Raw genomic sequence first — 55,289 nt, forward strand, 5'->3', positions numbered from 1 at the left:
CGCGACCACCCTGGGTCTGCGCTGGCTGGTCACCTACGCCCGGGCGCGGCGCGAGAAGACCATGGTCGAGCGGCTGATGAACGAGCTGCTGGACGCGAGCAACGGCCTCGGTGCCGCCGTCAAGCGGCGCGAGGACACCCACAAGATGGCCGAGTCCAACAAGGCCTTCGCGCACTACCGCTGGTAACACCTTGGTTCCGGCGCCCACCAGGCGCCGGAACCGCCACCAGTTGTGTCGAGACGACGATAAGTAGGGATTGAAGTGGCCGCCGCAGACGCGCTCGCCAACGTACGCAACATCGGCATCATGGCGCACATCGATGCCGGTAAGACCACTACCACCGAGCGGATCCTGTTCTACACCGGTATCACCTACAAGATCGGTGAGGTCCACGAGGGCGCTGCCGTCATGGACTGGATGGAGCAGGAGCAGGAGCGCGGTATCACCATCACTTCCGCCGCCACGAAGTGCGAGTGGAAGGGCCACACGATCCAGATCATCGACACGCCCGGCCACGTCGACTTCACGGTCGAGGTCGAGCGGTCGCTGCGCGTTCTGGACGGTGCGGTCGCGGTCTACGACGGTGTCGCCGGCGTGGAGCCGCAGACGGAGAACGTCTGGCGTCAGGCCGACAAGTACAACGTCCCGCGGATGTGCTTCGTCAACAAGCTCGACCGGACCGGCGCCGACTTCTTCCGCTGCGTGCAGATGATGATCGACCGGCTCAACGCCACGCCGCTCGTGCTGCAGATCCCGATCGGGACCGAGGCCGACCACATCGGCGTCGTGGACCTGATCGGCATGCGCGCCCTCACCTGGCGCGGGGAGACCCAGAAGGGTGAGGACTACGCGGTCGAGGAGATCCCGGCCGACCTGGCCGACGCCGCCGCGGAGTGGCGCGAGAAGCTGATGGAGACCCTGGCCGACGTCGACGACTCGGTGATGGAGCGGTACCTGGAGGGCGAGGAGATCTCCGTCGAGGAGATCAAGGCCGCCATCCGTCGGGCCACCATCGCCGGCAAGGCCAACCCGGTCCTCTGCGGCTCCGCCTTCAAGAACAAGGGCGTCCAGCCGATGCTCGACGCCGTGGTCGACTACCTGCCGTCGCCGCTGGACATTCCGGCGATCGAGGGCACCGCGACCGACGGCGAGACCCCGCTGCAGCGGAAGCCGTCCACCTCGGAGCCGTTCTCCGGCCTGGCGTTCAAGATCCAGACCGACAAGCACCTCGGCAAGCTCACCTACGTCCGGGTCTACTCCGGCGTGGTCGAGTCCGGGTCCCAGGTGGTCAACTCCACCAAGGACCGCAAGGAGCGGATCGGCAAGATCTACCAGATGCACGCCAACAAGCGGGAGGAGCGCAGCTCCGCCAAGGCCGGCGACATCATCGCGGTCCAGGGTCTGAAGCAGACCACCACCGGTGACACCCTGTGCGACCCGGCGAACCCGGTCATCCTCGAGTCGATGACCTTCCCGGAGCCGGTCATCGAGGTGGCCATCGAGCCGAAGACCAAGGCCGACCAGGAGAAGCTCAGCACCGCCATCCAGCGGCTGGCCGAGGAGGACCCGACCTTCCGCGTCAAGCTGGACGAGGAGACCGGCCAGACGGTCATCTCCGGCATGGGCGAGCTGCACCTGGACATCCTGGTGGACCGGATGCGCCGTGAGTTCAACGTCGAGGCGAACATCGGCAAGCCGCAGGTGGCGTACCGCGAGACCATCCGCCGTCAGGTGGAGAAGGTCGAGTACACCCACAAGAAGCAGACCGGTGGTTCCGGCCAGTACGCCCGGGTGATCATCAGCCTGGAGCCGCTGCCGCTGGACAACGAGGCCCCGACCTACGAGTTCGCGAACGCCGTCACCGGTGGCCGCATCCCCCGGGAGTTCATCCCCTCGGTGGACGCGGGCGCGCAGGACGCCATGCAGTACGGCATCCTCGCCGGCTTCCCGCTCGTCGGCGTGAAGCTGACGCTGGTGGACGGTCAGTACCACGAGGTCGACTCGTCCGAGATGGCGTTCAAGATCGCCGGCTCGATGGCGCTCAAGGAGGCGGCCCGCAAGGCCGACCCGGCGCTGCTCGAGCCGATGATGGCCGTTGAGGTCACCACTCCCGAGGAGAACATGGGTGACGTCATCGGCGACCTCAACTCCCGCCGCGGCATCATCCAGGCGATGGAGGAGCGCGGCGGTGCCCGCGTCGTCCGCGCCCTGGTGCCGTTGTCGGAGATGTTCGGCTACGTCGGCGACCTGCGGTCGAAGACCCAGGGCCGGGCTAGCTACAGCATGCAGTTCGACTCCTACGCCGAGGTTCCGGCCTCGGTGGCGAAGGAGATCATCGCCAAGGCGACCGGTGAGTGACGCTCGCCTGAGCTGATCCGATGAGTCGGGTGTGGTCGCGGGAGGGTTCTCCCGCCCGCGGCCACCTCGGTCGGGTTGTGTGAATCCGGGCCTGTAGGCTTCATCGCCGCAGAACCCACAAAGGCTCTCCGGCCGTCAGGTCGGAAAGGCTGTCGACAGAGTCCTAAGCGCCGACCGGCGCACCGGGGCGAACGAACCAAGAAAGTCCACAGGAGGACACCAGTGGCGAAGGCGAAGTTCGAGCGGACTAAGCCGCACGTCAACATCGGCACCATTGGTCACATCGACCACGGTAAGACGACGCTGACGGCGGCCATCACCAAGGTCCTGCACGACCAGTTCCCGGACCTGAACCCGTACACGCCGTTCGACGAGATCGACAAGGCGCCGGAGGAGAAGGCCCGCGGCATCACGATCTCGATCGCGCACGTCGAGTACCAGACCGAGGCGCGGCACTATGCGCACGTCGACTGCCCCGGTCACGCCGACTACATCAAGAACATGATCACCGGTGCCGCCCAGATGGACGGCGCGATCCTGGTGGTCGCGGCGACCGACGGCCCGATGCCGCAGACCCGCGAGCACGTGCTGCTGGCCCGTCAGGTCGGCGTGCCGTACATCGTCGTGGCGCTCAACAAGAGCGACATGGTCGACGACGAGGAGCTCCTGGAGCTCGTCGAGCTCGAGGTCCGTGAGCTGCTCTCGGCGCAGGAGTACCCGGGTGACGACCTGCCGGTCGTCCGGGTGTCGGCGCTGAAGGCCCTCGAGGGTGACCCCGAGTGGACCGGCAAGCTGCTCGAGCTGATGAGCGCGGTCGACACCGCGATCCCGCAGCCGGAGCGCGAGACCGAGAAGCCGTTCCTCATGCCGATCGAGGACGTCTTCACGATCACCGGTCGTGGCACCGTCGTCACCGGTCGCGCGGAGCGCGGCATCCTCAAGCCGAACGAGGAGGTGGAGATCGTCGGTATCCGCGAGAAGTCGCAGAAGACGGTCTGCACCGGCATCGAGATGTTCCGCAAGCTGCTCGACGAGGCCCGCGCGGGTGAGAACGTCGGTCTGCTGCTGCGTGGCATCAAGCGCGAGGACGTCGAGCGCGGCATGGTCGTCATCAAGCCGGGCACCACGACCCCGCACACGGAGTTCGAGGCGACGGTCTACATCCTCTCCAAGGAGGAGGGCGGCCGGCACACCCCGTTCTTCCAGAACTACCGTCCGCAGTTCTACTTCCGGACCACGGACGTCACCGGTGTCGTCACGCTCCCCGAGGGCACCGAGATGGTCATGCCGGGCGACAACACCACGATGAGCGTGAAGCTCATCCAGCCGATCGCGATGGAGGAGAACCTCAAGTTCGCGATCCGCGAGGGTGGTCGTACGGTTGGCGCGGGTCGCGTCACCAAGATCATCAAGTGAGCTGGGTAACCCCGATTAGACCCGCCGCCGGTCGTGCGGCATACTAGTCAGGTTGCGTAACGACGGTTCGACCGCCTGCGTTCGGCTTGTGCCGAACCTCCGGGCGGGAGGGCCAGTCGGGCGTAGGGTGGTTGGCGGCCAGTCCGCCAACCACCCTCGCACGGCGTCCAGGTCGCGGTAGTGCGATCGGCGCCATGACCCACCGCGCGGTCGGTATCGCTCCGGAGTCCCGGGGCGGAGCCTGGCCCGAGGGCGCGACACGCCCGACCGCGGGGGTCGGCGAAGTGGGCCTGTGCCAGCCGGTACAGGCGCCCGCAACACAGCGGCATCGAGAGAAGGAACAGAAGCCACCATGGCGGGACAGAAGATCCGCATCCGGCTCAAGGCCTATGACCACGAGGTCGTCGACTCCTCGGCTCGGAAGATCGTCGAGACGGTGACGCGCACCGGGGCGCAGGTCGCGGGCCCGGTGCCGCTGCCCACGGAGATCAACCGTTTCTGCGTTATCCGCTCGCCGCACAAGTACAAGGACTCGCGCGAGCACTTCGAGATGCGCACGCACAAGCGGCTGATCGACATCATCGACCCGACCCCGAAGACGGTCGACTCGCTCATGCGCCTCGACCTGCCGGCTGGCGTCGACATCGAGATCAAGCTGTAGGGATCGGACAAATGGACAGGCAAGTCAAGGGGATCCTGGGCGCGAAGCTCGGCATGACCCAGGTCTGGGACAACAACCGTGTTGTTCCCGTGACCGTGGTGCAGGCCGGCCCGTGCGTCGTCAGCCAGGTTCGCAGCGCTGAGAAGGACGGCTACGCGGCGGTCCAGCTGGCGTACGGCGCCATCGACCCGCGCAAGGTCAAGAAGCCGATCAGCGGTCACTACGCGAAGGCCGACGTGGCGCCGCGGCGCCACATCGTCGAGCTGCGCACGGTCGACGCCGCCGAGTACTCGCTCGGCCAGGAGGTCACGGTCGAGCAGTTCCCGGCCGGCATCTCGGTCGACGTGACCGGCAAGACCAAGGGCAAGGGCTACGCCGGCCCGATGAAGCGGCACGGCTTCCACGGTCTGCGCGCCAGCCACGGTGTCGAGCGCAAGCACCGCTCGCCGGGCTCCATCGGCGCCTGCGCCACCCCGGGTCGTGTCTTCAAGGGCACCCGGATGGCCGGCCGGATGGGTGGCGTGCGCTACACCGTCCAGAACCTGACCGTCCAGGCGGTCGACACCGAGAACAACCTCCTGCTCGTCCGTGGCGCCATCCCGGGCCCCAAGGGCGCGCTGGTCCTGGTCCGTACCGCGGCCAAGACCAAGGCGAAGAAGGGCGGTGCGGCCAAGTGACCACCGTTGACGTCCGCACCGTCGAAGGCGCCAAGAGCGGCTCCGTGGAGCTGCCCGCCGACATCTTCGACGCGCAGGCCAACGTCGCGCTGATGCACCAGGTCGTGGTGGCCCAGCTCGCGGCGGCCCGGCAGGGCACGCACAAGGCCAAGACCCGCGGCGAGGTCGCCGGCGGCGGCAAGAAGCCGTACAAGCAGAAGGGCACCGGTCGTGCCCGGCAGGGCTCGATCCGCGCGCCGCAGTTCGCCGGCGGTGGCGTGGTGCACGGTCCCGTGCCGCGCGACTACAGCCAGCGGACCCCGAAGAAGATGAAGGCCGCCGCGCTCCGTGGCGCCCTCTCGGACCGGGCCCGCGCCGGCAAGGTGCACGTCGTCGAGGCGTTCGTCTCGGGCGAGAAGCCGTCGACCAAGGCCGCGCTGGCCACGCTGACGAAGCTGACCGACGCCCGCCGGGTGCTGGTCGTGCTGAGCAGCACCGACGAGCTGAACTGGGTGTCGCTGCGCAACGAGCCGCGGGTGCACCTGATCGAAGCCGGCCAGCTCAACACGTACGACGTGCTGGTGGCCGACGACGTGGTCTTCACCAAGGAGGCCCTGGACGAGTTCCTGGGCGTTCCCGCCGAGACCACCGAGGAGGGTGGCAAGTGAGCACGATCGCCGACCCGCGCGACATCATCGTGGCGCCGGTCGTCTCGGAGAAGAGTTACAGCGAGCTGAACCGCAACTGGTACACCTTTCTGGTGCACCCGGACGCGAACAAGACCGCGATCAAGATCGCTATCGAGCAGATCTTCAACGTCCGCGTCCTGACGGTCAACACGCTCAACCGCGAGGGCAAGCGCAAGCGGACCCGCACCGGGTTCGGCAAGCGCAAGGACACCAAGCGGGCGATGGTGAAGCTGGCTGACGGTGACCGCATCGAGGCCTTCGGCGGCCCGGTCAGCTGAGGGGTGTAGACAATGGCTATCCGTAAGTACAAGCCGACGACGCCGGGCCGGCGTGGCTCGAGCGTCGCCGACTTCGCCGAGATCACCCGGTCGACGCCGGAGAAGTCGCTGCTGGCCCCGCTGCCGAAGAAGGGCGGTCGCAACGCCCACGGCCGGATCACCACCCGGCACCACGGTGGCGGCCACAAGCGGCAGTACCGGATCATCGACTTCAAGCGGGTCGACAAGGACGGCGTGCCGGCCAAGGTCGCGCACATCGAGTACGACCCGAACCGCACCGCGCGGATCGCGCTGCTGCACTACCTCGACGGCGAGAAGCGCTACATCATCGCCCCGAAGGACCTGAAGCAGGGCGACACCGTCGAGTCGGGTCCGAGCGCCGACATCAAGCCGGGTAACAACCTGCCGCTGCGCAACATCCCGGTGGGTACCACGATCCACAACGTGGAGCTGCGTCCGGGTGGCGGCGCCAAGCTGGCCCGTTCGGCCGGCGTCGGCATCCAGCTGCTGGGCCGCGAGGGCGCGTACGCGACCCTGCGCATGCCGTCCGGTGAGATCCGGCGGGTGGACGTGCGCTGCCGCGCCAGCGTCGGTGAGATCGGCAACGCCGACCAGTCGAACATCAACTGGGGCAAGGCCGGCCGCATGCGCTGGAAGGGCAAGCGCCCGACCGTCCGTGGTGTCGCCATGAACCCGGTCGACCACCCGCACGGTGGTGGTGAGGGTAAGACCTCCGGCGGTCGCCACCCGGTCAACCCGCAGGGTAAGCCCGAGGGCCGCACCCGTCGTAAGGGCCAGCCGAGTGACCGGCTGATCGTCCGCCGCCGCTACGCCACGCGTAAGCGCGGCTGAGGGAGATAAGACATGCCTCGCAGCCTGAAGAAGGGCCCGTTCGTCGACGACCACCTGATCAAGAAGGTGGAGACGCAGAACGACAAGGGCACGAAGAACGTCATCAAGACCTGGTCGCGGCGCTCGACGATCATCCCCGAGATGCTGGGCCACACGATCGCGGTGCACGACGGACGCAAGCACGTCCCGGTGTTCGTGACCGAGGCGATGGTCGGGCACAAGCTCGGCGAGTTCGCGCTGACCCGCACGTTCAAGGGTCACGAGAAGGACGACCGGAAGAGCCGCCGGCGCTGACGCCGCGGGCATACGGATAGAGGAACAAGGGGTTACAGCGATGCCAGGAAAGGGCGACGCTCCGGTGCTTCCGGGCGCGCGGGCGGTTGCGCGGTACGTGCGCATCTCGCCGATGAAGGCGCGCCGGGTGGTCAACCTCGTCCGCGGCCTGCCCGCGAAGGAGGCGCTCACGGTGCTGCAGTTCGCGCCGCAGGCTGCGAGTGAGCAGGTGTACAAGGTGCTCGCGAGCGCGATCGCCAACGCGGAGAACAACGAGCGGCTGGACCCCGACGCGCTGCTCGTCAGCGAGGCGTACGTGGACGAGGGCCCGACCATGAAGCGGTTCCAGCCGCGGGCGCAGGGCCGGGCGTACCGGATCCGCAAGCGGACCTGCCACATCACGGTCGCGGTCGAGGCGGTCGCCCCGGCCGCGCCGAAGAAGTCGGCGGCGAAGAAGGCGGCCCCGGCGAAGCAGGCTGCGCCGGCCGAGACGCAGAGCACGACGGAGGGTGCGGAGTAATGGGTCAGAAGGTTCACCCGCACGGGTTCCGGCTCGGCATCTCGACCGACTGGAAGTCCCGCTGGTTCGCGGACAAGCTCTACAAGGACTACATCGGCGAGGACGTCAAGATCCGCCGCATGATGTCCAAGGGCCTCGAGCGCGCCGGGATCTCCAAGGTCGACATCGAGCGCACCCGGGACCGGGTCCGCGTCGACATCCACACCGCCCGGCCGGGCATTGTCATCGGCCGTAAGGGCGCGGAGGCAGACCGGATCCGTGGCGAGCTCGAGAAGCTGACCGGCAAGCAGGTCCAGCTCAACATCATCGAGGTGAAGAGCCCCGAGTCGGACGCGCAGCTCGTCGCGCAGGGCGTGGCCGAGCAGCTGTCCAGCCGGGTCAGCTTCCGTCGGGCGATGCGCAAGGCCATGCAGTCCGCGATGAAGAACCCGGTCTGCAAGGGCATCCGGGTCCAGGTCTCGGGCCGTCTCGGCGGCGCCGAGATGAGCCGGACCGAGTTCTACCGCGAGGGTCGGGTTCCGCTGCACACGCTGCGGGCCAACATCGAGTACGGCTTCTTCGAGGCCCGTACCACCTTCGGCCGGATCGGCGTGAAGGTCTGGATCTACAAGGGCGACGCGGTGCCGGGTCGGGAGACCCCGGCCGAGGCTCCGTCGCGCCCGCGCCGTGAGCGCGGCGACCGCCCCGAGCGGCCGCGCCGTGGTCGGTCCGGCTCCGCCGGCACGACCGCCGGTGGCACCGAGGCCGGCCGGGCAGCCGCGACCACCATCGCGCAGCAGGCCGAGACGCCGAGTGGCGAGCCGGTGGACGCGTCCGCCGTCGCCGCCGCGGCAGAAACGCAGCAGGAGGGCTGACAGATGCTGATGCCGCGCAAGCCCCCGAAGGGCTTCCGCAAGCCGCACCACCCGGACCGCAGCGGCGCGTCCAAGGGTGGTAACCGGGTGGTGTTCGGCGAGTTCGGGATCCAGGCTCTCGAGCCGGCGTACGTGACCAACCGCCAGATCGAGTCGGCGCGTATCGCGATGACCCGTCACATCAAGCGTGGCGGCAAGGTCTGGATCACGATCTTCCCGGACCAGGCCCTCACCAAGAAGCCGGCCGAGACCCGGATGGGTTCCGGTAAGGGTTCGCCCGAGTGGTGGGTCGCGAACGTGAAGCCGGGACGGGTCCTCTTCGAGATGTCCTTCCCCAACGAGCAGATCGCGCGTGAGGCGATGCGCCGCGCGATCCACAAGCTCCCGATGAAGTGCCGGATTGTTACGCGCGAAGTGGGTGAATCCTGATGGCAGCGGGCGTTAAGGCCGCCGAGCTGCGTGAGCTCTCCGAGGAGGAGCTGGTCACGAAGCTGCGCGAGGCCAAGGCGGAGCTGTTCAACCTCCGCGTGCAGGCCGCAACCGGGCAGCTGGACAACAACCGGCGGCTGCAGGTCATCCGTCGGGAGATCGCCCGGATCTACACGATCATGCGTGAGCGTGAGCTGGGGCTCTCGGCCGCGCCGACTGAGGTGACTGCTTCATGAGCGAGAACACGACCGCCGCCGCGCGGGCCCGTCGCAAGGTGCGTGAGGGTCTCGTGGTCAGCGACAAGATGGAGAAGACCGTCGTCGTCGAGGTCGAGGACCGGGTCAAGCACGCGCTGTACGGCAAGATCATGCGCCGCACCAGCAAGCTCAAGGTCCACGACGAGCAGAACGCCGCCGGCATTGGCGACCGGGTCCTGATCATGGAGACCCGGCCGCTGTCCGCCACCAAGCGGTGGCGGCTCGTGGAGATCCTCGAGAAGGCCAAGTAGCGAAGGCTCAAGCTCGGCCGGCATCGGTCGGGCGCAGGTTCCGCCAGGCTCCGGCCGCCTCGTGCGGCCGGAGAACCGGCAGACATAGGAGATAGACGTGATTCAGCAGGAGTCGCGACTGCGCGTCGCCGACAACACGGGTGCCCGGGAGATCCTGTGCATCCGCGTGCTCGGCGGCTCCGGTCGGCGCTACGCGAGCATCGGCGACGTCATCGTGGCCACCGTCAAGGACGCGATCCCCGGTGCCGGTGTGAAGAAGGGCGACGTCGTCAAGGCGGTCGTCGTTCGCACCGCCAAGGAGAGGCGGCGGCCGGACGGTTCGTACATCCGCTTCGACGAGAACGCCGCCGTCATCATCAAGGACGGTGGGGACCCGCGCGGCACCCGTATCTTCGGCCCGGTGGGCCGGGAGCTGCGGGACAAGCGGTTCATGAAGATCATTTCTCTCGCGCCGGAGGTGTTGTGACCGTGAAGGTCAAGAAGGGCGACACGGTCGTCGTCATCGCCGGCAAGGACAAGGGTGCCAAGGGCAAGGTCATCGCGGCCTACCCGCGGCAGGACAAGGTCCTGGTCGAGGGCGTGAACCGGGTCAAGAAGCACACCCGCATCAGCACCACCCAGCGTGGCGCCAAGACCGGTGGCATCGTCACCCAGGAGGCCCCGATCCACGTCTCGAACGTGATGGTCGTGGACTCCGACGGCAAGCCGACTCGCGTCGGCTACCGGATCGACGAGAACGGCCAGAAGGTCCGCATCGCGCGTAGCACCGGTAAGGACCTGTGATGACCACGGCTACCGAAACCAAGACCATGCCGCGCCTCAAGGAGCGGTACCGCAACGAGATCGTGGCCCAGCTGCGCGAGCAGTACAACTACGGCAACCCGATGCAGGTGCCGCGGCTGGTCAAGATCGTCGTCAACATGGGTGTCGGCGAGGCCGCCCGGGACGCCAAGCTGATCGAGGGCGCCGTCCGCGATCTGGCGACCATCACCGGCCAGAAGCCGCAGGTGCGGCGCGCCACCAAGTCCATCGCGCAGTTCAAGCTGCGCGAGGGCATGCCGATCGGCGCGAAGGTCACCCTGCGCGGCGACCGGATGTGGGAGTTCCTGGACCGGCTGCTGTCGATCGCACTGCCGCGTATCCGTGACTTCCGCGGCCTCGACGGGCGCAAGCTCGACGGGCACGGCAACTACACGTTCGGTCTGACCGAGCAGTCGGTGTTCCACGAGATCGACCAGGACAAGATCGATCGCCAGCGGGGCATGGACATCACGGTGGTCACCACCGCCACGACCGACGACGAGGGCCGGGCGCTGCTCAAGCTCCTGGGCTTCCCGTTCAAGGAGAACTGAGATGGCCAAGAAGGCGCTGATCCTCAAGGCGGCCGCGAAGCCGAAGTTCTCGGTTCGCGCGTACACCCGCTGCCAGCGGTGCGGGCGTCCGAAGGCGGTCTACCGCAAGTTCGGTCTCTGCCGGGTCTGCATCCGGGAGATGGCCCACCGCGGTGAGCTGCCCGGCGTGTCCAAGGCTTCCTGGTAATAGCCCGGCGCGCTCCGCGCGTCAGCTGCACTGTCTCTTCGCCGTAGGCCCGGGTGGTCCCGGGAACCCCGGCGAGAAAGGTTGACGAGTTTAATGACGATGACCGACCCGATCGCAGACATGCTCACGCGTCTGCGTAACGCCAACCAGGCGTACCACGACCGGGTGACGATGCCCTACTCGAAGATCAAGGCGAACATCGCCGAGGTCCTCAAGACCGAGGGTTACATCGCCACCTGGTCGGTCGAGGAGCCCGAGGAGGGCGCCGTCGGCAAGCGACTGGTCGTCGAGCTGAAGTACGGCCAGAACCGCGAGCGGAGCCTGGCCGGCATCAAGCGCGTGTCCAAGCCCGGCCTCCGGGTGTACGCCAAGTCGGGCGAGCTCCCGCGGGTGCTCGGCGGTCTGGGCGTGGCGATCATTTCGACGTCCCAGGGGCTGCTCACCGATCGGCAGGCCCGCAAGCGGAGCGTTGGCGGGGAAGTCCTCGCCTTCGTCTGGTAACGGGAGACAGGTAGAAATGTCGCGTATTGGACGTAAGTCGATTCCGGTGCCAGCCGGCGTCGACGTCACGATCGACGGCCAGACCGTCAAGGTCAAGGGCCCCAAGGGCGAGCTCTCGCACACCCTGGCCGAGCCGATCACCATCGAGCGGGCCGAGGACGGGCAGCTGAACGTCGCCCGCCCGAACGACGAGCGCAAGGCCAAGGAGCTCCACGGCCTGAGCCGTACCCTGGTCGCCAACATGATCGTCGGCGTCACCGAGGGCTACCGCAAGAGCCTGGAGATCGCGGGTACCGGTTACCGGGTCACCGCCAAGGGCAAGGACCTGGAGTTCGCGCTCGGGTTCTCGCACCCGGTCCTCGTGCCGGCGCCGGAGGGCATCACCTTCACGGTGGAGAAGCCGACGCTGTTCCACGTGGCCGGCATCGACAAGCAGCTGGTCGGCGAGGTTGCCGCGAACATCCGGAAGATCCGCCCGCCGGAGCCCTACAAGGGCAAGGGCGTGAAGTACCAGGGCGAGGTCATCCGCCGCAAGGCTGGAAAGGCAGGTAAGAAGTGAGCGCCACGCTGCTCAAGCGCCGCCGCGGCGTCGCCGCCAAGCGCGCCGTCGGGCGTGCGCGCCGGCACTTCCGGGTCCGCAAGAACATCAGCGGTACGGCCGAGCGTCCCCGCCTGGTCGTCACCCGCTCCCTGCGGCACATGGTCGCCCAGATCGTGGACGACACCAAGGGTCACACCCTGGCGTCGGCCTCGACCCTGGACGCGTCGCTGCGGGGCGCCGAGGGCGACAAGAGCGCCCTGGCCGGCAAGGTCGGTGCGCTGCTCGCCGAGCGGGCGAAGGCGGCCGGCATCTCCAAGGTCGTCTTCGACCGCGGTGGCAACCGGTACGCGGGGCGGGTAGCCGCGCTCGCCGACGCCGCCCGCGAAGCCGGGCTCGAGTTCTGACAATCCCCGTCACGAGAGAAAAGGAAGGCTGCTGATGCCAGGTCAACAGCGCCGTGGCGGCGGGTCCGGTGGCAACGAGGGTGGTCGCCGCGACAACCGCCGTGAGGGCGGCCGCGGAAACGCGCCCGTCGAGAAGACCCCGCACCTCGAGCGGGTCGTCGCGATCAACCGCGTCGCCAAGGTCGTGAAGGGTGGTCGTCGCTTCAGCTTCACCGCCCTGGTGATCGTGGGCGACGGCGACGGCACCGTCGGCGTGGGCTACGGAAAGGCCAAGGAGGTGCCCGCGGCGATCGCCAAGGGTGTCGAGGAGGCCAAGAAGCACTTCTTCAAGGTGCCGCGGATCGGCCAGTCGATCCCGCACCCGGTGCAGGGCGAGGACGCCGCCGGCGTCGTGCTGCTCAAGCCGGCCTCGGCCGGTACGGGCGTCATCGCCGGTGGGCCGGTGCGCGCCGTGCTGGAGTGCGCGGGTATCCACGACGTGCTCTCCAAGAGCCTCGGTTCGTCCAACCCGATCAACATCGTGCACGCCACGGTGGCGGCGCTGAAGGGGCTGGAGTCCCCCGAGGCTGTCGCCGCCCGTCGTGGTCTGCCGGTCGAGGACGTCGCGCCGGCCGCCATGCTGGCGTCGCGGGCGGAGGTGGCGTCCTGATGGCTCGCCTGAAGGTCACCCAGGTCCGGTCCGAGATCGGGGCCAAGCAGAACCAGCGTCACTCGCTGCGTTCGCTCGGCCTCAAGCGGATCAACGACGTGGTGGTCAAGGAGGACCGTCCGGAGATCCGCGGCATGATCTTCACGGTCAACCACCTCGTGAAGGTCGAGGAGGTCGAGTAATGACGATCAAGGTCCACCACCTGCGCCCGGCGCCCGGTGCCAAGACCGCGAAGACCCGCGTGGGTCGCGGTGAGGGCTCCAAGGGCAAGACCGCTGGCCGCGGTACCAAGGGCTCGAAGGCCCGCAAGAACATCTCGGCGGCGTTCGAGGGTGGGCAGATGCCCATCCACATGCGCCTGCCGAAGATGAAGGGCTTCAAGAACAAGTTCAAGGTGACCTTCCAGGTCGTCAACCTGGACCGGCTCGCCGAGCTGTTCCCGAACGGCGGTCAGGTCGGTCCGGTCGAGATGGTCGAGGCCGGTGCGGTCCGCAAGGGTCAGCCGGTCAAGGTGCTCGGCACCGGCGACCTCGGTGGGGTGGCGCTCCAGGTCTCGGCGCACGCGTTCAGCGCGTCGGCCAAGGAGAAGATCACCGCCGCCGGTGGCTCGGTCACCGAGCTGTAGGGCTGTACGACCCATGGCGCCCGCCCAGTTGTCCGTCAACTGGCGGGCGCCATGGTCTACCTGGGCCGTGTGCGCCCGGTAACATCGGAAGCGGTTTATGTAGCCGGGCACACCTGCCCGGACCGGGAGCGGACTGTTAGAGTCCCATCCCAGTCATGGATTTCGGGCGCCCGCCCGGCCCACCCCGATCCGCCAGGGACAACCGGCGGCCCGCCTCGCGCAGGAGGAAGAAGTTGCTGTCCGCCTTTCTCAGTGCGTTCCGCACGCCTGACCTGCGCAAGAAGCTGCTGTTCACAGTAGGCATCATCGCGATCTACCGGCTCGGCGCCACGCTGCCGAGCCCAGGCGTGTCGTACGGAAACGTGCAGAAGTGCCTGGACACCCTGGAGAACGGCTCCACGGGCGTCCTTAACCTGCTCAACCTCTTCTCCGGTGGTGCGCTCCTGCAGCTGTCGGTCTTCGCGCTGGGCATCATGCCCTACATCACCGCGTCGATCATCCTGCAGCTGCTGACCGTGGTGATCCCGCGGCTGGAGCAGCTCCGCAAGGAGGGCCAGGCCGGCCAGGCCAAGATCACCCAGTACACCCGCTACCTCACCCTGGGGCTGGGTGTCCTGCAGGCGTCGGCGTTCGTCGCCCTGGCCCGCTCCGGCCAGCTCTTCAACAACCAGTGCGACCAGTTCCCGATCATCCCCGAGGGGACCGGCATCCCGGACTGGCTGACCCTGACCATCCTGGTGATGACGATGACCGCCGGCACCGGTGTGGTCATGTGGCTCGGTGAGCTGATCACCGACCGGGGTGTCGGCAACGGCATGTCGGTGCTGATCTTCGCCTCGATCGCGGCCCGGCTCCCCGCCGAGGGTTGGCAGATCAAGGAGACCAGCGGCTGGGGGAAGTTCTGGCTGGTGATCGCCCTGGTCCTGGTCGTCATCACCGCGGTGACCTTCATCGAGCAGGCGCAGCGCCGGATCCCGGTGCAGTACGCCAAGCGGATGATTGGCCGGCGGATGTACGGCGGCACCTCGACCTACATCCCGCTCAAGGTCAACCAGGCTGGTGTCATCCCGGTCATCTTCGGCTCGTCGCTGCTCTACCTGCCGCAGCTGGCCCTGCAGTTCTTCGACCAGACGGACCCCGGCAAGACCCAGGCGTGGATTCAGAACAACCTGGTCGACCCGACCAGCCCGATCTACATCGCGGTCTACTTCCTGCTGATCATCTTCTTCACGTACTTCTACGTCTCGATCACGTTCAACCCGACCGAGGTCGCGGACAACATGAAGAAGTACGGCGGCTTCGTGCCGGGCATCCGCCCCGGCAAGCCGACCGCCGACTACCTGGACTTCATCCTCAGCCGGATCACCCTGCCGGGCGCTCTCTACCTGGGCGTCATCTCGATCCTGCCGAACTTCTTCTTCATCTGGCTGAACAAGCAGCAGTACCTGAACTTCCCGTTCGGCGGCACCGCTGTACTGATCATGGTCGGCGTCGGTCTGGAGACGACCAAGCAGATCGAGAGCCAACTGATGCAGCGGAACTACGAAGGGTTCCTGCGGTAGATGCGACTCGTTCTGGTTGGCCCGCCGGGGGCGGGCAAGGGCACGCAAGCGGAGTTCATCGCCGCGCACCTCGCGGTGCCGAAGATCTCGACGGGTGACATCTTCCGCTCCAACGTGTCGCAGGGCACCCCGCTCGGCGTCGAGGCGAAGCGGTACATGGACGCCGGCGAGCTGGTGCCGGACGAGGTGACCATCAACATGGTGCGGGACCGGCTCGCCGAGCCGGACGCGAGCGAGGGCTTCCTGCTCGACGGCTTCCCGCGTACGACACCGCAGGCCGCCGCGCTGGACAAGCTCCTCGCGGACCTCGGCACCGCTCTGGACCTCGTGCTGGAGCTGGTCGTCGACGACGACGAGGTGATCCGGCGGCTCTCCGGCCGGCGCACCTGCCGGGGCTGCGGCAAGATCTGGCACGTCGAGTTCGACGCCACCACGCGCGAGGGCATCTGCGACCGGTGCGGCGCCGAGCTGTTCCAGCGGGACGACGACAAGCCGGAGACCATCGCCACGCGCCTGCGGGAGTACGCCGACAAGACCGCGCCGCTGGTCGACTACTACGGCGCCCAGGGCAAGCTCGTGGGGATCGACGCCACGGGTCCGGTGGAGGACGTCACCGTCCGCGCCATCGACGCCCTGCGCTCGTACGGTGGCTGACCCCTCGGTGGATAGAGTGCGAGGAGCGGGGTACGCGACGGCGTGCCCCGCTCTTCGGCAGGAAAGGTAACGACCCGATGCGCCGTCCCCAGCTGGACATCCAGCTGAAGACTCCTGACCAGATCGAGAAGATGCGGGCCGCGGGGCTGGTGGTGGCCGAGGCGCTCCGCCGGATGCGCGAGGCCGTCGCGCCCGGTGTCAGCACCGCGGACCTGGACGCCATCGCCGAGGCCACCATCCGCGAGGCCGGCGCGGTCCCCTCCTTCAAGGGTTACCACGGCTTCCCCGCCTCGATCTGCTCCTCGGTCAACGAGCAGGTCGTGCACGCCATCCCGTCCCCCCGGCAGGTGCTCCAGGACGGCGATCTCATCTCGATCGACTGCGGCGCGGTGCTGGACGGCTGGCACGGCGACGCCGCGATCACCGTCGGCGTCGGCGACGTGAACCCGGCGCTGCTGGCGATGGCCGCGGTCGCCGAGGACGCGATGTGGGCCGGCATCGCCGCGGCCGCCCGCGGCGCCGCCAGCGGCAGGGGCCGGCTCACCGACATCTCCCACGCCGTCGAGACGGCGGTCCGCAAGGGCGGGCGGTACGGCATCGTCGACGGGTACGGCGGCCACGGCATCGGCACCGAGATGCACCAGGACCCGCACGTGCTCAACCACGGACGCCCGGGCAAGGGGCCCCGCCTCGTGCCCGGCATGGCCCTCGCCATCGAGCCGATGATCACCCTGGGCTCGCCGCGTACGGCGGAGCTGGCCGACGGCTGGACCGTGGTGACCCGGGACGGGTCGATGGCCGTGCACGTCGAGCACACCATGGCGTTGCTGCCCGACGGGGTGTGGGTGCTCACCGCGCCGGACGGCGGCCGGGAGCGCCTCGGCGACCTGGTCACCGCCCGCCAGCCGGCTCCGGCCGCCTGACCCGTCCGGGCCTCGGCCGCCAGCCTGCCGTGGCCGCCTGGTCCGTCGGCTCCGTCCGCCGGTTACCCTCGCCCTTCGCCGGACCCCGGCGGCCGACAAGGGGCTGTCCGACTCACGTGATCAACTCGATGCCGGTGCCATCGCTGTTTCGGCCCGCCGCGGATGCCACGATGGCGGCGGCACGGAGTCGACCAAGGGACCGGCCGGCGCGGGATCGCGACCGGTGGCACGCCGGTGGCATGCTGGAACGCATGCAGGGGCGGGACGGGATGCGGGCCGCCGACGCCGACCGGCAGGCGGTGGCCGACCGGTTGCGGGCGGCCGTGGACGAGGGGCGTCTGGACCTGCACGAGTACGACGAGCGCCTCCAGCAGGCGTACACCGCCCGCACGTACGGCGAACTCGACGCGCTGCTCGCGGACCTGCCGGCGCCGGCCGGCGCCGCGGCCTCGGCGCTCGTCGTCCCGGGCGGGAACGCCCTCGCCCCGCCGGGCGGGGTGACCGGGCCGGCCGGGATGCCGGCCGTCGGGGCCCGTCCGGTCGTCGCCCGGTGGCTCGTCGAGGTGTGGGAGCCGTGGTTGAAGGTCGTCCCGATCGTGGTGGCGGTCTGGGCGGTGACGTCGCTGCTGGCCGGGGACGCGCTCTACTTCTGGCCCGGGTGGGTGGCGGGTCCGTGGGGAGCGGTGCTGCTGGTCCGCACTGTGCTCGGGATCACGTCGGGTGAGCCGGCGCGCTGGGCGGCCGAGCGGGAGCGGCGCCGGGAGAAGCGGGCCCGCAAGCGGGAGCGGAAGGCGGCGCGACGCGAGAGTGGGAAACCTCCGGGCGAATCGGGCTGAACGTCCGGATCATTCTGTTCGTAGCGCCGGCAATGGGTGGTCGGTTTGGCGGCGGCGCGCAGGCGGGCGTACACTTTCTGATCGGCGCACAGCGTCCACTCCGGCATGCCCACCCTGCGCTTCGGTGGGCGTCGGAGCCGCGGCTGGCGCGGGCATCTGATCTTGATCAGTCATCCCGTGTAAGACGTTGTGGGCCGTCCGGAGCAACCGACGTCAGGACAGCGGAGGACATGCCGAAAAAAGACGGAGCCATCGAGATCGAGGGCCGGGTCATCGAGCCCCTGCCGAACGCCATGTTCCGCGTGGAGCTCGCGAACGGTCACAAGGTGCTGGCTCACATCAGCGGCAAGATGCGGCAGCACTACATCCGCATCCTGCCGGAGGACCGGGTCGTCGTCGAACTCTCGCCGTACGACCTGACCCGAGGGCGCATCGTCTACCGCTACAAGTAAGCCTGACGGCGGCCGGGTGAGTCCCGTGTCCGTCTTCGTCGCCCGGAGTCGCGAACACCGCGTCGCCGGGCCAGATGGGAAGTAAGGCAACCGTGAAGGTCAAGCCGAGCGTCAAGCGGATCTGCAACAAGTGCCGGGTGATCCGCCGGCACGGCCGGGTCATGGTCATCTGCACCGACCCGCGCCACAAGCAGCGCCAGGGCTGAACCAGTTCCGGCCGGTCGCGACACCGCGGCCGGTCGACAACCGGTCCGGGCCGCAGATCCTGACACAACACATCACATGCTCGTCCCAGCCGCGGGAGTGCGCAGCGCGTACCTCATCGTGGTTGACCCCCGGTCGGAGGCCGGGGCCCGCTCGGGCAGCGACCGATCCCGGTCGCCGGTGCTGACAGGCGCCGGAAGGACAGGGACGGCCGGTAGCGGGGTGGGGCGGGTCCACACCTCCGCCAGCACATCACGAGGAGTACGCCCGCACATGGCACGTCTAGCCGGCGTCGATCTCCCCCGCGACAAGCGGATGGAGATCGCGCTCACCTACATCTTCGGCGTGGGTCGCACCCGCGCCCTGGAGACGCTCGCCGCCACCGGCATCTCGCCGGACAAGCGCGCCCGGGACCTCACGGACGAGGAGCTCGTGCAGCTCCGCGACCACATCGAGGGCAACTACAAGGTTGAAGGCGACCTGCGCCGCGAGGTCGCCGCGGACATCCGCCGCAAGGTCGAGATCGGCTGCTACGCCGGCATCCGGCACCGCCGCGGTCTGCCGGTTCGTGGCCAGCGGACGCGGACCAACGCCCGCACCCGCAAGGGCCCGAAGCGGACCGTCGCCGGCAAGAAGAAGCCCGGCAAGAAGTAATTAGGAGCGCACAGACTTATGCCACCGAAGGCTCGTGCCGGAGCCGCCGTCAAGAAGGTCCGGCGCAAGGAACGCAAGAACGTCGCCCACGGGCAGGCGCACATCAAGAGCACCTTCAACAACACCATCGTGTCCATCACGGACCCGACCGGTGCGGTCATCTCCTGGGCCTCGTCGGGCCAGGTGGGCTTCAAGGGCTCCCGCAAGTCGACCCCGTTCGCCGCGCAGCTGGCCGCCGAGGCCGCCGCGCGTCGGGCGATGGAGCACGGCATGCGCAAGGTCGACGTGTTCGTCAAGGGCCCCGGCTCCGGCCGGGAGACCGCCATCCGTTCGCTGCAGGCCGCCGGTCTCGAGGTCGGGCAGATCTCCGACGTGACCCCGCAGCCGCACAACGGGTGCCGTCCGCCGAAGCGTCGCCGGGTCTGAGAGGTAGAGAGAGATGGCTCGTTACACCGGTGCTGACTGCCGCCGTTGCCGGCGGGAGAAGATGAAGCTGTTCCTCAAGGGCAGCAAGTGCGATGGCCCGAAGTGCCCGTTCGAGTCCCGGCCGTTCCCGCCCGGGCAGCACGGCCGTGGCCGTACCAAGGAGACGGAGTACCTGCTCCAGCTCCGGGAGAAGCAGAAGGCCCGCCGGGTGTACGGCGTGCTGGAGAAGCAGTTCCGCGGTTACTACGAGGAGGCCGTGGCCAAGCAGGCCAAGACCGGTGAGGTCCTCCTGCAGATCCTCGAGTCGCGGCTGGACAACGTGGTCTACCGGGCCGGCTACGCCAGCTCCCGGGACCAGGCCCGTCAGCTGGTCAAGCACGGTCACTTCACGGTGAACGGCAAGAAGGTCGACATCCCGTCGTACCGCGTCAAGGAGCACGACATCATCGAGGTCCGGGTTAAGAGCAAGCAGCTCACCCCGTTCCTGGTGGCGCAGGCTCAGGCCGGTTCGCGGTCGGTTCCGGCGTGGCTGGAGGCCATCCCGAGCCAGATGAAGATCCTCGTGCACTCGCTCCCGGCCCGCCAGGTGATCGACACCCAGGTCCAGGAGCAGCTGATCGTCGAGCTCTACTCCAAGTAAGAGCTCGTTGCGGTGGCCCGCCCTCCAGGGCGGGCCACCGGAACCGTTTGTGTCGTGGGCGTCATATGGCGGGCGCCCCGGAAGAGAAGAGAAGACATGCTCATCTCCCAGCGACCGACCCTCTCCGAGGAGTCGATCAACGAGACCCGGTCCCGGTTCACCATCGAGCCGCTGGAGCCGGGCTTCGGCTACACCCTGGGCAACTCGCTGCGCCGGACGCTGCTGTCGTCCATCCCCGGCGCGGCGGTGACCTCGATCAAGATCGACGGTGTGCTGCACGAGTTCACCACGATCCCCGGGGTCAAGGAGGACGTGGTCGAGCTCGTCATGAACATCAAGGAGCTGTGCGTCAGCTCCGAGCACGACGAGCCGGTCAGCATGTACCTGCGCAAGCAGGGCCCGGGCGACGTGACCGCCGGTGACATCCAGCCCCCGGCCGGCGTCTCGGTGCACAACCCGGACCTGAAGCTCGCCACCCTCAACGGCAAGGGCCGGCTCGACATGGAGCTGACCGTCGAGCGGGGTCGCGGCTACGTGACGGCTGCGCAGAACAAGCAGGCCGGCGCCGAGATCGGCCGCATCCCGGTCGACTCGATCTACTCGCCGGTGCTGAAGGTCACCTACCGCGTCGAGGCGACCCGTGTCGAGCAGCGGACCGACTTCGACCGGCTGATCATCGACGTCGAGACCAAGCCGTCGATGGGCCCGCGCACCGCGCTGGCCTCCGCCGGTTCGACGCTGGTCGAGCTCTTCGGCCTGGCCCGGGAGCTGGACGAGACCGCCGAGGGCATCGACATCGGGCCGTCCCCGCAGGACGCCCAGCTGGCGGCGGACCTGGCGCTGCCGATCGAGGAGCTGGACCTCACCGTCCGCTCCTACAACTGCCTCAAGCGCGAGGGCATCAACACCGTTGGTGAGCTCATCGGGCGTACCGAGGCCGACCTCCTCGACATCCGCAACTTCGGCCAGAAGTCGATCGACGAGGTCAAGATGAAGCTCGCCGGGATGGGTCTGGGGCTGAAGGACTCCGCCCCGAACTTCGACCCGGCGCACGTCGTGGACGCCTTCGGTGAGGCCGACTACGACACCGAGGACTACCGCGAGACTGAGCAGCTGTAAGCGCGGCTGAGGATTAACGAGGAGCACCGAGAATGCCCACGCCCACCAAGGGTCCCCGCCTCGGCGGCAGCCCGGCGCACGAGCGGCTGATGCTGGCCAACCTGGCCACGTCGCTGTTCCAGCACGGCAAGATCCAGACCACCGAGACCAAGGCCCGGCGGCTGCGTCCGCTCGCGGAGCAGCTGATCACCAAGGCCAAGCGCGGTGACCTGGCCTCCCGGCGTCGGGTGCTCGCCGTCGTCAAGGACAAGGACGTGGTCTACGCCCTGTTCGACCAGATCGCGCCGCGGTACGCCAACCGCAACGGTGGCTACACCCGGATCGTGAAGACCGGTCCGCGCAAGGGTGACGCCGCGCCGATGGCGATCATCGAGCTGGTCGAGGAGCTGCAGGTCGCCGAGCCGAAGGCGAACAAGAAGACCGCCGCCCGCAAGGCCGCCCAGCAGGACAAGGTCGAGGCGCTCGCCCCGGCCGAGGAGGCCCCGAAGTCGGCCGACAACGACCAGGACGCCGAGGCGCCCGTGTCGGCGTCGGGTGACACCGCCGAGGCGCGCGAGGACAGCGACCTCGCCGTCGAGGAGAACAACGAGCAGAACAAGGCCTGATCAGGGTCTTTGTCGGGCCCGGCACCCCCTGGGGTGTCGGGCCCGCGGCGTCAGAGGGGGTACGAGGTGGACGAGGGCATCCGGCTGCGGCTGGACGTCTCGTACGACGGCACCGGCTTCTCCGGCTGGGCCGCCCAGCCGGAGCGGCGTACCGTCGCCGGGGTCCTCGCGCAGACCCTCGACCTGGTGCTCGGCGCCGGGACCGCGACCGGCCTGACCGTGGCCGGCCGGACCGACGCCGGGGTGCACGCCACCGGGCAGGTCTGCCACGTCGACCTGCCGGCGGACGTCTGGCGGCAGCACGAGGGGCGGCTGCTACGCCGGTTCGCCCGGCTGCTCCCCACCGACGTGCGGGTGCGGGCCATGACCGAGGTGCCGGCCGACTTCGACGCGCGGTTCTCGGCGACCTTCCGGCGCTACGAGTACCGCGTCACCGACACACCCTGGGGCGCGGAGCCGCTGCGCCGGCACGACACCCTCGCCTGGCCGAGGCCGCTCGACCTGGCGGCGCTGACCGCCGCCGCCGCCGGGCTGGTGGGGGAGCACGACTTCGCCGCGTACTGCCGGCGGAAGGAGAACGCCACCACGCTGCGCGAGGTGACCCGGCTCGACTGGCGGCGGGATCCGGACGGCATCCTCGTCGCCACCGTCCAGGCCGACGCGTTCTGCCAGGCGATGGTGCGCAGTCTGGTCGGCGCGATGCTGACCGTCGGGGACGGCCGGCGGCCGGTCGAATGGCCGGCCGGCCTGCTCAGCCGCCGGGAGCGGGCCAGTGAGGTGACGGTCGCCCCCGCGCACGGGCTCACCCTGGTCGCCGTCGGCTACCCCGAGGACCCGGCCGAGTACGCCCGCCGCGCGGACCTCACCCGGCGGCTGCGCGTACCGGTGGAGAGCTGAGCGCACGGCGGAGCGGGTGCGCGGCCGGACAGCCCCGCACCCGCTGTGCCCGGAGCTCAGTTCCGGGTGCCGTTCTGGGAGGCGGTGCCGTCGTCGGGGTCGGCCGTGGGTTGGCCGGCCACGCCGCCGTTCGCCCGCCGCTCCAGGACGCCCTGGTTGAGGTGCAGTTCGATCATGTCGAAGAGGATCTCGCGGACCTGCGTGTCGCCGGCGCGGACGGACTCGCCGTCGGAGCGGGCCACCAGCGCGTACGCGAGGTAGTGGCCGCGTACCTGCCAGCCGACCCGGGCCGGGGCGGTGGCGATCGCCTCGGACTCCTCGTCGGCGGCCATGCCCCGGAACCGGCCCTGCCGCTCGTCGAGCATCTGCCGGATCCGGTCGCGGGCGCGTTCGGCGCTGGCCCGGTCGGTGAGGTTGAACAGGCCGGCGGTGACCAGGTGGTCGCCGTCCCGGGTGCGCAACGTCGCCCGGACCACCTGGTTGCAGCCGAGGCGGGTGAGCAGCTCGGCGACCTCGCCGGTGGCGGCGATGGCGCAGCTGCCGCTGGACTGCGTCTTCAGCACCTGGTACGCGGGCTGCCCGTCGGAGACGACGAGCTGCTTGCCCGGGAAGACCTCCTTGGCGCTCAGCGGTGCCTGGTCGGTGTCCCGGGAGTCGAGGTCGTTCGCCTCCGGCTCGGGGCTCTCGTCCGCCGCCGCGGGCTGGTTGTTCGGCGGGTTGACGAGGTCAGCACCGCGCTCGCCGAGCAGGGCGGCCGCGCCGAGCCCGCAGAGCGCGAGCAGGACCAGCACCGCCGCGCCGCCGACCACGACCTGCCACATCCGGCCGCCGCCGCGGGGCGGGGGTGCTGCGGCCGGGGAGTAGACCTCCGCCTGGGGTGGCGTGGCGGCCGGTGCGCGGGACGGCTCCGCCGCTGGTGCGGGCTCCGGCGCCCGTGCGGGGACCGGCTCGGCGCTGTACGTGGCGGCGGGCTCCGGCGCGAACGTGGGGGCGGGCTTCGGTGCCGGCGCGCGGGGCGGCTCGGGAGCCGGCGGGCGGGCGGGCTCGGGGGGTGGCGGTGGTCTCCGGGTGGTCCGGGGCAGTGACGGGGTGGGGAAGCGGGACGGCGACGGCCCCGCCGGCGGAGGCGAACCAGGGCCGAGCGCCGACAGGTCCGACCCGGGCTCCGGGTGCTCCACGAATGCGTCCTCATCGGACTCGTACCGATACACCATGTCGCCCAGAGTAAGAGCCATTGTCCCTTTAGGGGGTAATAATGGGAAATTGTGATGACGCGGGGTGTCGCCATGCCCCCCGTCAGCCGGTGGAAGAATCGCGCGTGTGACCGGCGACCACTACTTCACCCCCGAACCCGCGACCCCCGCCCAGCCGCGCGAGGTCGAGTTCTCCGTCGCCGGCCGCGACTACACCCTGGCCTCCTCCGGCGGGGTCTTCTCCGCCGCCCGCCTCGACCCCGGGACCGCGGTGCTGCTGCGCAAGGCGGAGCTGCCGGCTCCCGGCACCACCGGCGACCTGCTCGACCTCGGCTGCGGCTTCGGACCGATCACCTGCGTGCTCGCCACCTCGGCACCGTTGGCCACCGTCTGGGCGGTGGACGTCAACGAGCGGGCGCGCGAGCTCACAGCGGCCAACGCCGCCCAGGTCGGCGCGGCGGACCGGGTGCGCGTCGCGCCGCCGGAGGGCGTACCGGCCGACGTGACCTTCGCCGAGATCTGGTCCAACCCGCCGATCCGGATCGGCAAGGACGAGCTGCACCAGCTGCTGCTGCGCTGGCTGCCGAGGCTCGCCCCGGACGGCGCCGCCTGGCTGGTCGTCGCCCGGCACCTCGGCGGCGACTCGCTGCACCGCTGGCTCACCGAGCAGAGCTGGCAGGTCCAGCGACACGCCAGCCAGAAGGGCTACCGGGTGCTGCGGGTCACCAGGTAATCGGTTGGCCCCCGCCGGGCCCTCGGGCAGGATGCCGGCGTGGGATACGTGGACGTGGCGGCCGTCGGGCACACGCTGCCCGACGGCCGGGAACTCTTCGCCGACGTGTCGTTCCGGGTCGGCGAGGGCGCCAAGGTCGCGCTGGTCGGGCCGAACGGCGCGGGCAAGACGACGCTGCTGCGGATGGTCGCCGGTGACCTCCCGGTGCAGCGCGGCGCGATCGCGCGTACCGGTGGGCTCGGCGTGATGCGCCAGTTCATCGGGATGATCGGCAATGAATCCACGCTCGCGGACCTGGCACTCTCGCTCGCCCCGCCGGCCCTGCGCGCCGCCGGCCGCCGGCTCGCCGCGACCGAGGCGGCCATGCGGACGGCCGAGGTGCGCGGCAAGTACAGCACCGCCGCCGGCAAGGCGCAGCTCGCGTACGCGGACGCGCTGGCCGCCTGGGGCGAGACCGGCGGGTACGACGCCGAGGTGCTCTTCGACACCGTCGCCACGATCGTGCTCGACCTGCCCTGGGACTCCGCGCGGGACCGTCCCGTCCGGACGCTCTCCGGCGGCCAGCAGAAGCGCTTCGCCCTGGAACTGCTGCTCCGCGGCCCCGACGAGGTGCTGCTGCTCGACGAGCCGGACAACTTCCTCGACGTGCCGGGCAAACGCTGGCTGGAGGCGCGGCTCCGCGAATCCGGCAAGTCCGTGCTGTACGTGTCGCACGACCGGGAACTGCTGGCCCACACCGCCGACCGGGTCGTCGCCGTCGAGGGCGGCGGCGCCTGGGTGCACCCCGGCGGCTTCGCGAGCTGGCACGAGGCGCGGATCGCCCGGCACGACCGTCTCGACGAGCAGCGCCGGCGGTGGGACGAGGAGCACCAGAAGCTGCGCGAGCTGATGCTCATGTACAAGCAGAAGGCCGCGTACAACTCGGGGATGGCCTCCCGCTACCAGGCCGCCCAGACCCGGTTGCGCAAGTTCGAGGAGGCCGGACCGCCGCCCGTACCACCGAAGGACCAGGACATCCGGATGCGCCTCACCGGCGGGCGGACCGGGAAGCGCTCGGTGATCTGCGAGCAGCTGGAGCTCGACGGCCTGACCTACCCCTTCGACCTGGAGATCTGGTACGGCGACCGGGTCGCCGTGCTGGGCGCCAACGGGACCGGCAAGTCGCACTTCCTGCGGCTGCTCGCCCGCGGCGGCACCGACCCCGACCCGGCGAACGGACCGGTGGACGGCGCGGAGGCCCTCGCGCCGGTCACGCACGACGGGGTGGCCCGGCTCGGCGCCCGCGTGCGGCCGGGGCACTTCTCCCAGACCCACGACCGGCCGGAACTGATGGACCGGACGCTGGTCGACATCCTGTGGCGCGGCGACGAGCACCGCGCGGGTATGGACCGGCACGCGGCGATGGCGGCGCTGTCCCGGTACGAGCTGCCCGGCCAGGGCGACCAGCGGTTCGGCAGCCTGTCGGGCGGGCAGCAGGCGCGGTTCCTGGTGCTGCTGCTGGAGCTGTCCGGGGCGACCCTGCTCCTGCTCGACGAGCCGACCGACAACCTCGACCTGGCGTCGGCCGAGGCCCTCGAAGCGGGGTTGGCCGCCTTCGAGGGCACCGTCGTGGCCGTGACGCACGACCGTTGGTTCACCCGCTCGTTCGACCGGTTCGTGCTGTTCCGGGGCGACGGTGAGGTGGCGGAGGTCCCCGAGCCGGTCTGGGACGTGGCGTGATCCGGGCCGGAATAGGGTGGATCTCGTGACTGAGATGACGTACCGCCGGCTGGGCGACTCCGGGCTCGTGGTGTCCGTGGTCGGGATCGGCTGCAACAACTTCGGCCGCAAGCTCGACCTCGACGGGACGCGCGCGGTGGTCGAGGCCGCGCTCGACGCGGGCATCAACTTCTTCGACACCGCCGACATCTACGGCGAGCCGCAGGGCGGCTCCGAGGAACTGCTCGGGCAGGCGCTCAAGGGACGTCGTGAGGACGTCGTCCTCGCCACCAAGTTCGGCATGGACATGCACGGCGCCAACGGGCCGGACCACGGCGCGCGGGGGGCCCGGCGTTACATCATGCGGGCCGTGGAGGCGTCGCTGCGCCGGCTCGGCACCGACCACATCGACCTGTACCAGATGCACGAGCCCGACCCGGGCACCCCGATCGACGAGACGCTCGCCGCCCTGGACGACCTGTTGACCGCCGGCAAGGTCCGCTACCTGGGCAACTCCAACTTCGCCGGCTGGCAGATCGCCGACGCCGACTGGACCGCCACCTCGCAGGGGCGCACCCGGTTCATCTCCGCGCAGAACCACTACTCCCTGGTGGAGCGCGGTGTCGAGGCGGAGGTCATCCCGGCGTGCGAGCGGTTCGGGCTCGGCATGCTGCCGTTCTTCCCGCTCGCCAACGGGCTGCTCACCGGCAAGTACAAGCGGGACCAGGCGCCACCGGCCGGCAGCCGTCTCGCCGGTGGCGGCCGGTACGCGCAGCGCCTCGCCGCCGCCGACTGGGACACCATCGAGGCGATCGAGGCGTACGCCGCCGAACGCGGTCTCACGATGCTCCAGGTGGCCATCGGCGGGCTCGCCGCCCAGCCGGCGGTGACCTCGGTGATCGCCGGCGCCACCACGCCCGAGCAGGTGCGCGCCAACGCCGGGGCGGGCACCTGGCAGCCCGGCGACGAGGACCTGGTGGCCCTCCGCGCCGTCCTCGACGGCTAGGGGGCGGCCCGTACCCCGTCCATCGGACGGCGGGGTGCCGGGGCCGCGGCGCGAGGTGCCCACGACCGATCCCGATGGTGGTGCCGCCGGGAAGCGGCGGGGCGACCGGCGGCGCGGCGGGCGCGGCGCGGAGGGTATCCGGACAGCATGTCGTGACCGGACGGTGACGCGCCGCCCCGACCGTCGTCGTCGGACGGTGAGTGGGAAAACGGCGACCCGCACTTGGCGGATCCGGGGGATCCGTCGTACGGTGACACGCGCAAGTGACCCACGGGAGCCCGGTGGACCGGGCTGAGAGGGGGGCTGTGAGCCCCCGACCGTCGAACCTGATCCGGGTAATGCCGGCGCAGGGAGGAGTGTTGCCGTGCCGTCCCTCGGACGACTGCATCTCATCACCGACACCCGTCCCGGGCGGGATCCGCTCGCCGTCGTCCGGGCCGCTCTGCCGGTGGCCCGCGCCGAACTGGTCGTCCAGGTCCGGGTGACCGACGACGCGACCGACCGGGAGGCGTACGACCTGGCCCGCCGCGTGGTCGTGCTGTGCGCGCGGTACCGGGCGACCTGCCTGGTGAACGACCGCCTCCACGTGGCGCTGGCGGTGGGCGCCGACGGCGGGCACGTGGGCGCCGACGACCTGCCGGTCGGCGCGGCCCGCGCGGTGCTGGGTTCGGCGGCCGTCCTCGGCGCGACCGCCCGCGACCCGGACACCGCCGGCGAGGCGGTCGCCGCCGGGGCCAGCTACCTGGGCGTCGGGCCGTACCGGCCCACCTCGACCAAGGACGGGCTCCCGACCGCGATCGGCGTGGCCGGAGTCCGGGCGGTCGCCGCGGCGGTCAGCGTGCCGGTGGTGGCCATCGGGGGAGTGACGGCGGAGGACGTGCCCGCCCTGCGGGCGGCCGGCGCGTACGGGGTGGCGGTGGTCGGCGCCCTCTCCGGGGCCGCCGACCCCGCCCGCGCCACCGCCGAACTGCTGAAGGCCCTGACGTGTTAAGAGGGGGCCCTTCCTCTACCGGAGGCGATAACAAGGGGCCCTTCCTTGCACCCGACGTTGCGGTGGTGGGGGCCGGGCCGGTCGGGCTAGCGATCGCCTGGCGGTGCGCCGCGCGCGGGCTGCGGGTCGTCGTGCACGATCCGGCCCCCGGGTCGGGCGCCGCGTACGTCGCCGCCGGGATGCTCGCGCCGGTCGCCGAGGCGTACTTCGGGGAGCACGAGCTGACGGCGTTGCTCACCGCCTCGGCCGCCCGCTGGCCGGCGTTCGCCGCCGAACTGGCCGACGCCTCCGGCGCCGACCTCGGCTACCGCGCCGACGGCACCCTCCTGGTCGGGCTCACCGCCGACGACCTGGCCGAGGCCCGGCGGCTGTGGGCGTACCAGCAGGGTCTCGGCCTGCCGGTGGCCGCGCTGCGGCCCTCCGAGTTGCGGGAGCGCGAGCCGGCGCTGGCGCCCCGGGTGCGCGGCGGCGCCCTCGCCGCCACCGACCACCAGGTCGACCCACGCCGCCTGGTGCCGGCCCTGCGGACCGCCGCCGAGCGGGCCGGCGTGACGCTGGTGGCCGGGGCGGTCCGCTCGCTGTCCGACGTGGCCGCCGACGTCACCGTGGTCGCGGCCGGCTGCGGCGCCGCCGCGCTGACCGGGCTGCCGGTCCGGCCGGTGAAGGGCCAGGTGCTCCGGCTCCGCGCGCCCGGCGGCGCCGCGCCGGGCTTCCGGCACGTGATCCGGGGGTACGCGGACGGCGAACACGTCTATCTCGTCCCGCGGGCCGACGGCGAGGTGGTGGTCGGGGCGACCGTCGAGGAGCGCACCGACACGACGGTGTCCGCCGGAGCGGTGCTGCGCCTGCTCCGCGCGGCCGTCGACCTGGTGCCGGAGCTGAGCGAGTACGACCTGGTCGAGACGCTCGCCGGCCTCCGCCCCGGCACGCCGGACAACGCGCCGATCCTCGGCCCGCTGCCGGGCCGGCCGGACGTGCTCGCCGCCGCCGGGCACCACCGGCACGGGATCGTGCTCACCCCGATCACCGCCGACCTGATCACCGACCTGATCGTCACCGGCGAGCCGGGCCCGCTGCTCGCCCCGTTCACGCCCGACCGCTTCGGACCCGGCACACCGGGTGCGCCGGGCGCCGCCGGTGGGCGCGTGTCCGGCGGCACGACCACGAAGGAGGAGCGGTGGAACTGACCGTGAACGGGGTCGGACGTACCCTGCCCGGCGGCTCGACCGTCGCGGACCTGGTCCGCGCCGTCACCGAGCAGGAGCGCGGCCTCGCCGTCGCCGTCAACGGCGAGGTGGTGCCGCGTGGCGGCTGGTCGGCGACGCCGCTGCGGGACGGCGACCGGGTCGAGGTGCTCAGCGCGGCGCAGGGCGGGTGACCGGCGTGGGTTTCGAGCTGGGCGATGTCACGTTCACCTCGCGGCTGGTCCTGGGCACCGGCGGGGCGGCCAACCTGCACGTGCTGGAGCAGGCGATCCGGGCCTCCGGCACCGAGCTGGTCACGCTCGCTCTGCGCCGGGTGGACACCTCCGGCGGCTCGGGTGGTCTGCTGGACCTCCTCGACCGCTGCGGGGTGCGGCTGCTGCCCAACACGGCCGGCTGCTACACCGCCGGCGAGGCGGTGAAGGTGGCCCACCTGGCGCGGGAGGCGTTCGGCACCGACTGGGTGAAGCTCGAGGTGATCGGCGACGAGCGCACGCTGCTGCCCGACGGGGTGGAGCTGCTGCGCGCCGCCGAGGAGCTGGTCGCCGACGGGTTCACCGTGCTGCCGTACACCTCGGACGATCCGATCCTCGCCCGCCGGCTCGCCGACGTCGGCTGCGCGGCCGTGATGCCGGCGGGGTCGCCGATCGGGTCCGGGCTCGGGGTGTCCAACCCGCACCACATCCGGCTCATCCGGCAGAGCGTGGACGTGCCGGTGATCCTGGACGCCGGCATCGGCACCGCGTCCGACGCGGCCCTCGCCATGGAGCTGGGCTGCGACGCGGTGCTGCTGGCCAGCGCGGTGACACGCGCGGCCGACCCGGTGGCGATGGCGACGGCGATGCGGCACGCGGTCGAGGCGGGCCGGTTGGCGTACCGGGCCGGCCGGATCCCCCGTCGCTTCCACGCCCTCGCCTCCACCCCGGACGAAGGCAGGCCGGAGCTGTGACGCCCCTGGCAGCGGCCGGTCTTGGCAGGGCGCGGCCCCTGGCGGGGCCGCAGACCTCCAGGGTCTTCAGCGTGCCGGCCGGCGTCGTGCTGCTCACCGATCGGCGGGTGGCGCGGCGGCCGCTCGTCGACGTGGTGTCGGGCGCGGTGGCCGGGGGAGTGCGGTGGGTGGTGCTGCGGGAGAAGGACCTGCCCCGCCCCGACCGTGCCGCGCTCGCGGCCGACCTGCGCGCCGTCCTCGCGCCGGTGGGCGGCACCCTGGTCGTCGCCGGCCCGGACCCGCTCGACGGGGACGCCGTGCACCTGCCCGCCGCCGGCCCGTACCCGCCGCCGCGTCTCGGTCTGGTCGGCCGCTCCTGCCACGACCGCACCGAGCTCGCCCGACTCACCACCGAGGACTACGCCACCCTCTCACCCGTCTACCCCACGCGGACCAAACCCGGCTACGGCCCACCCCTGCACCCCCAGGGCCTGCGCACGCTGACCGGAGCCTGCCCCGTGCCGGTCCTGGCCCTCGGCGGCATCGAGACGGCAGAGCAGGTGCGTGCCTGCGTCCAGGCGGGAGCGGCGGGCGTGGCGGTGCTGGGTGCCGTCATGCGGTCAGCGGACCCGGCAGAGGCAGCGGGCGCCCTCACCAACGCCTTCGACCAAGCCGCTCGACAAGCAGGGGGAGAGCCGTGACGCCAACGACAGTCCTCACCATCGCCGGCTCCGACTCCGGGGGCGGCGCCGGCATCCAGGCCGACCTGAAGGTCTTCGCCGCGCTCGGGGCGTACGGCACCAGCGTCCTCACGGCCGTCACCGCGCAGAACACCCGGGGTGTCGACGCCGTCCTGCCGCTGCCGCCGCGCACTGTCGCCGACCAGTTGGGCAGTGTGCTCGCCGACTTCGCCGTCCGGGCGGTCAAGACCGGCATGCTGGGCGCCCCGGCGATCGCCGACGTGGTCGCCGACGCGGCGAAGGACGGGCGGCTGCCGCACCTCGTCGTCGACCCGGTGCTGGTCGCGACGAGTGGCCACGCGCTGGGTGTGGTCGCGGCGGTGGAGCGGCTGCTGCCGTACGCGAAGGTGGCGACGCCGAACTGCGCGGAGGCCGCGGCCATCACCGGACGTCCGGTGTCCACCGTCGAGGAGATGGTGGCCGCCGCGGAGGCCCTCGCGGCCGGCGGCCCGGAACACGTCGTGGTCACCGGCGGCGACGTGGACGCGGACGGCGAGGCCGTCGACGTGCTGCACGGCGGCGGCGTCACCACCCTGCTCCGCGCGCCCCGGGTGCGGACCCGGCACAACCACGGGACCGGATGTTCGTTCTCGGCGGCGGTCGCCGTCCGGCTCGCCCTGGGCGATCCGGTGCCGGCGGCCGTCGCCACCGCCAAGGAGTACGTCACCCGGGCGCTGACCGGTGCCCGGGACTGGGAGCTGGGCGCGGGACACGGCCCGCTGGACCACTTCGGCTGGTCCGCTTGAGCGACAGGGAGGCTGTCATGCAGGCACGTCGCAAGGTCTACGTCGAGGGTTCGCGGCCGGACATCCGGGTGCCGTTCGCCGAGGTCGACCTCACCGGTGACAACCCGCCGGTACGGCTCTACGACACGTCCGGGCCGGGTTCGGACCCCGAGGTCGGGCTACCGCCGCTGCGCGGGCCGTGGATCGCGTCGCGCGGGGATGTGGCGCCCGCCCGGGGTGCGGGCACCCCGCTCGCCGGGGTGGACGGCAAGCGGCCGACGCAGCTCGCGTACGCCCGGGCGGGCATCGTCACGCCGGAGATGGAGTTCGTGGCGATCCGGGAGGGCGTGGCCCCGGAGTTCGTGCGCGACGAGATCGCGGCCGGCCGGGCGGTCCTGCCGTTGAACGTCAACCACCCGGAGTGCGAGCCGGCGATCATCGGCAAGGCCTTCCTGGTCAAGGTCAACGCCAACATCGGCACGTCCGCGGTGACCTCGTCCATCGCCGAGGAGGTGGAGAAGCTGACCTGGGCGACGCGCTGGGGCGCGGACACCGTGATGGACCTGTCGACCGGCAAGCGGATCCACGAGACGCGCGAGGCGATCGTGCGGAACTCGCCGGTGCCGATCGGCACGGTCCCGATCTACCAGGCGCTGGAGAAGGTCGGCGGTGACCCGGTGAAGCTGAGCTGGGAGGTGTTCCGGGAGACGATCGTCGAGCAGGCCGAGCAGGGCGTCGACTACATGACGGTGCACGCGGGTGTGCTGCTGCCGTACGTGCCCCTCGCGGTCGGCCGGGTGACCGGCATCGTGTCCCGGGGCGGCTCGATCATGGCGGCCTGGTGCCTGGCGCACCACCAGGAGAACTTCCTCTACACCAACTTCCGGGAGCTGTGCGAGATCCTGGCCCGCTACGACGTGACGTTCTCGCTCGGCGACGGCCTGCGGCCCGGCTCGATCGCGGACGCCAACGACGAGGCGCAGTTCGCCGAGCTGCGCACGCTCGGCGAGCTGACGAAGGTCGCGTGGGAGCACGACGTCCAGGTGATGATCGAGGGCCCGGGCCACGTGCCGATGCACAAGATCAAGGAGAACGTGGACCTCCAGCAGGAGTGGTGCCACGAAGCGCCGTTCTACACCCTCGGGCCGTTGACCACGGACATCGCACCCGCGTACGACCACATCACCTCGGCCATCGGTGCGGCGATGATCGGCATGTTCGGCACGGCGATGCTCTGCTACGTCACCCCGAAGGAGCACCTCGGCCTGCCGGACCGGGACGACGTGAAGGCCGGCGTGATCGCGTACAAGATCGCGGCGCACGCGGCGGACCTGGCCAAGGGGCACCCCGGCGCGCAGGCGTGGGACGACGCGCTGTCCAAGGCGCGCTTCGAGTTCCGGTGGGAGGACCAGTTCAACCTCTCGCTGGACCCGGAGACCGCGCGCGCGTACCACGACGCCACGCTCCCGGCCGAGCCGGCGAAGACGGCCCACTTCTGCTCGATGTGCGGGCCGAAGTTCTGCTCCATGAAGATCACGCAGGAGCTCAAGGAGTACGCGGCCCGCGGCATGAAGGACAAGTCCGACGAGTTCGTGGCCTCCGGTAGCCGCGTCTACCTGCCCCTGGCCTGACCGCACTGCCCGCCCGCCCACCTGCCCGTCGGCCGGACGGCGGGCGGGCAGTTCATCCCGCCCCTTTGCTCTGCTTCAACGGGCGCAACGACATCACGCGGAATCTGTTGCGTGGGTTGAAGCAGAGCAAAGGAGGCAGGTGGGTGTGTCAGTCGCGGTGGTGGCGGCCGGTCGAGCGTAGGGAGCGGCGGCCGCTCTCCTGCTCCGGCTCGTTGTCCGGCAGCGGCTTGCCCAGCCCGGCGACCCAGTCCACGAACTCCTCGTCCTGCGCCGCCAGCGGCTCCGCGTCCGACGAGGCGTCGGCCTGGTCGGCCCGCGACCGGTTGCGCCGGAACAGGCCGCGCCGCTTCGGCTCCGGTCGCCCCTCGCCGGGATCGGCCGCGGGGGCGCCGGCGACCTGCCCGGTCGCCGGTGACGAGGCGCCCGCCGGGCGGTTGTCGCCGTCCGCGAACGCGGCGGCCAGCCGGTCGGCCACGGACGCTGTGGAGTCCCCTCCGGTCGCCGGGCTCACCGGACCGGCGGCGGCTGCCGGCGACGCGTCACCACCGGTCGCCGCCGGCTGGCTCTCCGCCGGACGGGTCTCCGTCGGGTCGGGGCGCCGGGCCGTGGGGAAGGCGTCCCAGGTGTCGGAGCTGGTCAGGTCCGGCAGGGGAGCCCGGTGCCGGGGCCGGGGAGCCGTCTCGGCCGTCCGACCGTCGCCAGGACGGGCGGACCCGGGCGCTGGCGGGGTGAACGGATCCGGGGTGACCGGGCGCGGCGCCGGTTGCGCCGGCGCCGGCGGCGGTAACGCGGCGAACGGCTCCGGCCCGACCGGGGTGGGGGTCGGGCGGGGCGGCGTGACCGGCGTGGGATCGGGGCGGGACGACGGGTCCGGCCCCACCTGGGTGGGCGCCGGCCGGGCCGGAACGGCGGGGGTCGGTGGCGTGGGAGGGGGCCCGGACGGTACGGGGCCACGCGCAGTGGCCGGTGCCGGGCCGCTGCGGTCGGTGGCCGACTGCGGGGTGTTTGCGGGTCGGGTGGGGGGTTGGTCGGCGACTGCCGGCTCGTCCGCGGTCGGGGATGCCGCAGCGGCCGCCTTTGCCGGCGTGGCCTTCGTCCGGCGACCACGGCGTGGCCGGGGTGCCGTCTCGCCCTTCGCCGGCGCCGCGTCCGGCACCGCCGCCGGCGCCGCCCGGTCCGCGGCCTTCGCCCGGCCTCCGGTTCGCGGCGGATTCCCCGCCGGCGCGACCGGCCCGGCCGTGTCAGCAGCGCCCGTCGCGGGCTTCGCTGCGCTGCCCGCCGGCCCGGCTGGCCGGGCACGCTCCGTCGGCGGGCCTGCCGGCGCTGGGGGTGCCGGGGGCCGGGCGGAGGGCCGGGACACGGCGGCCGCCGGCGCCGACGGGGCGGTTGTCGGCGTCGACGGGGCGGCTGCGGCGGCGGAGGAGGAGGTTCGACCCGGGGTGGGCCAGTCCCAGTGGGCCGGGGTGGGACCGCCCGGCGTCTCCGGTGCCCGTCCACCCCACCCGGTGCCCGGAGCATCTCCGCCGCCGGCCGGCGTACGGGCGTCGTCGATCTGGTGACCGGCGTCGTCCGCCGTACCGGCGGACGGTGCGGTCGCCGCGGTTCCGGGCAGGGGCGGACCGGCCGGCAGCGGCCGCAGGATGTCGGTGGGCTCGATCGCGCGGGCGGCCGGCGAGTCCGCGCTCACCGCCGCCGGGCGCTCCACGAGCGGCCAGCGCAGCAGGGCGGCGGCGGCCGAGCCGAGCGCGCCCGCGGCCACGGCGAGCAGGGCGCCGTAGTACGGCGTGGTCTGGTAACGGTCGACGCCACCACCGGGGCCGGCGGTGAGGTAGGCGAACGCCAGCAGGGCCGGCCCGGCCACCCCGGTCAGACCGCCGATCAGCGCGGGATGTCCGCGCCAGCGGGCGAGGGCGCCGGTGGCCGCCCCCGCCAGGAGCGCCACCAAAGGCAGGACCAGTAGCGCCAGGCGCTGCGCCGCCGCGGTGCCGAGCCACGCCGGCTCCAGCACCCCGAGGCGGACGGTGGTCAACGGGCCGGTGGCGGTGAGCGACGGGGTGACCGAGACCAGGGCCAGCAGCCAGACGACGCCGGCGACCAGTGCCATGTTCCAGCCCAGCGGTGGCCGGACCAGGACGGCGAGCGCGGCGCCCGCGCCGGCCCCCGCGCCGAGGATCGCGCAGATGGCGACCGCCCAGACCGGGTCCATGGAGATCAGTTCGGCGGCCCGGGCCGGCTGCATGCAGAGCGGTGCGACGACCGTGGCGCCCAGCGCGGCGGCGCCCGCGACGGCGAGTTGCCGCGCGGTGCCGGTCAGCGGCCCGTCCCGGCGGGCCAGGCGTTCGGTGAGTACCGCACCGATGACGGCGGCGTTCGCCGCGAACCAGCCGACCCAGGCGAGCTGGGCCGGCCACTGGTTGACGGTGCCGCCGGTGAAGACGCCGGTGAGCCGTACGACGCCGAAGCCGAACGCGACGCCGAGCTGGCCGGCGCCGGCCAGCAGGCTCACGCCGAGCGCCGTGAGCAGCAGTCTGCCCAAGGTCCGATTGGCCATGTCCGGCACGTTACGGTCCGGTGCGCCCGATCGCCACCGGCACGCCGTGCGGCCCGGCAGCCCTGCCGGCGGCAGGTCTACTTGAGTTCGACCAGCCGGGCCAGGTACGTCGTGTCGCCCACGTTGGTGAGCATGTGCACCGCCCCGGGGTCCCGGTAGACGACGCCGCCGGTCGGCTCGTCGGCGTCGATGCGGGTGCCGTCGACGGTCTGCACCACGTTCTTCGCGCCCTGGATGGCCACCACCAGGTACGGGTGGTCGTGCCGGTGCAGCGGCTGCCGTTCGCCCGGCTCCAGCTTGATGTGCCAGACCCGGACCCGGTCGTTCTCGTACACGATCTCCTGGCCCACCGGGCCGAGGTCGAGGTCGGTGTCGGTCATCGGAGTCCGTCCAGTTGGGGAAGCACCTCGGCGGCGATGAGGTCCAGGTGGTCGAGGTCGGCGAGGTCGATCAGGCGCAGGTGCACGCGGCCGGCGCCGATCGCGGCGAACTCGCCGATGCGGTCGACGAGCTGCGCGGGCGAGCCGACCACCGGGTCCTCCGGCGGAAGGGCGCTCGGCACGTGCAGGGGCGCGGCCCGGTGCCGGGCCTCGGCGTCGGTGCGTCCGATCGCCACCACGATTCCGGCGGAGAACACCAGCGGCGGCCGGCCGGACTCGGCGCGTCCGGTCTGCTCGCACGCCTCGCGGACCCGCTCGTACGCGGCGGCCGTCTGGGGCACCGAGGTGAACGGCATGTTGAACTCGTCGGCGTACCGGGCGGCCAGCTCGGGGGTGCGCTTCGGGCCGCGCCCGCCCACGATCACCGGTGGGCCGGCCGCCTGCACCGGCTTCGGCAGCGCCGGAGCGTCGACCAGGCGGTAGTGGGCGCCGGTGTAGCTGAACGTCTCGTCCGCCGGGGTGCGCCACAGCCCGGTGACGATCTCCAGCTGTTCGGCGAGCCGGTCGAAGCGCTCGGCGACGCCGGGGAACGGGATGCCGTACGCGGTGTGCTCGCGTTCGTACCACCCGGCGCCGATGCCCAGCTCGACCCGGCCGCCGCTCATCTGGTCCACCTGGGCCACCATCACGGCCAGCGGCCCGGGCAGCCGGAACGTCGCCGAGGTGACCAGCGTGCCGAGCCGGATCCGGCTGGTCTCCCGGGCCAGGGCGGCCAGCGTCAGCCAGGCGTCGGTGGGGCCGGGGAGCGCGGGTTCGTCACCCATCGCCCGGTAGTGGTCGGCGCGGAGGAAGCCCTCGTACCCGCAGTCCTCGGCCCGGCGCGCGAACCGGAGCTGGTCGTCGTAGCTCGCTCCCCGGTGCGGCTCGGTGAACAGGGACACCCGCATCGTCATCGGTCCTCCGCCGGGGCCGGCATGTCCTTCTCCATCAGCAGCTCGTGCAGGTCGGCGCTGACCTGGGCGACGTCGGCCAGGTGCGCGTTGCGGCCGAGGGTGCGCGGCCGGGGGACGGCCACGTCGACGACGCTGCGGATGCGGCCGGGGCGGGGGCTGAGCACCACCACCCGGTCGGCGAGCAGGACGGCCTCGTCGATCGAGTGGGTGACGAAGACGACCGTCGCGGACGTCTCCATGTGCACCCGCTGCAGCTCACCGGAGAGCTCCTCCCGGGTGAGCGCGTCCAGTGCGGAGAACGGCTCGTCCATGAGCATGACCCGCGGCTCACCGATGAGGGAGCGGCACAACGCCACCCGTTGCTGCATCCCGCCGGAGAGCTCGTGCGGCAGCCGCTTCTCGAAGCCGGCCAGGCCGGCCAGCTCCAGCAGTTGCCGGGCCCGGTCGCGGTGCTTCGCCCGTTTCCAGCCGAAGATCTCGACCGGGAGCAGGACGTTGTCGAGCACGGTGCGCCACGGCAGCAGCGCCGGCCGCTGGAACAGCATGGCGACGTCCCGGCGGGGGCGGCTGATCGGGGTGCCGCCGACCGTGACCTCCCCGGCGGTGACCGGCAGCAGGCCGGCGACCAGCCGCAGCAGGGTGGACTTGCCGCAGCCGGAACGGCCGACGACGGCGACGAACTCGCCCTCGGTGACTTCGAGGTCGATGCCGCGCAGGGCCTCCACCCGGCCGGAACGGCCGTCGAAGGTGCGGGATACGCCGGACAGACGGATCATCCCGCGGGCCTCCCTGAGTCGGCGGTCAGCAATCCGCGGGACAGAGTATCCGTCTCGTGCCTCAATCGCACCGTCCGGGTTGGACGTCAGGCCGTTTCCGTTTCGCAACCCGATACGCCTGGCGTCGCAAAGGTGGAATTCTCGTACGCTGTGCCCGCGAAGAGTCCCCTCACGACGGTGGTGTCGGCCACCCCCCTCCCGCCGGCACCGCCAGACAACCCCTCCGGAGGCCCGCCGGCCCCGGTCGGAAAGGACAAGGTGCACTGATGAGAAGGCTGACCCGTACGCTCGCCGCGGCCTCGATGGCCGCCGCCCTCGCGCTCGTCGCGGCCTGCAGCAGCGGCTCGAACTCCACCGAGGACGCCAAGGGCGGCGACGGCGGTTCCGTGGAGAAGGTGACGTACCTCACGTCGTTCGGCAACTTCGGCCGGGACTCCTACGCCTGGGTGGCGAAGGACAAGGGCTTCTTCCGCGACGCCGGCTTCGACGTCGAGATCAAGCCCGGCCAGGGCACCGGCAGCGTCATCCAGACGATCGTCGGCGGCCAGGCGCAGTTCGGTCCGATCGACCTGACCGGCGGCCTGCTCCAGCTCGGCAACGGCCAGGCCAAGGACTTCGTCGCGGTGGCCGCGATCCAGCAGCGAACCATGGCCGCCATCGCCACCGTCGAGGGCAAGAACATCGCCTCGCCGAAGGACCTGGAGGGCAAGAAGCTCGCCGACACCCCCGGCTCCGTGGTCCGCAACCTCTTCCCGACGTACGCGAAGATGGCCGGCGTCGACGCGAGCAAGGTGACCTGGGTCAACGGTGAGGCCCAGACGCTCATGGGCACCCTGGCCTCCGGCGCGGTGGACGGCATCGGGCAGTTCGTCGTCGGCCAGCCCACGATCGAGACCGTCACCAAGAAGAAGGCGGTCCTGCTGCCGTACAGCAACGTGATGCAGGACCTCTACGGCAACGTGCTGATCACCTCCTCCAAGATCGCCAAGGAGGACCCGGAGATGGTCAAGCGGTTCGCCGGCGCCCTGCTGAAGGGCCTGGAGTACGCCCTGGCCAACCCGCAGGAGGCGGCCGACATCCTGAAGAAGAACGTGCCGGCCGCCGTGCCGGCGGCCGCCAAGGCCGAGCTGGAGCTGATGGCCGGTTACGTCCGGTCCAGCAACACCGGCACCCAGCTCGGCACGCTGGACAGCGGCCGGGTCGCCAAGAGCATCGCGATCCTCCAGGGCGCCGGTGCGCTCAAGCAGAACCTCACGCCCGACCAGATCATCGACTTCAGCCTCGCGCCGAAGGCCTGACCGCCGACCGGTCGGGGGGTGCGGCCCACGGGACGGCGTTCGGGCCGCACCCCCCGCCGCGTGCCGGCGGCCAGCCGGCAGAACAGGAGGTTCCCGTGACCGAGGCGACCGGTACCCGGCCCGAGCGGCGACCGCCGGAGGAGGCCGTCGACGCGCCCCCGACGACGGTCCCCGCCACACCGGCGGTCCCCGCCACACCGGCGGTCGCCGGCCGGTGGCACCGTACGCAGCCGGCGAACGCCGGTCTGCCGCTGCTGGGGCTGGTGATCGCGCTGGGTTTCTGGTGGCTGGTCACCTCGGGGCTCGGCCTCGTGCACCCCGCGTCGCTGCCACCGCCGCAGACCGTCTGGGACTCCCTGACCCGGTCCAGCGAGGTGCTGCTGCCGGCCCTCGGCATCACCACCATGATGACGGTGCTCGGCTTCCTGATCTCGACCGTGGCGGGGGTGCTGATCGGGATGACCCTGGCCGCCTCCCGGCGCGCCGAGCGGATGTTCGCCCCGCTGCTCGTGGCGGTCAACGCGGTGCCGAAGATCGCGCTCGGCCCGCTGCTGGTGGTGTCGGTCGGCTGGGGCGAGAAGCCGATCCTCACCATGGTGTTCCTGCTCTGCTTCTTCCCGATCGTGCTCTCCACCGCGACCGGTCTCACCACCACCCCGGCGGACCTGGCCGAGCTGGCCCGGTCGTTGAACGCCTCGTGGTGGCAGTCGTTCCGCAAGGTGCGCTTCCCGGCCGCCCTGCCGCAGGTATTCGTCGGGTTGAAGGTGGCGATGCCCCTCGCCGCGATCGGTGCGGTGATCGGCGAGTTCTACTCCGACAAGCCGGGTCTGGGGTACCAGATCCTGCAGTACAACGGCGTGGGGGACACCGCGACCGCGTGGGCGGCGATCGTGCTGATCGCCGCGATGAGCATCGCGCTCTACTCGGCGCTCTCCCTCGTCGAGCGCCTCGCCCTGCCCTGGGTACGCGCCACCACGGCCCGCTGAGCGGGGGCCGGTGGGCATCGACTCACCGGCCCCCGCTGAGCGGACCCGTGTGGGCCCGGTGAGGCGATGCCGCGCGGACGCCGCGGCCCGGCCGGCGAGCGGCAGCCCCCGTACGGCGGCGGTCAGCCGGCCAGACGCCAGCGGCCGTTCCGCGCGACCAGGGTGGTCAACGCCTGCGGCATCAGGCCGGAGTGGTTGTCCGGGGTCATCCGGATGGGTCCCGACAGGCCGTCCAACTGGGACGTCTCCAGCACGTCGCGGATGCCGTCCCGGTTGACCGCGCCGGGGTCGCCGCCCGCGCGCACCGCGGCGTCGGCGATCAGCTGGACGGCGTCCGCGGCGAACGAGGACGAGCCGTGGTAGCCGCCGAACCGGGCGGTGTAGTCCTGGAACCACTGCCGCCGGGCCGCCTTCGCCGGCGTGGTGGCGATGACGTCGTCGATCACCATGGTCTGCGTGAACACCAGGGTGGCGCGTTCGGTGGCCCGTGCCGCCGTGCCGAGGAAGAGGTCCCCGGCGGCCGAGGCGTCCAGGTAGAGCGAGCCGCGGAAGCCGGCCGCCTGGGCCGCCACGGCGGCGAGGCTCGCCTGCTCCGGGGGCGTCCAGAGCACCAGGGCGTCGGGCTTGCCGGTGGTGACTGCGCCGACCTGGCGGGCGACGTCGGTGTCGGTGGCACGGACCTGCTCCACCCGGCGTACCTTCACGCCGGCCTTGGCGAACTCGCGCTGGAGCGCCGCGAGCCCCTCCCGACCGTAGTCGTCGTCGCTGTGCAGCAGGCCGACCTCGCGGGCACCGCCGCGCCGCAGTTCACCGGTGAGGGCGGCGGCGTTGTCGGCGGCGTTCGGGGCCAGCTTGAACACGTACCGGCGCTGGCCGACCGGGTTGGTGACGGCGCCGGAGGGTGCCAGCGCGATGGTGGGCACCCGCTTTTCGTCGATGGTGCGCACGGCGCCGACCGCGCATTCGTTGCAGCCGCCCATGATGATCGCGCTGACCCGCGGGTCAGCACCGAAATCGTTGATGTTGCGCAACGATTCGCTCGCGTCGGAGCGATTGTCCTTGACCGTGAGTTCGACGCGCCGGCCGTCCAGCGCGCCCGAGGAGTTCAGTTGCTCGACCTTCAGTTCCAGGGCTCGCTGGTACGCCTTGCCGACGGTCGCGGACGCCCCGGAGAGTTCGAGGTCCGCGGCGATGACGATGGGGCTGGTGTCCCGCTCCTCACCGCCGAACTGGCAGGCGGTGAGCGTGGTGGCCAGGACGGCCGAGGCGAGCGCCGCGACGGTCGCGGAGCGGATGGGGCTCAACGTTGTCCTCCAGGTGGACGTGGGCGCGGCCCGGGCACCGCCGGAATCGACCATCCTCAGTGGAGGACGGATCTGTCGTGCCGTACGGTGAGCGCGAAAGCCTGCAAAACCTTGCCAATGTCGGGCGCTGCGGTCAAGCGGGCGGTGGAGAGGCTTTTCGGGACGCCGATCCCACATGTTGAGGTAACACAAAGTTTGCAAACGCTCACCGATCCGGCATGTGTCGCCACTCACCGTCAACAATGCCTGTTCAGAGCGTCGGGACACTGGCGTCAGCGAGGGAGTCGAGCGCCTGTTCGGTGCCGTCCGACCGTTTCCTGCCTCACTGCGGCTTCCCAAACCACATCCCGTCTGATGAAATCGCGGCCGTGCCGCGCGTGGGCTCTCCGCTGCACCAGGCACGGGTCGGCGGGTCAGGCGTGGAAGAAACGACGGAGGCGATGTCGTGAGCACCGGACCGACGACCCTGCCCGCAGGCGGCGACCGTGACCGGTCGAGTCGCCGCCGCCTGCCCCGGCTCCGCGACGCCCGGATCCGGTCCAAGCTGGCGCTGATCCTGGTCGTGCCGGTCGCCGCGGTCATCGCGCTGGCCGCGGTCCGCCTGGTCGCCGTCGGCGCGGACGCGTACGACGCCTCCCGCGCCGAGGCGCTCACCGAGCTCTCCGTCGACGTCTCCGCGCTCGCCCAGGACCTGCACGCCGAGCGGATGGCCGCGTCCGCCTACCTCGCGGCGCCCGAGCAGCGCGCCGACGCGTACAACCTGCGGGTGCGCAGCACCGACGAGCGGGTGAAGGCCTACCGGGAGGAGCGCGAGCGCGTCGGCGCGGCGCCGGCCGCGGTCCGCGACCGCCTGGCGGCCATCGACGACCACCTGGAAACCCTCGACGCGACCCGGCAGCAGGTGCTGGACCGCCGGCAGATGGTTGTCGCCGAGGCGTCGCTGCGGTACGGCGTCATCCTGACCGACCTGGTCGCGTACGGCGACGGCCTGGCCCAACTGCCCGGCGAGGAGCGGCTGGCGGACGCCCGTCGTGCGGTCGCCGCCTTCGCCCGCGCCAAGGCCGCCGTCGCCGAGGAGGAGTCGGTCGCCTACACCGCGCTGAGCGCCGGCCGGATCGACGAGGAGCAGTTCTCCTCCTTCGTGGCGACCCTGACCAGCCAGCAGGAGGCGCTGCTCGCCTTCTCCCTGGCGGCCGACCCGACGCAGCGCGCACTGGTGGACAGCACCGTCTCCGGCGACGCGGTGACGCTGGCCGACCGGGTCGCCTCCGACATCACCCGCTCGGTCGGGCAGCGGCCCCTGGTCACCGCCCGCGACGCGAGCGCCGCGATCGGCGCGGTCAACGACCTCATGCGGTGGGCCGAGATCCGGCTCCAGGACGAGCTGCTGACCCAGGTCGAGCAGGCCCGCGCGGACGTTCTCCGGCAGGCCGTGGTCGAGTCGCTGCTGGTGCTCCTCACGCTCCTCATCGCGGTCACCCTCGCCGTGGTGCTGGCGCGTTCGCTGAACCACTCGCTGCACCGGCTGCGCGAGGGCGCCCTCGCGGTGGCCAACCACGACCTGCCGGACGCGGTGCGCCGGCTCCAGAGCATGGAGACCGTCGGCGACGGCGGTGTCGACGAGATCGTCCGACAGGTACACGACCCGATCAAGCTCGCCAACCGCGACGAGGTCGGCCAGGTCGCGCTCGCCTTCAACGTGGTCCACCGGGAGGCGGTCCGGGTCGCCGCCGAGCAGGCCGCGCTGCGGACGAGCGTCTCGGCGATGTTCCTCAACCTGGCCCGTCGGAGCCAGACGCTGGTCGACCGCATGATCGGCGAACTGGACGCGATCGAGCGCAGCGAGGAGGACCCGAAGCGGCTGGCGCGGCTCTTCGAGCTGGACCACCTGGCGACCCGGATGCGCCGCAACGACGAGAACCTGCTGGTCCTCGCGGGTGCCGACTCGGCCGTCCCGCGCCGGGAGGACGCCCTGCTGGTCGACGTGCTGCGCGCCGCGCAGTCCGAGGTGGAGCTGTACAACCGGATCGAGTTCGGCACGGTCGACACCGACGTCTCGGTGGCCGCGCACGCGGTCAACGACGTCGTCCGGCTGGTCGCCGAACTGCTCGACAACGCCACCCGCTTCTCCCCGCCGAACACGACGGTGGTCGCCGACGCGCGGCGGATCCGCGACTACGTGCTGATCCAGGTCGAGGACCGCGGCCTCGGCCTGTCCGAGGAGCAACTGGACTCGCTCAACCGGCGGCTCGCCGAGCCGCCGACCGTCGACGTCGCGGCGTTCCGGCTGATGGGTCTGGCGGTGGTGAGCCGGCTCGCCGCCCGCTACGGCATCCGGGTCGAGCTGCGCCGCAACGTCGAGGGCGGCACCGTCGCCCAGGTGACCCTGCCGACGACCACGGTGGTTCTGCCCACCCGGGGACGGGAGCCGATCGCCCGGCCGCGCCAGCCGCTGGCCGTGGAGCAGACCCCGCTCACCCCGGTCGGCCTCGGCGAACCGCTGGCCGGCGCGACGCGGACCGCCACCCTCCCGGACCCCTGGCGCACCGACCAGGCGCCACCGGCGCCGTGGCAGGCGCCGGAGCAGGCTCGCGACACCACCTCGCCGGTCCAGGCGGGCGGCCGGACGGGGGCGCAGCCCACGGTCGCCCCGGTGCAGCCGGCGTTCGCCGGTGGCCTCGCCACGGGTGCGCCGACGGCCGCGTACGCGACGCTGGACCCGCTGCCCCGCCGCCCCGCCGCGGACACCCCCGCCACGACCGCCACGGGGGCCTTCCCCGCCGTCGGTACGGGCGCCGCGACCGGTGCCGCCCCCGGCAGCGGGTCGACCGGCGGCGGGTTCGGCGGCGGGCTCGGCGCGGGGCTGGCGGCCACCGCGTCGCTGGCACCGACCCCGCCGATCACGCCACCGGTCGACCTCCCGGCGGAGGCCCCGATCTTCCGGGAGATGGAGGCGGTCTGGTTCCGGTCGCACGGCAACGACGCCACCGCCATCTTCGCCCGGCCGGACTTCGGCCCGCCGGCCACGCCGGCCACGGACCGTCCGGCGGCGGAGGAGTCACCGGCCCGGCCGAAGCTGCCCACCCGGGTGCCCGGCACGTCGGCGGCGCCGCCCGCGCAGCCGCCACCGCCCGCGCAGCCGCCACCGCCGTCGTACGCCCCGCCCGCCGCGACGGCCGGTCGGCCGGCCGCCGCCGCCGCGACGGCGGCCACGGAGCCGCCCGCGGCCGCGCCGGCGGCCGACGCGGACGCGTGGCGGACCGCGGCCGACGAGGGCTGGTCCCGGGCCGGCCGGGCCGCCGAGCCGGCCACCGACGGCACCACCCGCTCCGGCCTGCCGAAGCGGAGGCCGCAGGCGCAGCTCGTTCCCGGGGGCATCGAGCCCCGTACCCAGGAACGCACCCGGCGGACGCCGGACGACGTACGTGGTCTCCTGTCGGCCTACCACCGCGGTGTGCAGCGCGGGCGGGCGGCCGGCACGGATCTGAACAGCACCTCTACCAAGGAGACGAGCCGATGAACAGGCCAGCTGCCATGCAGGACATGGGTTGGCTGCTCACCAACTTCGCCGACAGCGTGGCGGGCATCGCCCACGTGGTGGCGGTGTCCGCCGACGGGCTGCTGCTCGCCTCCTCCCGGGACCTGCCTGCGGACCGGGCGGACCAGCTCGCGGCGATCACCTCGGGTGTGGTGAGCCTGACCGAGGGCGCGGCCCGGATGTTCAGCGCCGGCGGGGTGCTTCAGACAGTCATCGAGATGGACAGCGGCTACCTGTTCCTGATGTCGATCAGTGACGGCTCGTCGATGGCCGTGCTCGCGGCCCGCAGCTGCGACGTCGGCCAGGTGGGGTACGAGATGGCGCTCCTGGTGGAACGGGTCGGCGCCGCACTGGTGCCGCTGCCGCGGGACGCGGTGCGTTCGTAGCCCGGGGCGCGGCGCTCGCCCGCGCCGACCTGGGACAGGTGATCCGGTGCCGGAGGGCTCCGGACCGGCAGAGGGGAGGTGACCGCGGATGGATCACCGGCGTGCGGACCCGCGTGGCGAGCTGGTACGCCCCTACGCGGTCACCCGGGGCCGGACCGAGCCGCGGCAGGACATCGCCCTGGAGGCGGTGCTGTCCGCGAGCGCCACAGCGGTCGCCGAGTCCCGCTTCGCGGGGCACGACAAGCACCGCATCGCGACGGTCTGCGAGGGCCGGGCGCAGTCGCTGGCGGAGATCGCCGCGTACACCCGGATGCCGCTGGGCGTCACCCGGGTGCTGGTCGCCGACATGGTGGCCGAGGGCCTGCTGACGCTACACACCGCCGCTCCCGCCGTGGGGTACGAGGAGCGGATGAACCTGCTTGGAAGGGTGCTAAGTGGACTTCGCGAACTATGACCCCGCCGGGGCGAGCCGCAGCCGGGAGATCATCTCCGCGAAGATCGTCATCGCGGGTGGCTTCGGCGTCGGCAAGACGACGCTGGTCGGCGCCATCTCGGAGATCACCCCGTTGACCACCGAGGCGGTCATGACGGCGGCCGGCGTCGGCATCGACGACCCGTCCAAGGTGCCCGGCAAGGAGACCACCACGGTCGCCATGGACTTCGGTCGGATCACGATGGCACAGGACCTGATCCTGTACCTGTTCGGCACGCCGGGCCAGACCCGGTTCTGGTTCATGTGGGACGAGATCATCCGGGGCGCGGTGGGCGCGGCGGTCCTGGTGGACACCCGCCGCATCACCGACGCGTTCGCGCCGCTGGACTACTTCGAGAACCGCAACCTGCCGTACGTGGTGGCGCTCAACAAGTTCGACGGCGCCCCCGAGTACGAACTGGACGAGGTGCGGGAGGCGCTCGCCATCCCGGCCGACGTGCCGCTGGTCATGACCGACGCCCGGCACCGGGACGCCGTCAAGCAGGTGCTGGTGACCGTCGTCGAGCACGCCATGACGCGCCTGCAGGCCGAGCACGACCGGGGCTACCCGGCCCCGGTCGGCTGACGGCCCGGCCCGGCGGCCCGGGCCGCCGGCCAGCGGTGGTGTTAAGAGGGGCCCCTTCCTCTACCGCAGGCGTTAAGAGGGGGCCCTTCCTTTCACGTCAGTCCACGCGGAGGCGGTAGCCCCGTTTCACTACCGTCTGGACGACCCTTGGGGCCTTCAGGCCGGCGCGGAGTCGCGCCACCGCCATCTCCACCGCGTGCTCGTCCGCGCCGCGCGGCAGCGTCCGCAGCAGGGCGGTCCGGGACAGGACGCGCCCCGGGGCGGCCGCCAGCGCCCGCAGCACCGCCATCGGGGCCGGCGCCAGCGGGCGCAGGTCCCCGTCGACCAGGGCCGCGTGCCCGCGCAGGGTGAGCAGGTGGCCGGCGGCCTTCAGGGTGACCGTACGCTGGGGCAGTTCGTCGACGATGGTTCGGACCAGGGCACCGAGCCGCGCCCGGTGCGGCGCGCTGACCGGGACCCCGCGTCGCAGGAACGGCTCCGCGGTCACCGCGCCCACGCAACTGGCCAGCACGTCGCCGCGGAAGGCGTCGAGCACCGCGTCGGTGCGGTCCCCGGCGGCGCGGAGCAGCGCCTCGGCGGCCGGAGCGGAGGTGAACGTCACCGCGTCGACGAGCCGGCCGGCGACCAGGTCGATCAGCCGGTGCAGCGGCGCCGGGTCGGTGGGCGGCGCCCAGCGGTAGACCGGAACCTCGATCACGGTCGCCCCGGCGGCCTCCAGCGCCATCGTGCACTCGGGCTGCCGCTCGCCGTGCAGCTGCATGGCGATCACCTGCCCCGCCACGCCGCGCCGGCGCAGGTGGTCGACCACCTCGTCACAGCTCTCCGAGGCCGGGGACCACTGGTCGTGCAGGCCGGCGGCGCGGATCGCGCCGCGCGCCTTGGGGCCGCGTGCCACCACGTACGCCTCGCCGAGGACCGACCGCAGCGGCTCGGCCAGCCCCCAGCCCTCGGCCGCCTCCAGCCAGCCGCGCATTCCGATGCCGGTGTTGGCCATCAGGATGTCCGGCGGCCGGTCCAGGCAGGCCCGGGTCGCCTCGCGCAGCTCGGTGTCGTCGGCCAGCGGGACGATCCGCAGGGCGGGGGCGAGGACCACCCGCGCACCCCGCCGCTGGAGCAGCGCCGCCAGTTCGTCCCGTCGCCGGTCGGCGGTCACCCCGATGGTGAAGCCGGCCAGTTCGTCGCGCATTCACCCACCACCTCTCAGCCGCACCTCGACCAGGCCGTCGCGGCAGCGCACCTCGTGCGACCGGACGGTGACCCCGGGCAGGTCCAGGCAGCGCCCGGTACTCAGGTCGTACACCTGCTTGTGCAGCGGGGACGCCACCGTCGGCACGCCACCCCGGCTGCCGACGATCCCGCGGGAGAGTACGTACGCCCCGGAGACCGGGTCGAGGTTGTCGATGGCGAACAGGCCGTCGGGGGTGCGGAACAGCGCGATCTGCACGCCGTCGACCAGTGCCGCCACGCCCCGGTCCGGGTCCAGGCGGTCCAGCGGGCAGACCGCGGTCCAGGTGCTCGTCGCCGTGCTCGTCGCCGTGCTCATCGCCGCACCTCCGGCATCCCGAGCGCCACCGGCTGCCGCTCGCCGGCCACCGCGGCGGGAGCGGGCACCGGTTGGCCGCGTTCCGAGGTGAACCGGATCGAGGGATCGGGCACGTCGGGCGCGTTGACGAAGGAGGCGAACCGGCGCAGCCGTACGGGGTCGTCGAGGACGTCCCGCCACTCGTCCGAGTACGACGCGACGTGCCGGGCCATCGCCTCGTCCAGTTCGGCGCAGACGCCGAGGGAGTCGTCGACGATGACCGCGCGGAGGTGGTCCAGCCCGCCGTCCATCGCCTCGATCCAGGCGGCGGTGCGTTGCAGCCGGTCCGCCGTGCGGATGTAGAACATGAGGAACCGGTCGATCAGGGTGACGAGCTCGGCCGTGGTGAGGTCACTGGCGAACAGGTCGGCGTGCCGGGGCCGGAAACCGCCGTTGCCGCCGACGTAGAGGTTCCATCCGGTCTCGGTGGCGATGATGCCGAAGTCCTTGCTGCGGGCCTCGGCGCACTCCCGGGCACAGCCGGACACCGCAGACTTGATCTTGTGTGGGGCGCGCAGACCCCGGTAGCGCAGCTCCAGCGCGATGGCCAGTCCGACCGAGTCCTGCACCCCGTACCGGCACCAGGTCGACCCGACGCACGACTTCACCGTGCGCAGCGCCTTGCCGTACGCGTGGCCGGACTCGAAGCCGGCGTCGACCAGCCGCCGCCAGATCTGCGGCAGCTGCTCGACCCGCGCGCCGAACAGGTCGATCCGCTGCCCACCGGTGATCTTCGTGTAGAGCTGGAAGTCCCGGGCCACCTCGCCGATCACGATCAGCTTCTCCGGGGTGATCTCGCCGCCGGGGATCCGTGGCACCACCGAGTAGCTGCCGTCGCGTTGCAGGTTGGCCAGGAAGTGGTCGTTGGTGTCCTGGAGCGACGCCTGCTCCCCGTCGAGGATGTGCCCGCTGCCGAGGGAGGCGAGGATCGACGCCACCGCCGGCTTGCAGATGTCACAGCCACGCCCCCGGCCGTGTTCGGCGATCAGCCGGGAGAAGGTACGGATGCCGCGTACCCGGACGATGTCGAACAGCTCCTGCCGGCTCGCGTCGAAGTGCTCGCAGAGTGCCGTGGACTGCTTCACCCCGGCGGCGTCGAGGAGCTGCTTGAGCATCGGTACGCACGAGCCGCAGCTGGTGCCGGCCCGGGTGCACGCCTTGAGCGCCGGCACGTCGGCGGCGCCACCCGCGATCGCCGCGTCGATGTCGTCGCGGGTCACCGCGTTGCAGGAGCAGACCTGCGCGGAACCCGGCAGCGTCGTCGCCCCGGCGCCGCCCCCGGCCGGCGCGAGCAGCGCCAGCGGCGGGCCGGGCAGCGGGCCGCCCACACTCGCCCGCAGCGTCGGGTACGCGCCGGCGTCGCCGACCAGCACCCCGCCGAGCAGCGTGCTCGCGTCGTCGGAGAGGACCAGCTTCGCGTACACCCGGGTGGCCGGGTCGGTGAACGTCACGTCGAGGCAGCCCTCGGTGGTGCCGTGCGCGTCACCGAACGAGGCGACGTCCACCCCGAGCAGCTTGAGCTTGGTCGCGGTGTCCGCGCCCGGGAAGGTCGCCGCGCCACCGACCAGCCGGTCCGCGACCACCTCGGCCATCGCGTAACCCGGCGCGACCAGGCCGTGGCAGGTCCCGTCGACCGCCGCGCACTCGCCGACCGCCCAGATCCGCTCGTCCACCGTCCGGCACGTGTCGTCGACGAGCACCCCGCCCCGGGGCCCGAGCGGCAGGCCGGCGGCCCGGGCCAGCTCGTCGCGCGGCCGGATGCCGGCCGCGACGACGACGAGGTCGGCGTCGACCCGGCCGCCGTCGCTCAGCTCCAGCGCGGCCACCGACCCGTCCGGGCCGGGGCGCAGGGCGCTGGTGGCGACCCCGAGGTGGCAGGTCACGTCCAGCTCCTCGACGTACCGGCGGAGCATCGCGCCGCCGGCGGTGTCCACCTGCACCGGCATCAGCCGCGGCGCGAACTCCACCACGCTGGTGGCGAGCCCCAGCAGCCGGAGCGCGTTCGCCGCCTCCAGACCGAGCAGGCCGCCCCCGATCACGGCGCCGGTGCGCCGGCCGTGCGCGTGCTCGCGGATCGCCGCCAGGTCGTCCAGCGTGCGGTACACGAAGACCCCCGGCAGGTCCGTCCCCTCGACCGGCGGGACGAAGGCGTACGACCCGGTGGCCAGCACCAGCGCGTCGTACGGGTACTCCCCGGCCGCCGTCGTGACCACGCGCCGGGCCCGGTCGATCGCCGTGACCGGCTCGCCGAGCCGCAACTCGATGCCGTCGTCGGGGGTGTGCAGGTTCAGTTCGTCCTCGCCCACCCCGTCGAAGAACGCCGAGAGCCGCACCCGGTCGTACGCCGGCCGGGTCTCCTCGGCGAGCACCGTCACCCGCCAGCGACCGGCCGTGTCCCGGGCGCGCAACGCGTCCACGAACCGCTGCCCGACCATGCCGTTGCCGACGACCAGCACCCTGCCGCCGTTCATCGCGCCACCTCCACCGAGTCCACGCTGGACAGCCATTCGACGATCCCGGCGACCGCGTCCCGGCAGCCGCCGCAGCCCGTACCGGCACGGGTCCCCGCCACCACGGCGTCGACCGTCCGGGCCCCGGAACGCCAGCAGCTCACCAGCGCCCCCTTGCTGACGTTGTTGCACTGACAGACCGTCACCGCGTCCGGCATCAGCGCCGGCGTCGCGGCCGGCTCGGCCGGTGCCGCGCCGAACGCCCGGCCGAGCAGCAGGGACCGCCGGTCCGCGGGGACCGGCTGCCCCCGGTCGAAGAGTTGGATGACCGTGCCGACCGCCGGGTTGTCGCCGAGCAGGATCGCGGCGGTCAGCCGCTCGTCGTGGATGCGCAGCCGGGCGTACGTGCCCCGGGCCGGGTCGGTGAAGGTCAGCTCCTCACCGGGCCCGTCGCCGGCCGGGTCGCCCATCGCGGCCAGGTCGATGCCGGCCGCCTTGAGCCGGGTCACCACCGGCCTCGGCCGGTAGCGGGCCAGCGGGTCCTCGCCGGTGAGCACCTGCGCCAGCACGCGCGCCTGCGCCCACGCCGGGGCGACCAGGCCGGTCAGCGCGCCGTCGTGCTGGGCGCAGTCGCCGATCGCCGAGACGCACCGGTCGCTGGTGCGCAGCCGGTCGTCCACGAGCACACCCCGCTCGACCGCCAGCCCGGCCGTCGCGGCGAGCGCCGTGTCGGGGCGCACCCCGCAGGAGAGCACCAGCAGGTCGGCGTCGAGCGACCGGCCGTCGGCGAGGTCGAGGCGTACGCCGTGGGCGTCGGCCGCCACGGCGGTGGCCGGGACCGACAGGTGGGTGGTGACGCCCAGACCGGCGAGGGTCCGCGCGAGCACCGCGGCGCCGGCCGGGTCGAGCTGGCGCTCCATCAGGTACGGCACGGGGTGCACCACGGCCACGTCGAGTCCCCGGGCGGCGAGCCCGCGGGCCGCCTCCAGCCCGAGCAGCCCGCCGCCGAGCACGAGGACGCGGCGTGCCCCGGCGGCGACGGCGAGGATCCGTCGGCAGTCGTCCAGGGTGCGGAACGGCACCACCCGCTCGGGCAGTTCCGGGCCGTCCAGTCCGGGCAGCGGCGGCACGATGGCCCGGCTGCCGGTGGCGAGCACGAGGTGGTCGTACGGGATCCGGTCGCCGTCCTTGGTCCGGACCGCGCGGTCCGCCCGGTCGATCGCCGTGACGGTCACCGCGGTTCGCAGGTCGACGCCCTGCCCGGCGACCTCGGCCAGCTCCACGTCCGGCTCGCCGATCTTCCCCGCCAGCAGCGTGGACAGCATGATCCGGTTGTACGCCCGGTGCGGCTCCGCCCCGAGCACGGTGACCTTCCGGTCCCCGTCGCGTGCGTGCAGTTCGCTCGCGAGTCGGGCTCCGGCCATCCCGTTCCCGACGATCACGATCCGTTCGGTCACGGCGTCTCCACCCTCTCGACTCGCACGGCGCAGATCTTGAACTCCGGCATCCCGGAGACCGGGTCGACGGCGTCGTTGGTGACCGAGTTGGCGCGGGCCGCGCCGCCCCAGTGGAAGGGCGCGAAGACGGTGTCCGGTCGGATCGCCGTGCTGAGCCGGGCCGGCGCGACCATCTCGCCCCGGCGGGAGACCACCCGGACCGGCTCGCCGTCGGTCACCCCGAGCCGCCCGGCCAGGTCCGGGTGCAGCTCCACGAAGGCCTCCGGAGCGGCCCGGTTCAGCGCCGGCACCCGCCGCGTCTGGGTGCCCGACTGGTACTGGGCGAGCACCCGGCCGGTGGTGAAGTGCAGCGGGTAGGCCGCGCTGACCTCCTCGGCGGCGGGCCGGTGCTCGACCGCGTGGAACCGGGCCCGTCCGTCCGGGGTCGGGAAGCGCTCGGCGAAGAGCCGGGGCGTGTCCGGCCCGTCGGGGTCCGGGCAGGGCCAGTACGCGCCGTCGTGCGTGTCGATCCGCTCCCAGGTGATGCCGGCGTAGTCGGCGATCCCGCCGGCCGATGCCCGCCGCAGCTCCGCGAACACCGCCGCCGGCTCGGCCGGAAGGAAGGGCCCCTTGTTAACGCCTGGTGACTGTGAAGGGTCCCTTCCTTGCACCTGGGCGAGGCGGGCGGTGAGGTCGGCGAGGATCGCCAGGTCGGTGCGGACGCCGGGCGGTGGCTCCCGCAGCGCGCGGCGGCGCAGCACCCGGCCCTCCAGATTGGTCATCGTGCCGTCCTCCTCGGCCCACTGCGCCGTCGGCAGCACCACGTCGGCGAGGGCGGCCGTCTCGGAGAGCAGGAAGTCGGCCACCACCAGCAGGTCGAGGTCCCGCAGCCGGCCCTCGATCCGGGTCGCCCGGGGCGCGGAGACCACCGGGTTGGAGCCGAAGACGAGCAGCGCCTTCGGCCCGTCCGGGGTGCCGAGCGAGTCGAGCAGCCGGTACGCGGGCACCCCGGGCCCGGGCAGGTCGTCGGCCGGTACGCCCCACACCCCGGCAACGTGTGCGCGGGCGGCCGGGTCGTCGATGCGGCGGTACCCGGGGAGTTGGTCGGCCTTCTGCCCGTGCTCCCGGCCGCCCTGCCCGTTGCCCTGCCCGGTGAGGCAGCCGTACCCGGAGCCGGGCCGGCCCGGCAGGCCGAGGGCGAGCGCGAGGTTGACGTACCCGGTGACGGTGTCCACGCCCTTGGCGTGCTGCTCGGCGCCGCGCGCGGTCAGGATGACCACCCGCTCGCCGGTGCCCAGTGCCCGGGCGGTCGCCTCCAGATCCGCCACCGGCACCCCGGAGAGCGCCTCGGCGCGCGCCGGCCACCACGCGGCCACGGCCCGGCGGACCTCCTCGAAGCCGGTGGTCCGGGCGGCGATGTAGTCCTTGTCGACCAGGCCCTCGGTCACGGCGATGTGCAGCAGCGCGCTCGCCACCGCCAGGTCGGTGCCGGGCAGCGGTTGCAGGTGCAGATCGGCCAGGCGGGCGGTGGCGGTGACCCGGGGGTCGACCACGATCAGCTTCCCGCCGCGCTGGCGTTGCTCGGTCAGCCAGCGCACCAGCGGGGGCATCGTCTCGGCCGGGTTCGCGCCGACCAGCAGGAGGGTGTCGGCCCGGCCCAGGTCGGACAGCGGGAACGGCAGGCCCCGGTCGACGCCGAACGCGCGCATGCCGGCCGCCGCCGCCGAGGACATGCAGAACCGGCCGTTGTAGTCGATGTGCCGGGTCCGCAGCGCCACCCGGGCGAATTTGCCCAGCGCGTACGCCTTCTCGTTGGTGAGTCCGCCGCCGCCGAAGACGGCGACCGCGTCGCGGCCGTGTCCGGACTGGACGCCTCGGATTCCCTCGGCGACCCGGTCGAGGGCGGCGTCCCAGGTCGCCGGGCGTAGTTCGCCGCTGGCCGGGTCACGCAGCAGGGGACTGGTGAGCCGATCGGGGTGGTCGAGCAGTTCGGCGGCGGTCCAGCCCTTCTGGCAGAGACCGCCCCGGTTGGTGGGGAACTGCCGGGGCAGCACCGCCACCCGGTCGTTCTCCTCCCGCAGCGTCATGCCGCACTGCAGGGCGCAGTACGGGCAGTGCGTCGCCGCCTCCCGGGGCGGGGGCCCCGGTGCAGTCGCAGGTCGCGCACCGTCTGTCATGCCCGAGAAGCGTGCCGCCGAGGGGTTTCCGGTCCGGGTCCCGTTTGTTTCGGTCCTGTCAAGAGCGGCTCACACCGCACCGGGGCAGCACGCTGGTCGGACCGGTCTACAATGTGGGAAAAATGTCCTGAATATTGGGAGGCCGGGATGGGTGTGGCGGAGGCGTTCGACGCCGTGGCGGGCCGGTACGACGAGGCCCGCCGCCGGTTGGTGCCCTGCTTCGACCAGTTCTACGCAACGGCGGTCGAGGTGGCCGCGCCGCCGTTGCGGGCCGCGCTCGCGGTGGGGCGTACCCCCGAGGTGCTGGACCTGGGCGCCGGCACCGGGCTGCTCTCCCTGCTGGTCGCCGCCGCCGTGCCGGGGGTGCGGGTGACCGTCGTGGACGCCGCGCCGGCGATGCTGGCGGTCGCCGCGGACCATCTGCGGGCCGCCGGCGTGCCGCACCGCACGGTCCACGCCGACCTGGTTGACCCGCTCCCGGCGGGCCGGTACGACGCCGTGGTCAGCGCGCTCGCGATCCATCACCTGGACGACGCCGACAAGCGGGCGCTGTACCGGCGGGCCGCCGCGGTGCTCGTCCCCGGTGGCGTGTTCGTCAACGCCGAGCAGGTCGCCGGCCCGACACGGGAGCTGGACCGGCGCTACGACGAGGTGTGGGTCGCCCAGGCCACCGCGCTCGGCTCGGGCGACACGGAGATCGCCGCCGCGCGGGAGCGGATGGCGTACGACCGGCCGGCGCCGGTCGCCGCCCAGTGCGACTGGCTGGTCGAGGCGGGCCTGGTCGACGTGGACTGCTTCTTCAAGGCGTGGCGGTTCGCGGTGTTCGGCGGCCGGGTGCCGG

63 protein-coding genes, 1 pseudogene and 1 riboswitch (2 of these 65 running past the window's edge) are annotated in these 55,289 nt (G+C 72.2%); of the genes and pseudogenes, 53 read left to right on the forward strand and 11 right to left on the reverse strand.

Annotation, left to right across the window (positions count from 1 at the left end):
• The 36 genes from rpsG to truA form a co-directional block, all read left to right on the forward strand.
• Positions 1-187, forward strand: the end of a protein-coding gene (rpsG, locus tag AB0873_RS03535; protein ID WP_155330225.1) for a 30S ribosomal protein S7. 284 nt of this gene lie to the left of the window's left edge; 187 of the gene's 471 nt are visible here — the last part of the coding sequence; the start codon falls outside the window, past its left edge; its stop codon occupies positions 185-187.
• Positions 188-262: 75 nt separating this feature from the next.
• Positions 263-2,359 (forward strand): elongation factor G, encoded by a 2,097-nt coding sequence (fusA, locus tag AB0873_RS03540; RefSeq protein ID WP_366598244.1) that lies wholly within the window; start codon positions 263-265, stop codon positions 2,357-2,359.
• Between the two features lie 222 nt (positions 2,360-2,581).
• Entirely contained in the window at positions 2,582-3,775 is a 1,194-nt protein-coding gene (gene tuf / locus AB0873_RS03545) for an elongation factor Tu (RefSeq protein WP_155330227.1), read from the forward strand.
• Positions 3,776-4,127: 352 nt separating this feature from the next.
• On the forward strand, positions 4,128-4,436 hold the full coding sequence (rpsJ, locus tag AB0873_RS03550) for a 30S ribosomal protein S10 (RefSeq protein ID WP_007073037.1): 309 nt from the start codon (positions 4,128-4,130) through the stop codon (positions 4,434-4,436).
• 11 nt (positions 4,437-4,447) lie between these two features.
• Positions 4,448-5,113 (forward strand): 50S ribosomal protein L3, encoded by a 666-nt coding sequence (gene rplC, locus AB0873_RS03555; RefSeq protein ID WP_366598245.1) that lies wholly within the window; start codon positions 4,448-4,450, stop codon positions 5,111-5,113.
• Positions 5,110-5,760, forward strand: a complete 651-nt coding sequence (rplD, locus tag AB0873_RS03560) for a 50S ribosomal protein L4 (RefSeq protein WP_366598246.1) — start codon at positions 5,110-5,112, stop codon at positions 5,758-5,760. Before rplC ends, rplD begins: the two co-directional genes overlap by 4 nt.
• Complete coding sequence (rplW, locus tag AB0873_RS03565; protein WP_091125159.1) at positions 5,757-6,059, forward strand: 50S ribosomal protein L23; 303 nt, start codon at positions 5,757-5,759, stop codon at positions 6,057-6,059. Before rplD ends, rplW begins: the two co-directional genes overlap by 4 nt.
• Positions 6,060-6,071: 12 nt before the next feature.
• Positions 6,072-6,911, forward strand: coding sequence for a 50S ribosomal protein L2 (gene rplB, locus AB0873_RS03570; RefSeq protein ID WP_155330230.1), 840 nt, complete (start codon positions 6,072-6,074; stop codon positions 6,909-6,911).
• Between the two features lie 12 nt (positions 6,912-6,923).
• Positions 6,924-7,205, forward strand: a complete 282-nt coding sequence (rpsS, locus tag AB0873_RS03575; RefSeq protein ID WP_091125151.1) for a 30S ribosomal protein S19 — start codon at positions 6,924-6,926, stop codon at positions 7,203-7,205.
• 40 nt (positions 7,206-7,245) lie between these two features.
• Positions 7,246-7,704 carry a 50S ribosomal protein L22 gene (gene rplV / locus AB0873_RS03580; RefSeq protein WP_155330231.1) on the forward strand — a complete coding sequence of 153 codons (459 nt, stop codon included), beginning with the start codon at positions 7,246-7,248 and terminating at the stop codon, positions 7,702-7,704.
• A complete protein-coding gene (rpsC, locus tag AB0873_RS03585; protein ID WP_155330232.1) occupies positions 7,704-8,558 on the forward strand; it encodes a 30S ribosomal protein S3 in 855 nt (284 codons plus the stop codon). Before rplV ends, rpsC begins: the two co-directional genes overlap by 1 nt.
• A gap of 3 nt (positions 8,559-8,561) precedes the next feature.
• The gene (rplP, locus tag AB0873_RS03590) at positions 8,562-8,987 is read left to right on the forward strand and encodes a 50S ribosomal protein L16 (RefSeq protein ID WP_007465292.1); all 426 of its coding nucleotides are present in this window, start codon (positions 8,562-8,564) and stop codon (positions 8,985-8,987) included.
• Positions 8,987-9,223, forward strand: a complete 237-nt coding sequence (gene rpmC / locus AB0873_RS03595; protein ID WP_088982056.1) for a 50S ribosomal protein L29 — start codon at positions 8,987-8,989, stop codon at positions 9,221-9,223. Before rplP ends, rpmC begins: the two co-directional genes overlap by 1 nt.
• Positions 9,220-9,495, forward strand: coding sequence for a 30S ribosomal protein S17 (gene rpsQ / locus AB0873_RS03600; protein ID WP_155330233.1), 276 nt, complete (start codon positions 9,220-9,222; stop codon positions 9,493-9,495). The genes rpmC and rpsQ overlap by 4 nt, the downstream gene beginning before the upstream one ends.
• 97 nt (positions 9,496-9,592) lie before the next feature.
• Positions 9,593-9,961, forward strand: a complete 369-nt coding sequence (gene rplN, locus AB0873_RS03605) for a 50S ribosomal protein L14 (RefSeq protein WP_007465279.1) — start codon at positions 9,593-9,595, stop codon at positions 9,959-9,961.
• On the forward strand, positions 9,958-10,278 hold the full coding sequence (rplX, locus tag AB0873_RS03610) for a 50S ribosomal protein L24 (RefSeq protein ID WP_012184319.1): 321 nt from the start codon (positions 9,958-9,960) through the stop codon (positions 10,276-10,278). Before rplN ends, rplX begins: the two co-directional genes overlap by 4 nt.
• Positions 10,278-10,847: a 50S ribosomal protein L5 gene (rplE, locus tag AB0873_RS03615; RefSeq protein WP_155330234.1), complete on the forward strand. Its 570-nt coding sequence runs from the start codon at positions 10,278-10,280 to the stop codon at positions 10,845-10,847. Before rplX ends, rplE begins: the two co-directional genes overlap by 1 nt.
• A gap of 1 nt (position 10,848) precedes the next feature.
• Complete coding sequence (locus tag AB0873_RS03620; protein WP_007073023.1) at positions 10,849-11,034, forward strand: type Z 30S ribosomal protein S14; 186 nt, start codon at positions 10,849-10,851, stop codon at positions 11,032-11,034.
• A 93-nt stretch (positions 11,035-11,127) separates the two neighbouring features.
• Positions 11,128-11,535 (forward strand): 30S ribosomal protein S8, encoded by a 408-nt coding sequence (gene rpsH / locus AB0873_RS03625; protein WP_155330235.1) that lies wholly within the window; start codon positions 11,128-11,130, stop codon positions 11,533-11,535.
• A gap of 16 nt (positions 11,536-11,551) precedes the next feature.
• Positions 11,552-12,094 (forward strand): 50S ribosomal protein L6, encoded by a 543-nt coding sequence (gene rplF, locus AB0873_RS03630; protein WP_155330236.1) that lies wholly within the window; start codon positions 11,552-11,554, stop codon positions 12,092-12,094.
• Positions 12,091-12,480, forward strand: coding sequence for a 50S ribosomal protein L18 (rplR, locus tag AB0873_RS03635; RefSeq protein ID WP_366598247.1), 390 nt, complete (start codon positions 12,091-12,093; stop codon positions 12,478-12,480). The genes rplF and rplR overlap by 4 nt, the downstream gene beginning before the upstream one ends.
• 34 nt (positions 12,481-12,514) lie before the next feature.
• Positions 12,515-13,129 (forward strand): 30S ribosomal protein S5, encoded by a 615-nt coding sequence (rpsE, locus tag AB0873_RS03640; protein WP_155330237.1) that lies wholly within the window; start codon positions 12,515-12,517, stop codon positions 13,127-13,129.
• Positions 13,129-13,311, forward strand: coding sequence for a 50S ribosomal protein L30 (rpmD, locus tag AB0873_RS03645; RefSeq protein ID WP_155330238.1), 183 nt, complete (start codon positions 13,129-13,131; stop codon positions 13,309-13,311). Before rpsE ends, rpmD begins: the two co-directional genes overlap by 1 nt.
• The gene (gene rplO / locus AB0873_RS03650; RefSeq protein ID WP_155330239.1) at positions 13,311-13,754 is read left to right on the forward strand and encodes a 50S ribosomal protein L15; all 444 of its coding nucleotides are present in this window, start codon (positions 13,311-13,313) and stop codon (positions 13,752-13,754) included. The genes rpmD and rplO overlap by 1 nt, the downstream gene beginning before the upstream one ends.
• A 233-nt stretch (positions 13,755-13,987) precedes the next feature.
• On the forward strand, positions 13,988-15,316 hold the full coding sequence (gene secY / locus AB0873_RS03655; protein ID WP_366598248.1) for a preprotein translocase subunit SecY: 1,329 nt from the start codon (positions 13,988-13,990) through the stop codon (positions 15,314-15,316).
• The gene (locus tag AB0873_RS03660; RefSeq protein WP_155330241.1) at positions 15,317-15,970 is read left to right on the forward strand and encodes an adenylate kinase; all 654 of its coding nucleotides are present in this window, start codon (positions 15,317-15,319) and stop codon (positions 15,968-15,970) included.
• A gap of 77 nt (positions 15,971-16,047) precedes the next feature.
• A complete protein-coding gene (gene map, locus AB0873_RS03665) occupies positions 16,048-16,893 on the forward strand; it encodes a type I methionyl aminopeptidase (protein WP_366598249.1) in 846 nt (281 codons plus the stop codon).
• A 251-nt stretch (positions 16,894-17,144) separates the two neighbouring features.
• On the forward strand, positions 17,145-17,729 hold the full coding sequence (locus AB0873_RS03670; protein ID WP_366598301.1) for a DUF1707 domain-containing protein: 585 nt from the start codon (positions 17,145-17,147) through the stop codon (positions 17,727-17,729).
• A 230-nt stretch (positions 17,730-17,959) separates the two neighbouring features.
• Entirely contained in the window at positions 17,960-18,181 is a 222-nt protein-coding gene (gene infA / locus AB0873_RS03675; protein WP_007073013.1) for a translation initiation factor IF-1, read from the forward strand.
• 92 nt (positions 18,182-18,273) lie between these two features.
• Positions 18,274-18,387 carry a 50S ribosomal protein L36 gene (gene rpmJ, locus AB0873_RS03680; protein ID WP_012184307.1) on the forward strand — a complete coding sequence of 38 codons (114 nt, stop codon included), beginning with the start codon at positions 18,274-18,276 and terminating at the stop codon, positions 18,385-18,387.
• 271 nt (positions 18,388-18,658) lie between these two features.
• The gene (rpsM, locus tag AB0873_RS03685; RefSeq protein WP_155330243.1) at positions 18,659-19,039 is read left to right on the forward strand and encodes a 30S ribosomal protein S13; all 381 of its coding nucleotides are present in this window, start codon (positions 18,659-18,661) and stop codon (positions 19,037-19,039) included.
• Between the two features lie 18 nt (positions 19,040-19,057).
• Positions 19,058-19,465 carry a 30S ribosomal protein S11 gene (rpsK, locus tag AB0873_RS03690; protein ID WP_014440747.1) on the forward strand — a complete coding sequence of 136 codons (408 nt, stop codon included), beginning with the start codon at positions 19,058-19,060 and terminating at the stop codon, positions 19,463-19,465.
• Between the two features lie 13 nt (positions 19,466-19,478).
• Positions 19,479-20,105, forward strand: coding sequence for a 30S ribosomal protein S4 (gene rpsD / locus AB0873_RS03695; RefSeq protein WP_366598250.1), 627 nt, complete (start codon positions 19,479-19,481; stop codon positions 20,103-20,105).
• Positions 20,106-20,201: 96 nt separating this feature from the next.
• Entirely contained in the window at positions 20,202-21,224 is a 1,023-nt protein-coding gene (locus tag AB0873_RS03700) for a DNA-directed RNA polymerase subunit alpha (RefSeq protein ID WP_155330245.1), read from the forward strand.
• A 32-nt stretch (positions 21,225-21,256) separates the two neighbouring features.
• Positions 21,257-21,829: a 50S ribosomal protein L17 gene (rplQ, locus tag AB0873_RS03705; RefSeq protein WP_155330246.1), complete on the forward strand. Its 573-nt coding sequence runs from the start codon at positions 21,257-21,259 to the stop codon at positions 21,827-21,829.
• A 66-nt stretch (positions 21,830-21,895) separates the two neighbouring features.
• Positions 21,896-22,726, forward strand: coding sequence for a tRNA pseudouridine(38-40) synthase TruA (gene truA, locus AB0873_RS03710; protein WP_366598251.1), 831 nt, complete (start codon positions 21,896-21,898; stop codon positions 22,724-22,726).
• A gap of 56 nt (positions 22,727-22,782) precedes the next feature.
• On the opposite strand, the gene AB0873_RS03715 is transcribed toward truA, so the two are convergent.
• Positions 22,783-23,940: a hypothetical protein gene (locus AB0873_RS03715; RefSeq protein WP_366598252.1), complete on the reverse strand. Its 1,158-nt coding sequence runs from the start codon at positions 23,938-23,940 to the stop codon at positions 22,783-22,785.
• 106 nt (positions 23,941-24,046) lie between these two features.
• On the opposite strand from AB0873_RS03715, the gene AB0873_RS03720 reads away from it, so the two are divergent.
• The 10 genes from AB0873_RS03720 (at position 24,047) to thiC (ending at position 33,573) form a co-directional block, all read left to right on the forward strand.
• Positions 24,047-24,652: a methyltransferase gene (locus AB0873_RS03720; RefSeq protein WP_366598253.1), complete on the forward strand. Its 606-nt coding sequence runs from the start codon at positions 24,047-24,049 to the stop codon at positions 24,650-24,652.
• A 39-nt stretch (positions 24,653-24,691) separates the two neighbouring features.
• Complete coding sequence (locus AB0873_RS03725) at positions 24,692-26,371, forward strand: ATP-binding cassette domain-containing protein (RefSeq protein ID WP_366598254.1); 1,680 nt, start codon at positions 24,692-24,694, stop codon at positions 26,369-26,371.
• Positions 26,372-26,387: 16 nt separating this feature from the next.
• Positions 26,388-27,356: an aldo/keto reductase gene (locus AB0873_RS03730; protein WP_366598255.1), complete on the forward strand. Its 969-nt coding sequence runs from the start codon at positions 26,388-26,390 to the stop codon at positions 27,354-27,356.
• 261 nt (positions 27,357-27,617) lie between these two features.
• Positions 27,618-27,726, forward strand: a riboswitch (TPP riboswitch).
• Entirely contained in the window at positions 27,721-28,347 is a 627-nt protein-coding gene (gene thiE, locus AB0873_RS03735; RefSeq protein ID WP_366598256.1) for a thiamine phosphate synthase, read from the forward strand. (Overlaps the previous riboswitch by 6 nt.)
• Positions 28,341-29,534 carry a glycine oxidase ThiO gene (thiO, locus tag AB0873_RS03740; protein ID WP_366598257.1) on the forward strand — a complete coding sequence of 398 codons (1,194 nt, stop codon included), beginning with the start codon at positions 28,341-28,343 and terminating at the stop codon, positions 29,532-29,534. Before thiE ends, thiO begins: the two co-directional genes overlap by 7 nt.
• Entirely contained in the window at positions 29,525-29,725 is a 201-nt protein-coding gene (gene thiS / locus AB0873_RS03745; RefSeq protein WP_366598258.1) for a sulfur carrier protein ThiS, read from the forward strand. The genes thiO and thiS overlap by 10 nt, the downstream gene beginning before the upstream one ends.
• Positions 29,722-30,498, forward strand: coding sequence for a thiazole synthase (locus tag AB0873_RS03750; protein WP_366598259.1), 777 nt, complete (start codon positions 29,722-29,724; stop codon positions 30,496-30,498). Before thiS ends, AB0873_RS03750 begins: the two co-directional genes overlap by 4 nt.
• Before the next feature lie 71 nt (positions 30,499-30,569).
• Positions 30,570-31,178 carry a thiamine phosphate synthase gene (locus AB0873_RS03755; RefSeq protein ID WP_230688959.1) on the forward strand — a complete coding sequence of 203 codons (609 nt, stop codon included), beginning with the start codon at positions 30,570-30,572 and terminating at the stop codon, positions 31,176-31,178.
• The gene (thiD, locus tag AB0873_RS03760; protein ID WP_366598260.1) at positions 31,175-31,963 is read left to right on the forward strand and encodes a bifunctional hydroxymethylpyrimidine kinase/phosphomethylpyrimidine kinase; all 789 of its coding nucleotides are present in this window, start codon (positions 31,175-31,177) and stop codon (positions 31,961-31,963) included. The genes AB0873_RS03755 and thiD overlap by 4 nt, the downstream gene beginning before the upstream one ends.
• A 17-nt stretch (positions 31,964-31,980) precedes the next feature.
• Positions 31,981-33,573 (forward strand): phosphomethylpyrimidine synthase ThiC, encoded by a 1,593-nt coding sequence (gene thiC / locus AB0873_RS03765; protein ID WP_366598261.1) that lies wholly within the window; start codon positions 31,981-31,983, stop codon positions 33,571-33,573.
• 148 nt (positions 33,574-33,721) lie between these two features.
• On the opposite strand, the gene AB0873_RS03770 is transcribed toward thiC, so the two are convergent.
• From AB0873_RS03770 to AB0873_RS03785, 4 genes are all read right to left on the reverse strand, one after another.
• Complete coding sequence (locus AB0873_RS03770; protein WP_366598262.1) at positions 33,722-36,124, reverse strand: hypothetical protein; 2,403 nt, start codon at positions 36,122-36,124, stop codon at positions 33,722-33,724.
• 77 nt (positions 36,125-36,201) lie between these two features.
• Positions 36,202-36,504 (reverse strand): cupin, encoded by a 303-nt coding sequence (locus AB0873_RS03775; protein WP_366598263.1) that lies wholly within the window; start codon positions 36,502-36,504, stop codon positions 36,202-36,204.
• Complete coding sequence (locus AB0873_RS03780) at positions 36,501-37,451, reverse strand: LLM class F420-dependent oxidoreductase (protein ID WP_366598302.1); 951 nt, start codon at positions 37,449-37,451, stop codon at positions 36,501-36,503. Before AB0873_RS03780 ends, AB0873_RS03775 begins: the two co-directional genes overlap by 4 nt.
• 2 nt (positions 37,452-37,453) lie before the next feature.
• Positions 37,454-38,233, reverse strand: a complete 780-nt coding sequence (locus tag AB0873_RS03785; protein ID WP_155330259.1) for an ABC transporter ATP-binding protein — start codon at positions 38,231-38,233, stop codon at positions 37,454-37,456.
• 266 nt (positions 38,234-38,499) lie between these two features.
• Here AB0873_RS03785 and AB0873_RS03790 point away from each other — a divergent pair, with 266 nt between their 5' ends.
• Both AB0873_RS03790 and AB0873_RS03795 read left to right on the forward strand, forming a co-directional pair.
• Positions 38,500-39,531 carry an ABC transporter substrate-binding protein gene (locus tag AB0873_RS03790; RefSeq protein ID WP_366598264.1) on the forward strand — a complete coding sequence of 344 codons (1,032 nt, stop codon included), beginning with the start codon at positions 38,500-38,502 and terminating at the stop codon, positions 39,529-39,531.
• Positions 39,532-39,758: 227 nt separating this feature from the next.
• Positions 39,759-40,517 (forward strand): annotated as a pseudogene (locus AB0873_RS03795) (ABC transporter permease); the annotation flags it as partial.
• Between the two features lie 122 nt (positions 40,518-40,639).
• On the opposite strand, the gene AB0873_RS03800 reads toward AB0873_RS03795, so the two are convergent.
• Positions 40,640-41,821, reverse strand: a complete 1,182-nt coding sequence (locus AB0873_RS03800; RefSeq protein ID WP_366598265.1) for an ABC transporter substrate-binding protein — start codon at positions 41,819-41,821, stop codon at positions 40,640-40,642.
• A 445-nt stretch (positions 41,822-42,266) separates the two neighbouring features.
• Between AB0873_RS03800 and AB0873_RS03805 the strand changes: the two genes are divergently transcribed.
• The 4 genes from AB0873_RS03805 to AB0873_RS03820 all read left to right on the forward strand — a co-directional run bounded on the left by AB0873_RS03805 (position 42,267) and on the right by AB0873_RS03820 (position 46,803).
• Complete coding sequence (locus AB0873_RS03805) at positions 42,267-45,341, forward strand: nitrate- and nitrite sensing domain-containing protein (protein WP_366598266.1); 3,075 nt, start codon at positions 42,267-42,269, stop codon at positions 45,339-45,341.
• Positions 45,338-45,745, forward strand: a complete 408-nt coding sequence (locus tag AB0873_RS03810; protein WP_030329975.1) for a roadblock/LC7 domain-containing protein — start codon at positions 45,338-45,340, stop codon at positions 45,743-45,745. Before AB0873_RS03805 ends, AB0873_RS03810 begins: the two co-directional genes overlap by 4 nt.
• Before the next feature lie 88 nt (positions 45,746-45,833).
• Positions 45,834-46,199: a DUF742 domain-containing protein gene (locus AB0873_RS03815; protein WP_155330264.1), complete on the forward strand. Its 366-nt coding sequence runs from the start codon at positions 45,834-45,836 to the stop codon at positions 46,197-46,199.
• On the forward strand, positions 46,180-46,803 hold the full coding sequence (locus AB0873_RS03820) for an ATP/GTP-binding protein (RefSeq protein WP_155330265.1): 624 nt from the start codon (positions 46,180-46,182) through the stop codon (positions 46,801-46,803). The genes AB0873_RS03815 and AB0873_RS03820 overlap by 20 nt, the downstream gene beginning before the upstream one ends.
• Positions 46,804-46,900: 97 nt before the next feature.
• On the opposite strand, the gene AB0873_RS03825 is transcribed toward AB0873_RS03820, so the two are convergent.
• The 5 genes from AB0873_RS03825 to AB0873_RS03845 are packed head-to-tail and all read right to left on the reverse strand — an operon-like array spanning position 46,901 to position 54,448.
• Positions 46,901-47,989, reverse strand: coding sequence for a uroporphyrinogen-III synthase (locus AB0873_RS03825; RefSeq protein WP_155330266.1), 1,089 nt, complete (start codon positions 47,987-47,989; stop codon positions 46,901-46,903).
• The gene (gene nirD, locus AB0873_RS03830) at positions 47,990-48,346 is read right to left on the reverse strand and encodes a nitrite reductase small subunit NirD (protein ID WP_366598267.1); all 357 of its coding nucleotides are present in this window, start codon (positions 48,344-48,346) and stop codon (positions 47,990-47,992) included. It abuts the gene before it with no gap.
• Positions 48,343-50,856 (reverse strand): nitrite reductase large subunit NirB, encoded by a 2,514-nt coding sequence (gene nirB / locus AB0873_RS03835; RefSeq protein WP_366598268.1) that lies wholly within the window; start codon positions 50,854-50,856, stop codon positions 48,343-48,345. Before nirB ends, nirD begins: the two co-directional genes overlap by 4 nt.
• Positions 50,853-52,292, reverse strand: coding sequence for an FAD-dependent oxidoreductase (locus AB0873_RS03840; RefSeq protein ID WP_366598269.1), 1,440 nt, complete (start codon positions 52,290-52,292; stop codon positions 50,853-50,855). The genes nirB and AB0873_RS03840 overlap by 4 nt, the downstream gene beginning before the upstream one ends.
• Positions 52,289-54,448, reverse strand: a complete 2,160-nt coding sequence (locus tag AB0873_RS03845) for a molybdopterin oxidoreductase family protein (protein WP_366598270.1) — start codon at positions 54,446-54,448, stop codon at positions 52,289-52,291. Before AB0873_RS03845 ends, AB0873_RS03840 begins: the two co-directional genes overlap by 4 nt.
• A 147-nt stretch (positions 54,449-54,595) precedes the next feature.
• Here AB0873_RS03845 and AB0873_RS03850 point away from each other — a divergent pair, with 147 nt between their 5' ends.
• Positions 54,596-55,289: the 5' portion of a class I SAM-dependent methyltransferase gene (locus tag AB0873_RS03850; protein WP_366598271.1), read on the forward strand. 5 nt of this gene lie beyond the right edge of the window; 694 of the gene's 699 nt are visible here — the first part of the coding sequence; its start codon is at positions 54,596-54,598; the stop codon falls past the right edge of the window.

It is taken from the genome of Micromonospora sp. NPDC047707 (genome assembly GCF_040704235.1).
Classification (GTDB): domain Bacteria; phylum Actinomycetota; class Actinomycetes; order Mycobacteriales; family Micromonosporaceae; genus Micromonospora.

Coding starts and splice junctions, on each gene's coding strand:
- rpsJ (WP_007073037.1), top strand. CDS start 4,128: ATGGCGGGACAGAAGATCCGCATCCGGCTCAAGGCCTATGACCACGAG.
- rplC (WP_366598245.1), top strand. CDS start 4,448: ATGGACAGGCAAGTCAAGGGGATCCTGGGCGCGAAGCTCGGCATGACC.
- rplB (WP_155330230.1), top strand. CDS start 6,072: ATGGCTATCCGTAAGTACAAGCCGACGACGCCGGGCCGGCGTGGCTCG.
- rpsS (WP_091125151.1), top strand. CDS start 6,924: ATGCCTCGCAGCCTGAAGAAGGGCCCGTTCGTCGACGACCACCTGATC.
- rplV (WP_155330231.1), top strand. CDS start 7,246: ATGCCAGGAAAGGGCGACGCTCCGGTGCTTCCGGGCGCGCGGGCGGTT.
- rpsC (WP_155330232.1), top strand. CDS start 7,704: ATGGGTCAGAAGGTTCACCCGCACGGGTTCCGGCTCGGCATCTCGACC.
- rplP (WP_007465292.1), top strand. CDS start 8,562: ATGCTGATGCCGCGCAAGCCCCCGAAGGGCTTCCGCAAGCCGCACCAC.
- rpmC (WP_088982056.1), top strand. CDS start 8,987: ATGGCAGCGGGCGTTAAGGCCGCCGAGCTGCGTGAGCTCTCCGAGGAG.
- rpsQ (WP_155330233.1), top strand. CDS start 9,220: ATGAGCGAGAACACGACCGCCGCCGCGCGGGCCCGTCGCAAGGTGCGT.
- rplE (WP_155330234.1), top strand. CDS start 10,278: ATGACCACGGCTACCGAAACCAAGACCATGCCGCGCCTCAAGGAGCGG.
- AB0873_RS03620 (WP_007073023.1), top strand. CDS start 10,849: ATGGCCAAGAAGGCGCTGATCCTCAAGGCGGCCGCGAAGCCGAAGTTC.
- rpsH (WP_155330235.1), top strand. CDS start 11,128: ATGACGATGACCGACCCGATCGCAGACATGCTCACGCGTCTGCGTAAC.
- rplF (WP_155330236.1), top strand. CDS start 11,552: ATGTCGCGTATTGGACGTAAGTCGATTCCGGTGCCAGCCGGCGTCGAC.
- rpsE (WP_155330237.1), top strand. CDS start 12,515: ATGCCAGGTCAACAGCGCCGTGGCGGCGGGTCCGGTGGCAACGAGGGT.
- rpmD (WP_155330238.1), top strand. CDS start 13,129: ATGGCTCGCCTGAAGGTCACCCAGGTCCGGTCCGAGATCGGGGCCAAG.
- rplO (WP_155330239.1), top strand. CDS start 13,311: ATGACGATCAAGGTCCACCACCTGCGCCCGGCGCCCGGTGCCAAGACC.
- AB0873_RS03660 (WP_155330241.1), top strand. CDS start 15,317: ATGCGACTCGTTCTGGTTGGCCCGCCGGGGGCGGGCAAGGGCACGCAA.
- map (WP_366598249.1), top strand. CDS start 16,048: ATGCGCCGTCCCCAGCTGGACATCCAGCTGAAGACTCCTGACCAGATC.
- AB0873_RS03670 (WP_366598301.1), top strand. CDS start 17,145: ATGCAGGGGCGGGACGGGATGCGGGCCGCCGACGCCGACCGGCAGGCG.
- infA (WP_007073013.1), top strand. CDS start 17,960: ATGCCGAAAAAAGACGGAGCCATCGAGATCGAGGGCCGGGTCATCGAG.
- rpsM (WP_155330243.1), top strand. CDS start 18,659: ATGGCACGTCTAGCCGGCGTCGATCTCCCCCGCGACAAGCGGATGGAG.
- rpsK (WP_014440747.1), top strand. CDS start 19,058: ATGCCACCGAAGGCTCGTGCCGGAGCCGCCGTCAAGAAGGTCCGGCGC.
- rpsD (WP_366598250.1), top strand. CDS start 19,479: ATGGCTCGTTACACCGGTGCTGACTGCCGCCGTTGCCGGCGGGAGAAG.
- AB0873_RS03700 (WP_155330245.1), top strand. CDS start 20,202: ATGCTCATCTCCCAGCGACCGACCCTCTCCGAGGAGTCGATCAACGAG.
- rplQ (WP_155330246.1), top strand. CDS start 21,257: ATGCCCACGCCCACCAAGGGTCCCCGCCTCGGCGGCAGCCCGGCGCAC.
- AB0873_RS03715 (WP_366598252.1), bottom strand. CDS start 23,940: ATGGTGTATCGGTACGAGTCCGATGAGGACGCATTCGTGGAGCACCCG.
- thiC (WP_366598261.1), top strand. CDS start 31,981: ATGCAGGCACGTCGCAAGGTCTACGTCGAGGGTTCGCGGCCGGACATC.
- AB0873_RS03770 (WP_366598262.1), bottom strand. CDS start 36,124: ATGGCCAATCGGACCTTGGGCAGACTGCTGCTCACGGCGCTCGGCGTG.
- AB0873_RS03775 (WP_366598263.1), bottom strand. CDS start 36,504: ATGACCGACACCGACCTCGACCTCGGCCCGGTGGGCCAGGAGATCGTG.
- AB0873_RS03780 (WP_366598302.1), bottom strand. CDS start 37,451: ATGCGGGTGTCCCTGTTCACCGAGCCGCACCGGGGAGCGAGCTACGAC.
- AB0873_RS03785 (WP_155330259.1), bottom strand. CDS start 38,233: ATGATCCGTCTGTCCGGCGTATCCCGCACCTTCGACGGCCGTTCCGGC.
- AB0873_RS03790 (WP_366598264.1), top strand. CDS start 38,500: ATGAGAAGGCTGACCCGTACGCTCGCCGCGGCCTCGATGGCCGCCGCC.
- AB0873_RS03810 (WP_030329975.1), top strand. CDS start 45,338: ATGAACAGGCCAGCTGCCATGCAGGACATGGGTTGGCTGCTCACCAAC.
- AB0873_RS03815 (WP_155330264.1), top strand. CDS start 45,834: ATGGATCACCGGCGTGCGGACCCGCGTGGCGAGCTGGTACGCCCCTAC.
- AB0873_RS03825 (WP_155330266.1), bottom strand. CDS start 47,989: ATGCGCGACGAACTGGCCGGCTTCACCATCGGGGTGACCGCCGACCGG.
- nirD (WP_366598267.1), bottom strand. CDS start 48,346: ATGAGCACGGCGACGAGCACGGCGACGAGCACCTGGACCGCGGTCTGC.
- nirB (WP_366598268.1), bottom strand. CDS start 50,856: ATGAACGGCGGCAGGGTGCTGGTCGTCGGCAACGGCATGGTCGGGCAG.
- AB0873_RS03845 (WP_366598270.1), bottom strand. CDS start 54,448: ATGACAGACGGTGCGCGACCTGCGACTGCACCGGGGCCCCCGCCCCGG.